At 67.5% G+C, this 57,671-nt stretch carries 45 protein-coding genes and 1 pseudogene (1 of these 46 only partly in view); 27 read left to right on the forward strand and 19 right to left on the reverse strand.

All coding sequences use genetic code 11. From position 1 onward, the window contains the following. Positions 1-1,051, forward strand: partial view of a DUF885 domain-containing protein gene (locus tag BLS42_RS03815; RefSeq protein ID WP_371129503.1) — the 3' portion only. Its footprint begins 650 nt before the window's first position; the window shows 1,051 of its 1,701 coding nt (coding positions 651-1,701); its start codon lies off the left edge, out of view; it ends in the stop codon at positions 1,049-1,051. A gap of 220 nt (positions 1,052-1,271) precedes the next feature. Beyond that, positions 1,272-2,714: a dicarboxylate/amino acid:cation symporter gene (locus tag BLS42_RS03820; protein ID WP_090576686.1), complete on the forward strand. Its 1,443-nt coding sequence runs from the start codon at positions 1,272-1,274 to the stop codon at positions 2,712-2,714. A gap of 88 nt (positions 2,715-2,802) precedes the next feature. On the opposite strand, the gene BLS42_RS03825 is transcribed toward BLS42_RS03820, so the two are convergent. Then, a complete protein-coding gene (locus BLS42_RS03825) occupies positions 2,803-3,375 on the reverse strand; it encodes a Clp protease N-terminal domain-containing protein (RefSeq protein WP_090576689.1) in 573 nt (190 codons plus the stop codon). A 205-nt stretch (positions 3,376-3,580) separates the two neighbouring features. Here BLS42_RS03825 and BLS42_RS03830 point away from each other — a divergent pair, with 205 nt between their 5' ends. The 3 genes from BLS42_RS03830 (at position 3,581) to BLS42_RS03840 (ending at position 7,355) form a co-directional block, all read left to right on the forward strand. Then, entirely contained in the window at positions 3,581-4,015 is a 435-nt protein-coding gene (locus tag BLS42_RS03830) for a YbjQ family protein (protein WP_256336224.1), read from the forward strand. 66 nt (positions 4,016-4,081) lie between these two features. Then, entirely contained in the window at positions 4,082-4,804 is a 723-nt protein-coding gene (locus tag BLS42_RS03835) for a TetR/AcrR family transcriptional regulator (protein ID WP_371129504.1), read from the forward strand. A 1-nt stretch (position 4,805) separates the two neighbouring features. Then, entirely contained in the window at positions 4,806-7,355 is a 2,550-nt protein-coding gene (locus BLS42_RS03840; protein WP_090576697.1) for an MMPL family transporter, read from the forward strand. Between the two features lie 110 nt (positions 7,356-7,465). Here the strand turns inward: BLS42_RS03840 and BLS42_RS20760 are convergent. Together BLS42_RS20760 and BLS42_RS19880 are read right to left on the reverse strand one after the other, a co-directional pair. Then, a pseudogene (locus tag BLS42_RS20760) lies at positions 7,466-9,032 on the reverse strand (DUF222 domain-containing protein). A 3-nt stretch (positions 9,033-9,035) separates the two neighbouring features. Beyond that, positions 9,036-9,278, reverse strand: coding sequence for a hypothetical protein (locus BLS42_RS19880; protein WP_143019134.1), 243 nt, complete (start codon positions 9,276-9,278; stop codon positions 9,036-9,038). Positions 9,279-9,605: 327 nt separating this feature from the next. On the opposite strand from BLS42_RS19880, the gene BLS42_RS03855 reads away from it, so the two are divergent. From BLS42_RS03855 to BLS42_RS03865, 3 genes are all read left to right on the forward strand, one after another. Beyond that, on the forward strand, positions 9,606-10,325 hold the full coding sequence (locus BLS42_RS03855) for a Maf family protein (RefSeq protein WP_090576703.1): 720 nt from the start codon (positions 9,606-9,608) through the stop codon (positions 10,323-10,325). A 168-nt stretch (positions 10,326-10,493) separates the two neighbouring features. Then, positions 10,494-12,347 carry an acetyl/propionyl/methylcrotonyl-CoA carboxylase subunit alpha gene (locus tag BLS42_RS03860; protein ID WP_371129505.1) on the forward strand — a complete coding sequence of 618 codons (1,854 nt, stop codon included), beginning with the start codon at positions 10,494-10,496 and terminating at the stop codon, positions 12,345-12,347. 97 nt (positions 12,348-12,444) lie between these two features. Continuing rightward, positions 12,445-13,176, forward strand: coding sequence for a glutamine amidotransferase (locus tag BLS42_RS03865; protein WP_090576706.1), 732 nt, complete (start codon positions 12,445-12,447; stop codon positions 13,174-13,176). Between the two features lie 131 nt (positions 13,177-13,307). On the opposite strand, the gene BLS42_RS03870 is transcribed toward BLS42_RS03865, so the two are convergent. After that, on the reverse strand, positions 13,308-14,720 hold the full coding sequence (locus BLS42_RS03870) for an MFS transporter (RefSeq protein ID WP_090576709.1): 1,413 nt from the start codon (positions 14,718-14,720) through the stop codon (positions 13,308-13,310). Between the two features lie 294 nt (positions 14,721-15,014). Between BLS42_RS03870 and BLS42_RS03875 the strand changes: the two genes are divergently transcribed. From BLS42_RS03875 to BLS42_RS03885, 3 genes are read left to right on the forward strand one after another with little or no spacing between them, the layout of a single operon-like run. Continuing rightward, on the forward strand, positions 15,015-16,427 hold the full coding sequence (locus tag BLS42_RS03875) for an MFS transporter (protein WP_090576712.1): 1,413 nt from the start codon (positions 15,015-15,017) through the stop codon (positions 16,425-16,427). Between the two features lies 1 nt (position 16,428). Then, positions 16,429-18,717 carry a molybdopterin oxidoreductase family protein gene (locus tag BLS42_RS03880; protein WP_090576714.1) on the forward strand — a complete coding sequence of 763 codons (2,289 nt, stop codon included), beginning with the start codon at positions 16,429-16,431 and terminating at the stop codon, positions 18,715-18,717. Beyond that, positions 18,714-20,273, forward strand: a complete 1,560-nt coding sequence (locus BLS42_RS03885) for an FAD-dependent oxidoreductase (protein ID WP_090576717.1) — start codon at positions 18,714-18,716, stop codon at positions 20,271-20,273. Before BLS42_RS03880 ends, BLS42_RS03885 begins: the two co-directional genes overlap by 4 nt. 144 nt (positions 20,274-20,417) lie before the next feature. Here the strand turns inward: BLS42_RS03885 and BLS42_RS03890 are convergent, their stop codons facing one another. Together BLS42_RS03890 and BLS42_RS03895 are read right to left on the reverse strand one after the other, a co-directional pair. Then, a complete protein-coding gene (locus BLS42_RS03890; protein WP_176803153.1) occupies positions 20,418-20,840 on the reverse strand; it encodes a YybH family protein in 423 nt (140 codons plus the stop codon). 329 nt (positions 20,841-21,169) lie between these two features. Further along, positions 21,170-21,496 carry a hypothetical protein gene (locus tag BLS42_RS03895; protein ID WP_090576724.1) on the reverse strand — a complete coding sequence of 109 codons (327 nt, stop codon included), beginning with the start codon at positions 21,494-21,496 and terminating at the stop codon, positions 21,170-21,172. 1,020 nt (positions 21,497-22,516) lie between these two features. Between BLS42_RS03895 and BLS42_RS03905 the strand changes: the two genes are divergently transcribed. Next, entirely contained in the window at positions 22,517-22,996 is a 480-nt protein-coding gene (locus tag BLS42_RS03905) for a hypothetical protein (RefSeq protein ID WP_090576730.1), read from the forward strand. 286 nt (positions 22,997-23,282) lie between these two features. Here BLS42_RS03905 and BLS42_RS19890 read toward each other — a convergent pair whose 3' ends face one another. Continuing rightward, on the reverse strand, positions 23,283-23,897 hold the full coding sequence (locus BLS42_RS19890) for a DUF4352 domain-containing protein (protein ID WP_143019135.1): 615 nt from the start codon (positions 23,895-23,897) through the stop codon (positions 23,283-23,285). Positions 23,898-24,184: 287 nt separating this feature from the next. Here BLS42_RS19890 and BLS42_RS03915 point away from each other — a divergent pair, with 287 nt between their 5' ends. Then, positions 24,185-24,823, forward strand: a complete 639-nt coding sequence (locus BLS42_RS03915) for a hypothetical protein (RefSeq protein ID WP_090576736.1) — start codon at positions 24,185-24,187, stop codon at positions 24,821-24,823. Positions 24,824-24,899: 76 nt separating this feature from the next. Continuing rightward, complete coding sequence (locus BLS42_RS03920) at positions 24,900-25,592, forward strand: hypothetical protein (RefSeq protein WP_090576739.1); 693 nt, start codon at positions 24,900-24,902, stop codon at positions 25,590-25,592. A gap of 3 nt (positions 25,593-25,595) precedes the next feature. On the opposite strand, the gene BLS42_RS03925 is transcribed toward BLS42_RS03920, so the two are convergent. From BLS42_RS03925 to BLS42_RS03940, 4 genes are all read right to left on the reverse strand, one after another. Next, positions 25,596-26,141: a flavodoxin domain-containing protein gene (locus tag BLS42_RS03925; protein ID WP_090576741.1), complete on the reverse strand. Its 546-nt coding sequence runs from the start codon at positions 26,139-26,141 to the stop codon at positions 25,596-25,598. 133 nt (positions 26,142-26,274) lie between these two features. Continuing rightward, positions 26,275-26,748: a DUF805 domain-containing protein gene (locus BLS42_RS03930; RefSeq protein WP_090576744.1), complete on the reverse strand. Its 474-nt coding sequence runs from the start codon at positions 26,746-26,748 to the stop codon at positions 26,275-26,277. 158 nt (positions 26,749-26,906) lie between these two features. After that, positions 26,907-27,605 carry a hypothetical protein gene (locus BLS42_RS03935; protein WP_090576747.1) on the reverse strand — a complete coding sequence of 233 codons (699 nt, stop codon included), beginning with the start codon at positions 27,603-27,605 and terminating at the stop codon, positions 26,907-26,909. 48 nt (positions 27,606-27,653) lie between these two features. Continuing rightward, positions 27,654-29,069, reverse strand: coding sequence for an NAD(P)H-quinone dehydrogenase (locus tag BLS42_RS03940; protein WP_090577103.1), 1,416 nt, complete (start codon positions 29,067-29,069; stop codon positions 27,654-27,656). Between the two features lie 108 nt (positions 29,070-29,177). On the opposite strand from BLS42_RS03940, the gene BLS42_RS03945 reads away from it, so the two are divergent. Next, complete coding sequence (locus BLS42_RS03945; protein ID WP_090576752.1) at positions 29,178-29,996, forward strand: purine-nucleoside phosphorylase; 819 nt, start codon at positions 29,178-29,180, stop codon at positions 29,994-29,996. A 47-nt stretch (positions 29,997-30,043) separates the two neighbouring features. Here BLS42_RS03945 and BLS42_RS03950 read toward each other — a convergent pair whose 3' ends face one another. Continuing rightward, a complete protein-coding gene (locus tag BLS42_RS03950; protein WP_090576755.1) occupies positions 30,044-30,523 on the reverse strand; it encodes an RrF2 family transcriptional regulator in 480 nt (159 codons plus the stop codon). Positions 30,524-30,650: 127 nt separating this feature from the next. On the opposite strand from BLS42_RS03950, the gene BLS42_RS03955 reads away from it, so the two are divergent. After that, positions 30,651-32,390 carry a phospho-sugar mutase gene (locus BLS42_RS03955; RefSeq protein ID WP_090576759.1) on the forward strand — a complete coding sequence of 580 codons (1,740 nt, stop codon included), beginning with the start codon at positions 30,651-30,653 and terminating at the stop codon, positions 32,388-32,390. Here the strand turns inward: BLS42_RS03955 and nirD are convergent. Beyond that, positions 32,387-32,791: a nitrite reductase small subunit NirD gene (nirD, locus tag BLS42_RS03960; RefSeq protein ID WP_090576762.1), complete on the reverse strand. Its 405-nt coding sequence runs from the start codon at positions 32,789-32,791 to the stop codon at positions 32,387-32,389. The genes BLS42_RS03955 and nirD overlap by 4 nt on opposite strands. Positions 32,792-33,047: 256 nt before the next feature. Between nirD and nirB the strand changes: the two genes are divergently transcribed. From nirB to BLS42_RS03990, 6 genes are all read left to right on the forward strand, one after another. Continuing rightward, on the forward strand, positions 33,048-35,729 hold the full coding sequence (nirB, locus tag BLS42_RS03965; RefSeq protein ID WP_256336226.1) for a nitrite reductase large subunit NirB: 2,682 nt from the start codon (positions 33,048-33,050) through the stop codon (positions 35,727-35,729). A 2-nt stretch (positions 35,730-35,731) separates the two neighbouring features. Continuing rightward, entirely contained in the window at positions 35,732-36,766 is a 1,035-nt protein-coding gene (gene cobA, locus BLS42_RS03970; RefSeq protein WP_090576765.1) for a uroporphyrinogen-III C-methyltransferase, read from the forward strand. Positions 36,767-36,774: 8 nt separating this feature from the next. Then, on the forward strand, positions 36,775-37,986 hold the full coding sequence (locus tag BLS42_RS03975) for a uroporphyrinogen-III synthase (RefSeq protein ID WP_090576768.1): 1,212 nt from the start codon (positions 36,775-36,777) through the stop codon (positions 37,984-37,986). Between the two features lie 197 nt (positions 37,987-38,183). Beyond that, the gene (locus tag BLS42_RS03980; RefSeq protein WP_090576771.1) at positions 38,184-39,101 is read left to right on the forward strand and encodes an FAD-dependent oxidoreductase; all 918 of its coding nucleotides are present in this window, start codon (positions 38,184-38,186) and stop codon (positions 39,099-39,101) included. Between the two features lie 160 nt (positions 39,102-39,261). Next, positions 39,262-39,960: a deoxyribose-phosphate aldolase gene (deoC, locus tag BLS42_RS03985; protein WP_090576775.1), complete on the forward strand. Its 699-nt coding sequence runs from the start codon at positions 39,262-39,264 to the stop codon at positions 39,958-39,960. Between the two features lie 56 nt (positions 39,961-40,016). Then, positions 40,017-40,241, forward strand: coding sequence for a hypothetical protein (locus tag BLS42_RS03990; RefSeq protein ID WP_090576778.1), 225 nt, complete (start codon positions 40,017-40,019; stop codon positions 40,239-40,241). 87 nt (positions 40,242-40,328) lie between these two features. Here BLS42_RS03990 and BLS42_RS03995 read toward each other — a convergent pair whose 3' ends face one another. Both BLS42_RS03995 and mfd read right to left on the reverse strand, forming a co-directional pair. Beyond that, entirely contained in the window at positions 40,329-41,159 is an 831-nt protein-coding gene (locus BLS42_RS03995; protein ID WP_176803155.1) for a metal-dependent hydrolase, read from the reverse strand. A 4-nt stretch (positions 41,160-41,163) separates the two neighbouring features. Continuing rightward, a complete protein-coding gene (mfd, locus tag BLS42_RS04000) occupies positions 41,164-44,865 on the reverse strand; it encodes a transcription-repair coupling factor (protein WP_090576781.1) in 3,702 nt (1,233 codons plus the stop codon). A 232-nt stretch (positions 44,866-45,097) separates the two neighbouring features. Between mfd and BLS42_RS04005 the strand changes: the two genes are divergently transcribed. From BLS42_RS04005 to BLS42_RS04025, 5 genes are all read left to right on the forward strand, one after another. Further along, positions 45,098-46,663 carry an SDR family oxidoreductase gene (locus BLS42_RS04005; RefSeq protein WP_256336228.1) on the forward strand — a complete coding sequence of 522 codons (1,566 nt, stop codon included), beginning with the start codon at positions 45,098-45,100 and terminating at the stop codon, positions 46,661-46,663. A 46-nt stretch (positions 46,664-46,709) separates the two neighbouring features. Further along, positions 46,710-47,207: a DUF2505 domain-containing protein gene (locus BLS42_RS04010; protein WP_090576784.1), complete on the forward strand. Its 498-nt coding sequence runs from the start codon at positions 46,710-46,712 to the stop codon at positions 47,205-47,207. 4 nt (positions 47,208-47,211) lie between these two features. Then, positions 47,212-47,433: an SCO4848 family membrane protein gene (locus BLS42_RS04015; RefSeq protein WP_090576787.1), complete on the forward strand. Its 222-nt coding sequence runs from the start codon at positions 47,212-47,214 to the stop codon at positions 47,431-47,433. 92 nt (positions 47,434-47,525) lie between these two features. Further along, positions 47,526-47,969 carry a VanZ family protein gene (locus tag BLS42_RS04020; RefSeq protein ID WP_090576790.1) on the forward strand — a complete coding sequence of 148 codons (444 nt, stop codon included), beginning with the start codon at positions 47,526-47,528 and terminating at the stop codon, positions 47,967-47,969. Between the two features lie 29 nt (positions 47,970-47,998). After that, the gene (locus tag BLS42_RS04025) at positions 47,999-49,312 is read left to right on the forward strand and encodes a UDP-glucose dehydrogenase family protein (RefSeq protein WP_090576793.1); all 1,314 of its coding nucleotides are present in this window, start codon (positions 47,999-48,001) and stop codon (positions 49,310-49,312) included. A gap of 21 nt (positions 49,313-49,333) precedes the next feature. Here BLS42_RS04025 and sufU read toward each other — a convergent pair whose 3' ends face one another. The 4 genes from sufU to BLS42_RS04045 all read right to left on the reverse strand — a co-directional run bounded on the left by sufU (position 49,334) and on the right by BLS42_RS04045 (position 57,403). Next, positions 49,334-49,789 carry a Fe-S cluster assembly sulfur transfer protein SufU gene (sufU, locus tag BLS42_RS04030; protein WP_090576796.1) on the reverse strand — a complete coding sequence of 152 codons (456 nt, stop codon included), beginning with the start codon at positions 49,787-49,789 and terminating at the stop codon, positions 49,334-49,336. Between the two features lie 11 nt (positions 49,790-49,800). Then, positions 49,801-51,108, reverse strand: coding sequence for a cysteine desulfurase (locus BLS42_RS04035; RefSeq protein WP_090576799.1), 1,308 nt, complete (start codon positions 51,106-51,108; stop codon positions 49,801-49,803). 818 nt (positions 51,109-51,926) lie between these two features. Further along, complete coding sequence (locus BLS42_RS04040; RefSeq protein ID WP_176803157.1) at positions 51,927-54,581, reverse strand: LuxR C-terminal-related transcriptional regulator; 2,655 nt, start codon at positions 54,579-54,581, stop codon at positions 51,927-51,929. Between the two features lie 80 nt (positions 54,582-54,661). Continuing rightward, positions 54,662-57,403 carry a helix-turn-helix transcriptional regulator gene (locus BLS42_RS04045; protein ID WP_090576807.1) on the reverse strand — a complete coding sequence of 914 codons (2,742 nt, stop codon included), beginning with the start codon at positions 57,401-57,403 and terminating at the stop codon, positions 54,662-54,664. Positions 57,404-57,671: the final 268 nt, after the last annotated feature.

Here is a 57,671-nt window from a genome sequence, read left to right on the forward strand (position 1 = left end):
CCGGGTGGCGTACTCCCGGCTCGCGGGTTTCCTCGAGTCTGAACTGCTGCCCGTCGCCCCGGCCAAGGACGCCGTGGGCCGCAGCCGCTACGCCCTGGCCTCCCGCGACTTCCTCGGCGCCACCGTGGACCTGGGGGAGACCTACGCGTGGGGCGTCCAGGAGCTCGACCGCCTCATCGCCGAGCAGGAACGCGTGGCCGGCGAAATCCGGCCCGGCGCCACGGTCGAGGAAGCCAAGGAGATCCTGAACAACGATCCCGCACGCCAGCTCAAAGGCACCGACGCGCTCCAGGCCTGGATGCAGGAACTCTCCGACAAAGCCGTCGCGGAGCTCGCCGGCGTCCACTTCGAGATCCCGGACGTCATGAAAACGCTGGAGTGCCGGATCGCGCCCACCGATGAAGGCGGCATCTACTACACGGGCCCCTCGGAGGACTTCAGCCGCCCCGGCCGGATGTGGTGGTCCGTGCCGGCCGGCGAGGACACCTTCACCACCTGGGCCGAAACCACCACCGTGTATCACGAGGGAGTACCCGGCCACCACCTCCAGGTCGCCACCGCCACCTACCGCCGCGAGCTGCTGAACAAGTGGCGCCGCAGCGTGTGCTGGACCTCGGGCCACGGCGAAGGCTGGGCGCTCTATGCGGAGCGGCTCATGCAGGAGCTCGGCTACCTCAACGATCCGGGCGACCACATGGGCATGCTGGACATGCAGCGCATGCGTGCGGCCCGCGTGGTGTTCGACATCGGTGTGCACCTGGAGCTTGAGGTCCCGGAGCGCTGGGGCAGCGGCATCTGGACATCGGAGAAGGGCTTTGACTTCCTCCGCGCCAACCTGCCGATCAGCGAGGGGCAGCTGAAGTTCGAGTTCACCCGCTACCTGGGCTGGCCGGGCCAGGCCCCGTCCTACAAAGTGGGCCAGCGGCTCTGGGAGCAGATCCGCGAAGAGCTGGAATCCCGCCCCGGCTTCGACCTCAAGGCGTTCCACACCAAGGCCCTGAACATCGGATCGGTTGGCCTGGACACCCTCAAGCGCGCGCTGCTCGGGTAGTTGCGTTCCCGGGAGCAGACATCCCTTCAGCACACTGCCGGATGTCTGCTCCCGGGTCTCGCCGAGAGACAATCGCCACATGCCGCCTGGGAATAACTTCACAATCGGGCAGTCTTCCGGCGGAATTCCCGGGATCGGGCTGTAGCGGCAAAATTACCGCGGCGTAACATTTCTCAACATCCGTTGGTCATGCTATTTGTAACGGTCCTAGCGTGTTCCGGTGACCACTCAGACAAGCACCCCCGCACCTGCTGGAAAGACCGGGTTCCAGCTGCCCAAATGGGCTGGCTCGTTCGGCTTCCAGATCATCGCCGCCCTGATCGTCGGCCTGGGCCTTGGCCTGCTGGCCAAGTACACCGGCAGCACCAAGGCAAACCCCAACGCCCTCGGCACCACGCTGCAGACCATCGGCTCGAGCTACGTCTCGCTGCTGCAGACCGCCGTGGTCCCCCTGATCTTCACCGCCGTCGTCAGCTCAATCTCCAACCTGCGCGCCGTTTCCAACGCCGCCCGGCTGGCCTGGAACACGCTGCTCTGGTTCGCGATCACCTCGCTGATCGCCGTGCTGATCGGCATCGGCCTGGGCGTGCTGCTGCAGCCCGGCGCAGGCACCGGCATCAACCAGGAGGCCAAGTACGCCGGCAAGTCCGGTGACTGGTGGGCCTTCCTGACCGGGCTGTTCCCGAAGAACTTCCTGGGCCTCGGCGCGACCACCACCGTCACCGACGGCGTCGCCACCACAGCCGTGAGCTTCAACGTCCTCCAGATCCTGGTGATCGCGATCGCCGTCGGCATCGCCGCACTCAAAGTGGGCAAGGCCGCCGAGCCGTTCCTGGCCCTGAACGCGTCCGCCCTCGCCGTCATCCAGAAGGTCCTCTGGTGGATCATCCGGATCGCACCGCTTGGCACGGTCGGCCTGATCGGCAACGCCGTGGCCGTCTACGGCTGGGACACCATTGGCTCGCTCGGCAAGTTCACCGTGGCGATCTACATTGGCCTGGCGCTCGTGCTGTTCGTGGTCTACCCCGTCCTGATCCGCAGCCACGGACTGTCTATCAAGCAGTACTTCTCCGGCGTGTGGCCGGCCGTGCAGCTGGCCTTCGTCTCCCGCTCCTCGATCGGCACGCTGCCGCTGACCCAGCGCGTGACCGAACGCAGCCTCGGTGTCCCCCGCGCCTATGCCTCCTTCGCGGTGCCGCTCGGCGCGACCACCAAGATGGACGGCTGCGCGGCGATCTACCCGGCCGTGGCGGCGATCTTCGTGGCCCAGTTCTTCGGCATCCAGCTCGACTTCACCCAGTACCTGCTGATCGCGCTGGTGTCCGTGCTCGGCTCGGCCGCGACCGCCGGCACCACGGGCGCCGTCGTCATGCTGACGCTGACGCTCTCCACGCTGGGGCTGCCGCTGGCCGGCGTCGGACTCCTGCTGGCCATCGACCCGATCCTGGACATGGGCCGCACCGCCGTCAACGTGGCCGGGCAGGCCCTGATCCCGGCCATCGTGGCCAAGCGCCAGGGCATCCTGGACGAAACGCTGTACAACGCGCCGCGGACCGGTGATCCGTTCAACGACGACGTCGATACGTCGGCCGTTGACCCCTCCGCCGCCGCAGCTCCCGCGGCCGGACGGGAACAGCGCGAACTGGCTGACGCCAGGGCGTAGCGACTGAACGAGTGTTCACCAGAGAAGTCCCCGGGAATCCCCGGGGACTTCTCTGGTTTAACCGGCGTTGGCCCGAATCCGCAGGGGCCTAACGCCCACCGATCACACCCTTTTCCGCGGCCTTGGTCACGGCGTCCGCTTCTGCTTGGGTGAGGGTGCCGTCCTTGACGGCCTGGTCCAGCCGCGGCTTCAGTGCTGCGGCGTGCTTGGCCTGCTCGGCGGTGCGCAGTTCCTCCAGGGCAGCGGTGACCTTGGCTTCATCGATGCCGAGCGATTTCGCCAGGGAAGCGGCCAGAGCCTTCTCCATCGCGGCACGGTCCGGTTTCTGTCCCGGGGCCGGCGGGGTGGCCGGCGGGGTGATCGGCTTGTTGGCTTCGCGGAAGGCCTTGAGGGCGTCGGTGACCTTGGCCTCGTCGACGCCCAGCTTGGCTGCGAGTTCCTTGGCGCGGGCGCCGAACGCCGCGCCGCCGTGGCCGTGGCCGTGGTGTCCACCGCGCATGCCGTAGCCGTCGGCGGGGGTGTTCCCGGGGGCACTCGAACTGGGGGTCGGGGTGGGGCTCGGCGTCGTGGTGGCGGAGGCCATCCCGGCGACTCCGAGCCCGGCGCCCAGTGCCACGGCCGCCGCCCCGAGGCCGAGCGCGATTTTAGTGGTGCGTGACATGTGCTGTCTCCTGGATCTGCCGAGTGCTGACGGCGCTTGAAGCTAATGGTTCTTCCGGGAAAGTCTGCTCCACGAGCACCTCCAGTCTGTACCCGCCCCACCAGAGATAGCTGTTTCCCAGCTTTCACTTTCCTGTGAATCCGGCAGGGATACTTTGCTGCATGGCACCCGCCGCGCGGGCGGCAAAAGTGGATAGGCTCTGGGCATGCTGATCGTGACATCGAACGACATTCCGGGCCACCGGATCGACGCCGTCTTCGGCGAAGTCATGGGCCTGACCGTCCGCTCCCGGGACATCACTGCCCAGGTCATGGCCGGCTTCCGTTCCCTGGGTGGCGGTGAGGTGCTGGAAATGACGCGGGCCCTCTACGACAGCCGGCAGGATGTCATGGCCCGGATGGTGGCCGAGGCCGAGCAGCGCGGCGCCAACGCCATCATCGCCATGCGCTTCGACACGTCAGCGATCGGACAAAACTGGACGGAGATCTGCGCTTACGGCACGGCCGTTTTTGCCATTCCCCTCTCTCACGATGAGCCCGGAGCCACGGGCCAGTCGGTCTACCTGACCAATTCGGGCGGCCCGGCCAATTCCGGCGGACTGACCAATTCCGGCGGGACGGTGGCCCAGCTCAAGCCCTGATTCCAGGCTTGCCGGACACTCTGAAAATACTTGCGCAGAGTGCAAACATGCACGTAGTGTAAGCGCGTGCCCTCATCTTCATCTCCTTCCGCCGCCCAGGCTGCGCCGTCCGGCGGATCCGGCGCCGCACCGACCTCGCGCCGCGAACTGAGCCGTCGCGAATTAAATAAGGCGGCCACCCGGCAGGCCATCACCGACGCCGCCATGGACTTGCTCCGCACGCGGGGTCCCGGGAACTTCACGGTGGAGGACATTGCCGAGGCCGCCGGCATATCCCGCCGCACATTTTTCAACTACTTCGCCAGCACCGAAGTGGTCATTGCCTCGGTGACCCACGGGTTCCTGGACAAGGCGCTCCAGCAGTTCCGGCTCCGCGCGGCTGGCGAGCCCATCCTGGAATCTGCGCGGGCGGCCCTGGTTGAACTCGCCGACCCGATGACAGTGGCTCCCATGGCCGAGCTGTACAGCATGGGCCAGGCGAACCCCATGCTCAGCCGTTCCGAACTGGAAGCCTGGGACCACTGCACCGTTGAGATCATCGACGCCGCCCGTGAGCGCTTCGCCCAGGGCCCCGGCGCCGAGGTCGACGAACTGTACCTCCGCGCCCTCGCGGGCTCGATCATCTCCTGCGGAAAGGCCGCCATGGATGTTTGGTTCGCCCGGTGCGGCGGCGACCTCAGCCCGGCTTCCCTGTCCATCCTGCGCCAGCTCCTCATCGATTCCATGAGCCTGCTCGGCTCCGGATTCGCTTCCCACTCCCCCGCCACTCCTTCCCCAGATCGGCACTGACATGGCCCTATTGCTCTATCGTCTCGGCAAGTTCTGCTACCGCCACCGCTGGCTCGTCATCTCCCTCTGGCTCGCCGTCCTGGTGGCCGTCGGCGGCGCCGCAGCGGCCTTCCACGGCACGATGTCCAATAACTTCCAGATCCCCGGCACTGAAACCCAGCAGATGGCGGACAAGCTTAAGCGTGAGCTGCCCAAGGCCTCCGGCGGCTCGGCCGGTATCGTGTTCGAGTCGAAGGACGGCCAGTTCACGCAGGCCGGCAAGGACGCGGTCTCGGCTGCCCTGGCCAAGCTGAAAGCCCTTCCCGACGTTCAGGGCACCGTGGACCCGTTCGCCACCCAGGCCCAGCTGGACAAGGCCGTCGCGGACCTTGCCGCCGGGGAGCAGAAGGCGTCCGCAGGCAAGGCCCAGCTGGACGCGTCGGCCGCCCAGCTGGCGGCGGGCAAGTCCCAGCTGGCTGCGGCAGAGCAGCAGATGACCGCGGCAGGCATGTCCGCCGAGGCCATCGACGGCCAGCTCGGCCAGCAGAAGGCTGCCCTCGCCGCGGGCCAGGAAAAGCTCGACGCCGGGACCAAGGAACTCGAGGCCGGCGCGGCCAAGCTTGCCCTCGGCAAGCGCCAACTTGATGCCTCGCAGGGCATGCGGTTCGTTTCCGAGGACGGCACGGCAGCGATCGCGCAGGTCCAGTTCAAGACCTCGATCAACGGGCTGGCCCCCGCTGTGCGCCAGCAGGTCCAGGACATCGCCCACGAAGTCTCGTCTGCCGGCGTGACCGCCCTGGCCAGCAAGGAAATCACCGAGGACGTCTCGCAGCTGTTCGGCATCTCCGAGATCCTCGGCATCGCCATCGCGGCCCTCGTGCTCATCATCATGCTGGGAACCCTCATCGCCGCCGGGCTCCCCCTGCTGATGGCCCTGGTCGGTGTGGCAGTGGGCGTCGGCGGCACCTTCGCCCTCAGCGGCGCCATCGACATGAGTTCCATCTCCCCGATGCTGGCCCTCATGCTGGGCCTCGCCGTCGGCATCGATTACTCGCTCTTCATCGTCAACCGGCACCGTGGCCAACTCCTGGCCGGCATGGATGGGGAGGAATCCGTGGCCCTCGCCACCGGCACCTCCGGCAACGCGGTGCTGTTCGCGGGCCTGACGGTCATCATCGCCCTCGCGGCCCTCGTCATTCCGGGTCTTCCCTTCCTGGCCGTCATGGGCCTGTCCGCCGCCGCAACGGTGGCAGTCGCCGTCGTCGTCGCCCTGACCCTCACCCCGGCCATGCTGTCCCTGATCGGACCGAGGCTCATCTCCCGCCGGGTTTGGGCCAAGGCGGAGAAGCACAATGCCGCGCCCGGGCACGAGAGCGCGGACCGTGCCCGCGACGAACGCCGCAGCACCCGCGGCTGGGGCGGCCTTGTCACCCGGCACCCTATCCTGGCGCTGCTGTCCGGCGTCCTGCTGCTGGGCATCGTGGCGCTGCCCGCCAGCCAGTTGCGGCTCGCGCTGCCCGACGGCGGGTCCGAGCCCGTTGAGTCGCAGGCGTTCAAGGCCTACGACGTCACCGGCCGCAGCTTCGGCGAAGGCATGACGGGCCCGATCGTGGTGGTGGGCGACTTCCCCGCAGGCCTGAGCGAGGACGAAGCCACGGCAAAGCAGCTCGACGTCGCCGACATCCTCCGCGGCACGGCCAACGTCACCGCCGCCGTTCCCGTGGCATTGAGCGAGGACCGGCGCACCGCGGTGTTCCAGGTCATTCCCAAGGAGGGCCCCGCCAGCGCCAGCACGGTCAAGGTGGTCTCCGAGCTCCGCGCCGAAAAGGACCGCATCAAGGACTCCACCGGTGTCAGCATCGGCCTCACGGGCCAGACTGCCGGCAACGTCGACGTCTCCACGAAGCTCGGCGACGCCCTGCCCCCGTACCTGGGCATCGTCGTCGGTCTGTCACTGATCCTGCTGCTGCTCGTGTTCCGCTCGATCGTGGTGCCGCTGCTGGCCACGGGCGGCTTCCTGCTCTCGCTGGCGGCCGCGTTCGGGGCCGTCGTCGCGGTCTACCAGTGGGGCTGGCTGGGTCCCGTGTTCGGCGTCGAAAACCCGGGCGCAGTGCTGAGCTTCCTGCCGATCATCCTGATCGGCGTGCTGTTCGGCCTGGCCATGGACTATCAGGTGTTCATTACCTCCGGCATGCGCGAGTCATTCATGCACGGGGAATCGGCCAAGCATGCAGTCCGCACCGGTTTCAGCCATGCCGCGTCCGTGGTCACCGCCGCCGCCATCATCATGGTCAGCGTGTTCTCCGGCTTCATCTTCTCGCACCTGAACATGGTCCGGCCGCTGGGCTTCGCAATGGCCTTCGGTGTCCTGGTGGACGCATTTGTGGTCCGCATGACGATCGTCCCGGCCGTGATGTACCTGCTTGGCAACAAGGCGTGGTGGCTGCCCCGCTGGCTGAACCGGATCCTGCCGGACGTGGATGTTGAAGGCGCGAAGCTCCGGCCCGCGGCTTCAGCAACCTCAGCCGAGCCCGAAGCCGAGCCGGAGCCGGAGGAGGTCGGCGCGCGCTGACAGTCACAGCCTGCCGATGAGTTGCCCGAAAGCCGCCCGCTGATCATTCTGATCGGCGGGCGGCTTTATCGTGCGTGCAACTCGGGCAGGCTTGTCGGTCCGAACGCCGCTCAGGCCGTCAATGAGCCTGCGGGCAGTACTTGCTTGAGCCTTTTCGCGTGGTGGCGCTCGTCGCGGCGCTGGCGGCGGGACTCCGCGCTCGCTTCGCCGGTAGTCGATCCGGGCAGGGGTGGTGCTGTGGAGTGGTAGGTGTGGCCGGTGGGGGTGATGAGTTCGATGGTGTGCCGGCTGGCCCCAGGTCCTGCGGATACCGGGCGGGCTGCCCAGCCGGGGGTTTCCTTGGTCTGGTTGCAGGCTTCGCAGAGGCCGGCGCCGTTGTCGGTGGTGGTCGGGCCGCCGGCGTGGTGGGCGATGATGTGGTCCAGATGGCGGATCGGAGCGTCGCAGTAGGGGGTGCGGCAGGTATCGTCCCGGGTCTGGATGAAGCGGCGGTGCCCGGGCGGGAAGAGCCGGGCGCGGGAGTCCATGCCGATGAGCTCACCGGCGCCCGGGTGGGTGTAGAGCCGGCGGAGAAAGACGCCGAATGCAGAGTGGTCGGCGCTTCCTGCAGCGCCGCCGGGTGTTGGCGGACTGCCGGGTTTCGGGGGACCGGCGGTTGACTTGCCGGGTTCCTGTGAACCACTTTGTCCGGGCGAACCGACGCCGAAAGTGCTGTCTTTAGCCTTGGTGCCGTTGATGAGGGTGCGGGCCCAGCCGGCGGGGACCGTGCCGTAGCCGGGGAGCCGGGCCGGTTCGGAGTCGGCCTGGAAGAGCGTGCGGTCGGTCATGATGAGCTGGATTTCGACCCCGGTGATCCCGGCCGGGGTGCCGGTGCTGCGTTCGACCAGGGTATCCGCCATGGCCTGGCCCCGGGAGCGGGGGTCCCCGGCGGCACGGAGGGTGCCGGCTCAGGGCGGTGTACATGCCCACGCCGGCGGCTACCGGGAGAAATGCGGTGAGGTAGCACATGGTGTCCGGGGCCGGGCGGAGGCTGACGTGCCGCTCGCTGGCGGCGTGCGCGGCACGTTCCGTGACGGTGCGCGGGTCCCGCCGGTACGCAGCGGCCCGGGCCGCGGCCACCAGCCGCCGGTCGCCCACCCCGGCGAACTTCCCGGTGTCGGCGGCGAGGTGCTCGTCGACGGCGGCCCGGTCCGCCGCGCTCAGGCAGGCGGTTTCGCGCACGAGCAGGGTGGCGCGCCATTCGTTCAGCTGCCCGGTCTGCAGGGCGGCGAGGGTGTGCGGCATTTCGGTCACGAGCGCCTTGGCCAGGCCCAGCAGCCGGCCGCCCTTGGCCGGGGATTCGCGCCGGGCCAAGGCGATCTGCGCGCCGACCCCGGCACCGAGCCGCTCCGCCGGGACCCCTGCGGCGGCCTGCTCGCGGCGCTGGAGCAGGTCGAACGTAACGGCGATCCGGGCCTGCAGGGCGGATTCGGCGGATTTCAGGTTCTCGAGCTCGCGGAGCTGGTCAATCATCCCGGCGCAGTCCGTGGCCAGCGGGACAGCGGCCAACATTCGCGCCACGTCCGCGATTACCGTCCTTGGATTGCCCGGGCCCGCGGCCGTACCGCGCCCGGCGCGACTGAGGCCAGCGTCGCCGTGTCCTGCCGGAACCACTTCGGGCCCCTGATTGCCGTCCATAGTTCAAGTCTCCCTTGGGGGTCTGACAATTAGCGGAGAACCAGGGCGGACGGACGGGCAGCCGGCGGGCGTGGGCGCGGCCGTCGCATCCGTGGCCGCACCTGCGTCGCCGGCAGCGAAGTCTTCAGCGCCAAAGTCCCCGGGAGCGGCCTGCCCGCGGCGCTGCCGCGCATCAACGGCGATCCGGGTCTGCAGGTCGGCCAGGGCGGATTTCACGTCCTCCAACTCCCGAATCTGATCAAGCATCCCGGCACAGTCCGCGACCGGGCGGAAGGTGGCGAATATTCGCGTCACGTCCGCGATCACCGCCCCTAGGTTGCTCAGGTCCGCAGCCCTAACGCGCCCAGCAAGACGGATTAAACTGTCGCCGTGTCCTGTCGGAACCACTTCGGGCCCCTCGTTGCCGTCCATGAATCAAGTCTCCTGAGGGGGAGCCTTCAACCCGCTGCGGACACCTCGGGATTCGCGGACGCCACGCGGACAAACCCGGGACTGCGCCAGGACAACGCCCGCCGCCACCGGTGAACCCAACGCGACGGTTCCACTCCGGACCCCGTCAACTAGGCTGGAACGGTGACCCGCCTCATTCTTGCCTCCCAGTCCCCCGCCCGCACCAAGCTGCTCAGCCACGCCGGCATCCGGCACGAGGTCCTCGTCTCGGATGTGGACGAGGACGCCGTCCAGGCCCGGTACGGCGTGACGGATCCGCATGACACGGCCCTGCTGCTCGCCCGGGCCAAGGCAGAGGCTGTCGCTTCGCTGCCCGAGGCGGACGGCGCAATCGTGATCGGCTGCGACTCGGTCTTCGAGTTCGACGGCGAGGCCCACGGCAAGCCCTACACGGCCGACGTCGCCCGGGAGCGCATGCTCCGCATGAGCGGCAGCATGGGCGTCCTGCACACCGGCCACTGGCTGGTGGACTGCCGGGACACGGACGGCGCAGACACCAACATAGTCACCGACGGCGAAGGTGCGGACGACGACGGCGCCGTCACCGCACGCGGCACCGGTGCCACCCTGGGCTCGGTATCCTCCGCCGAGGTTCATTTCATGGAGATGAGCGCCGACGAAATCGAGACCTATATCGCCACCGGCGAGCCGCTCCAGTGCGCCGGCTCCTTCACGATCGACGGCTACGGCGGGGCGTTCATCCGCAAGGTCGACGGTGATCCCCACACCGTCGTCGGGCTCTCCATCTCTACCCTGCGCGCGCTGCTCGGCCAGGCAAATGTGGGCATCACCGAGCTCTGGACCGGCGGGGCCGTGGACCCGGCGGACGTCCGTGCCGAGTGAGGGCGGAACATGTGCGGAGTAAAGACAGAGTGAGCGCGGAGTAAGCCAATTCCCCGCCCTTTGTGGCAACCCTACAAAGGAAGGGCCGTATACGCGCGGAATCCGCAAGTAATATCGGCGGAACCCTCAAAACCGCGCTAGGCTCCCTGAAGGAAAGAAGGAGACGCCTTGTCAGCAAATTCGGAGCAGTCCGCACCCACCGTGCCGGGATCAACACAGTCATCTACAGCCGCGGGCACCCGCCGGCTGACCAAGGTGCTGATCGCCAACCGCGGAGAAATTGCGGTACGCATCATCCGCGCCGCCCGCGATGAAGGCATCGCCTCGGTGGCTGTCTACGCGGACCCCGACCGCGACGCGCTGCACGCCCGGCTCGCCGACGAGGCCTACGCGCTCGGTGGCAACACCGCCGCGGAGTCCTACCTCGTGATGGACAAGATCATCGATGTCGCCCGCCAGTCCGGCGCGGACGCCATCCACCCCGGGTACGGCTTCCTGGCCGAGAACGCCGAGTTCGCCGCCAAGGTGATCGATGCCGGCATCACGTGGATCGGGCCCTCCCCCGAGGCGATCTCCGCCCTCGGCGACAAGGTCCAGGCCCGCCACATCGCCGAGAAGGTCGGTGCCCCGCAGGTCCCCGGCACCGCCGACCCTGTTGAATCCGCCGAGGAAATCCTCGAGTTCGTGGACAAGTTCGGCCTGCCGGTCGCCATCAAGGCGGCCTTCGGCGGCGGCGGACGTGGCATCAAGGTGGCCCGCACCCGCGAAGAAATCCCCGAACTTTTCGAGTCCGCCGTTCGCGAGGCCACCGCCGCCTTCGGCCGCGGCGAGTGCTTCATTGAGCGCTTCCTGGACGCCCCGCGGCACGTCGAGACCCAGTGCCTCGCCGACGCCCACGGCAACGTCGTGGTGGTCTCCACCCGCGACTGCTCGCTCCAGCGCCGCAACCAGAAGCTCGTCGAGGAAGCCCCGGCCCCCTTCCTCACCGAGGAGCAGAACCGCCGGCTCTACGAGTCCTCCAAGGCCATCCTCAAGGAAGCCGGCTACCTCGGCGCCGGCACCTGCGAATTCCTCGTCGGCCAGGATGGCACCATCTCCTTCCTCGAGGTCAACACCCGCCTCCAGGTGGAGCACTGCGTCTCCGAGGAAGTCACCGGAATCGACCTCGTCCGCGAACAGTTCCGGCTGGCCTGCGGCGAGGAACTCGGCTACGGCGACCCGGAAGTCCGTGGCCACTCGATCGAATTCCGCATCACCGGTGAGGACCCGGGCCGCAACTTCATGCCGGCCCCGGGCACCATCACGCTCCTCAAGAACCCCACCGGCCCCGGCGTCCGCATCGATTCCGGCGTGGAGCAGGGCGATGTCATCAGCGGCAACTTCGACTCCATGCTCTCCAAGCTGATCGTCACCGGCGCCACCCGCACCCAGGCCCTGCAGCGGTCCCGGCGGGCGCTCGAGGAAATGGTGGTGGAAGGCATCCCCACCGTCATCCCCTTCGACCTCGCTGTTGTTTCCAACCCCGATTTCGCACCGGCCGACGGCGCCTTCAAGGTGCACACCCGCTGGATCGAGACCGCCTTCGTCAACGACATTCCGGCCTGGACCCCCACCGGCACCGAGGCTGAAGCGGCCGACGCCGACGACCGCCAGCGCGTCGTCGTCGAGGTCGGCGGCAAGCGCCTGGAAGTCGTGCTGCCCGCGTCGCTGGGCTCGGTCAGCAACACAGCCGGCGCCAAGCCGGCCAAGGCCAAGAAGCGCTCCCGCGGTGGCGGCGCAGCCGTGGCCGCGAGCGGCAATGCTCTGACCTCCCCCATGCAGGGGACCATCGTGAAGGTGGCCGTGGCCGAAGGCGACACCGTCGCCGAGGGCGATCTCGTCGTCGTGCTCGAAGCGATGAAGATGGAACAGCCGCTCACCGCCCACCGCGCGGGGATCGTGATTGGCCTCTCCGCGGCGGCCGGCGAGACTGTCTCCGCCGGCGCGGTGATCGCCATGATCGAGGACGGCGACGCGCAGTAAGCGACGGCGAAAACAGTAGGACGGTAGGTCAGTAAGACGCTGCCGGTCGCGGGCGCGCCTCTGGCGCCCCCGTGACCGGCCAGTAGAGACTTGGTGTGTGAAGCCATTCCTGCTCCTCGCCTCGCGCGCGGAAGACACCGCCGCCGAAGACGAATACCGCGCCTATCTTCGCTACTGCGGGCTCGAGCCGGAGCAGCTGCACCGCATCCGGATGGAAGCCGCCCCGCTGCCCGAGCTGGAACTGTCCGACTATTCGGGCGTCATTGTGGGCGGCAGTCCCTTCACCTCCAGTGACCCGGCCGAGCACAAGAGCGCCGCCCAGCATCGGGTGGAACGCGAACTCGCGGGGCTGCTGGACAGGATCGTGGCCGAGGACTTCCCGTTCCTCGGCGCCTGCTACGGCGTCGGTACGCTCGGACTGCATCAGGGCGCCGTGATTGACCGGACGTACGGTGAAGGGCTTGGCGGCGTAACCATCAAGCTGACGGCGGAAGGGCTGCAGGATCCCCTCCTGCGCGGACTGCCGGAGAGCTTCACGGCGTTCACCGGCCACAAGGAAGCCTGCACCGTCCTGCCCTCCCACGCGGTGCTCCTGGCGAGTTCGGCCGCCTGCCCGGTGCACATGTTCCGGATCAAGACCAACCTGTACGCCACCCAGTTCCACCCCGAGCTCGATGCCGAAGGGCTCGTGACGAGGATCGACATCTACCGCCATGCCGGGTACTTCCCGCCGGAATCGGCCGAAATGCTCATGGAAGACGCCCGGCGGTTCACCGCGACGGAGCCCATGAAAATCCTGCGGAACTTCGTGGAGCGCTACGCCAGCTAAACCCCTGCCCGCCTGCCGGCACGCCCTGCCGCGCCCCGCGTTGCCGCCCGGTTGCTTTCCGGCCGACACGCAAATGCCCGGCGTGTCCAAGGAACACGCCGGGCATTTCTGTCAGTAACTGGGCTGGAGTGTCAGGCCACGTTATTGGTGTAGTCGATGTCGCGCGTTTCCTTGCTCACGAACAGGGCGATCAACGTCAGCACAGCCATGGACGCGAGATAGACGCCCACCAGCGCCGGGCTGCCCTTGCCGACTTCCCAGAGCCAGACGGCGATGAACGGAGCCACCGCCGCACCCAGGATGCTGGAGAAGTTGTAGCTGATGGCCGAGCCGGTGTACCGGACGTTCGTCGGGAACAGTTCCGGCAGCAGCGCACCCATGGGCCCGAACGTCAGGCCCATGAGGGAGAATCCGATGATCAGCAGCGCCATGGTGCCCACGAACCCTGCGCTGAACAGCGGAACGAAGAGCAAGCCGAACGCGATGATACCGACCGTCACGGCGATGAGCATCTTGCGGCGGCCGAACTTCTCGGCCAGCGGGCCGGAGACCAGGGTGAAGATGCCGAAAAACACGACGCCGACAATCAGCATCCAGAGGAAGTCGTTCCGGGTGTAGCCCAGACCGGGGACGAACGCGGCGGCCGCGGCCTCAGTCATCGGCTTGCCCGCCTTCTCGGCTGCGGCCTTGGCGGCATCCAGGCTGGAGGCGCGGGTTCCATAGGTGAGCGTGAACGTGGTCATCAGGTAGAAGAGCACGTAGGTGGCGAGCATGATGAACGTGCCCAGGATCAGGTGGCGCCAGCTGGTCTTGAAGACCCGGGCGAGAGGCAGCTTGGCGACCTCGTTGGATTCGATGACCTTGGTGAACGCGGGGGTTTCGATGAGTTTGAGCCGGACGTAGAGGCCGATGATCACCATGACAGCGCTGAGCAGGAACGGCACGCGCCAGCCCCAGTCCATGAAGGCCTGCGGCGACAGGGTGTAGCTGAAGACCAGGAAGATCACGTTGGCGATGATGAAGCCGATCGGGGCACCCAACTGCGGGAAGGTGCCGTAGATGGCGCGCTTGTTCGCGGGGGCATTCTCGGTGGCCAGCAGTGCCGCACCGCTCCATTCGCCGCCGAGGGCAAGGCCCTGGAAGAAGCGCATGACGACCAGAAGGGCAGGAGCCCAGAATTCCCAGCCTTCCACCTTCGCCGTCGGCAAGCAGCCGATCAGGAAGGTGGCGATGCCCATAGTGAGCAGCGATGCGACAAGTGTGCCCTTGCGGCCGAACTTGTCGCCGAAGTGACCGAAGACCACCGAGCCGAGCGGACGGGCAATGAAGGCCACGCCGAACACGGCGAACGAGCTGAGCAGCTGGGCTGTTTCGTTCTGCGCCGGGAAGAACAAAGCGGGGAAGACCAGTACGGCTGCGGTGGCGTACACGTAGAAGTCGTAGAACTCGACGGTGGTGCCGATCAGGCTGGCGACAATCACGCGGCCGCGCGAATTCACCTGCTTGGTGGACCCATGCTCCGCGGAGGTTGCAGTGGATGACATGTAGTAACGCTTTCATGAAGACCGGTCGGATGTTCCCCAAGAGCCCGATGCCCGGGGCCGCCGGCTAGGGATTCGTATATGTCTGATATTAGTTCCCACCGTCCAGTCAATGGACAAATAGTCCGTTATTCGGACACCGTGTCGTGGCTCACGTGGTGGTCGTCCCACCTGTTCTCACACCGTCATAAAAGCCCCGATAGGCAAAAGTCACAGCGCGTTAATAAACCGCGACCGTCCCGGAAACGCGGCATCCCTACCGTTGAAGGGACAACACCCCCCAAGGAGGTCTCCCAAGTGACTGCTGAACGCACCGCCGAAATCGGCACCGCAGATGCCGGTGCACCCCGCACTGACACCCTTACCCTCGACCACCGGCCCGGCCGCTGGATCGCCAACTGGGATGCAGAAAACAAGGAACAGTGGGAGTCGGCAGGCCGCTCCATCGCCCGGCGCAACCTGAACTGGTCCATCTTCGCCGAGTTCCTCGGTTTCGTGGTCTGGCAGCTCTGGTCGATTGTGGTGGTCCAGCTTCCCGCCGCCGGCTTCAAGTTCTCCACTAACGAGATCTTCTGGCTGATCTCCATGCCGAGCCTCGTCGGCGCCACGCTGCGGATCCCATACACGTTCATGGTGCCGCGCTTCGGCGGCCGTAACTGGACGATCGTCTCCGCACTGTTACTGCTGATCCCCACGATCGGTCTGGGGCTGTGCGTGGCCAACCCGGCCACCCCGTTCGGCGTCATGCTGTTCGTGGCCGCCCTCGCCGGATTCGGCGGCGGCAACTTCGCCAGCTCGATGGCGAACATCACCTTCTTCTATCCCGCCAGGGAAAAGGGCTGGGCCCTGGGCCTGAACGCCGCCGGCGGCAACCTCGGTGCCGCCGTCGCACAGCTGGCGGTTCCGATCGCCATCACCCTGCTCGCAGCCGGCAGCGTGAACCTGCCCGTCGCCGGCTTCATGTGGGTCCCGCTGATTCTGCTCGCCGCGTTCGGCGCCTGGAAGTACATGGACAACCTCACCAGCGCCAAGGGCGACGTCGCGGGCTCGCTGGCCGCGCTGAGGGAACCGCACCTGTGGATCATGGCACTGCTGTACATCGGCACCTTCGGCTCATTCATCGGCTTCGCCGGTGTGTTCCCCAAGCTCATCAAGGACTACTTCCCGGCCTTCTCCTCCATCTCCGTCGGCACCGTGGCCCTGTCCCTGGCCTTCCTCGGCCCGCTGGTCGGATCCCTGGCCCGCCCCTACGGCGGACGGATGGCGGACCGGATGGGCGGGGCCCGGATGACCGTCGCGGCCTTCGCGGCCATGGCCGTGATCACCCTGACCATGCTCTGGACCCTGCCGCTGAAGAACTTCTGGCTATTCCTAGGCCTGTTCCTGCTCCTCTTCACCGCCAGCGGCTTCGGGAACGGTGCCACGTACCGCATGATCCCGATCATCTTCGCCACTTCCAGTCGGGCCGCCCGGTCCGGTGCCAGCTCAGTGACCACCCAGCGGCTCGCGTCCTCGGCCCTGGGCCTGATCTCGGCCATTGGCGCCTACGGCGGATTTATCATCCCCCAGGTCCTGAACGCCTCGAACTCCGCCAGCGGCTCCTACGCGTCGGCTTTCTACGGATTCGTCGGGGCCTACGTCCTGATGCTCGCGGTCTGCTGGTTCTGCTACATCCGCAACGCCAACCGAAACGCGATGGGACACGTCTAACATGACCACCGGCGCCGACACGCACTGCCCCTACTGCGCCCTGCAGTGCGCCATGACGCTCACATCTCCAGCGGCTCTGACCCCGGCTGTCCAGCCGGGGTCAGACCCCGTGTCGGAACAAGCTGCGGCCGACACCCCACTTCTTAACGTCACCGGTCGGGATTTCCCCACCAACCGCGGCGGACTGTGCCGCAAGGGCTGGACATCCGCCTCGCTGCTGGACCACCCGGGCCGCGTCACGGAGCCCTTGCTGAGGGGCGCCGACGGCGTCCACCGCCCGGTCAGCTGGGACGAGGCCCTAGGGCGGATCGTCTCGGCCGTAAGGCAGGCCCGCGCCGGGCGTGGGGCGGACGCCGTCGGCGTGTTCGGCGGCGGCGGCCTCACCAATGAGAAGGCGTACCAGCTGGGCAAGTTCGCCAGGCTGGCTCTGGGCACCTCGCGGATCGACTACAACGGACGTTTCTGCATGTCCTCCGCCGCCGCGGCCGGCATGCGCGCGTTCGGCCTGGACCGCGGACTGCCGTTCCCGCTGGCGGACCTCGACGCCGCCAGCACCATCCTGATGCTCGGCTCCAACGTCGCCGAGACCATGCCGCCCTTCGTCCAGCACCTCCAGGGAGCGCGCGACGCCGGCGGGCTGATCGTCGTCGACCCCCGCCGCTCCGCCACCGCCGCGAACACGACCGACGGCGGCGGCCTGCACCTGCAGCCGCTGCCCGGCACCGACCTCGCCCTGCTCCTGGGCATCTCCCACGCGGTGATCCACGAGGGCCTCGCCGACGCCGGATACATCGCGGACCGGACCACCGGTTACGACGCCGTGGCCCGCAGCGTCGGCAGCTTCTGGCCGGAACGGGTCCAGTCGATCACCGGTGTCCCCGCCGGGCTAATCCGTGAAACCGCCCGGCGGCTGGCCGATGGCGCCCGCAAGGGCGGCAGCTACATCCTCACCGGCCGCGGCGTCGAACAGCACGTCGACGGCACTGACACCGCCACGGCCGCCATCAATCTCGCCCTCCTGCTGGGCCTGCCGGGCTCCGCGCGCAGCGGCTACGGCACGCTCACCGGCCAGGGCAACGGCCAGGGCGGCCGCGAACACGGCCAGAAGGCGGACCAGCTGCCCGGCTACCGGAAGATCACCGATCCCGCCGCCCGCGCCCACATGGCAAAGGTCTGGGGCGTGCCCGAAACCCTGATCCCGGGCCCCGGACTCCCCGCCGTCGAACTCCTCAAGTCCCTCGGACAGCCCGACGGCGTCCGGTGCCTCTTCGTGCACGGCGCCAACGTGGCGGTGTCCGCCCCGGATGCCAACGCCGTGATCGCGGGCCTGCGCAGCCTGGACTTCCTCGTGGTGTGCGACTTCTTCCTTTCCGAGACGGCCGCCGAGGCGGACCTGGTCCTGCCGGTCACCCAGTGGGCCGAGGAAGAAGGAACCCTCACCAACCTCGAGGGCCGCGTGCTCCGCCGCCGCCAGGCGCTCACTCCCCCGCCCGGTGTCCGCAGCGAGCTGTGGATCATGACCCGGCTGGCCGAAATGCTGGATGCACCTTCCACGTTCAGCGAGGACCCGGAAACCGTGTTCGAGGAGCTCCGGCTCGCGTCCTCCGGCGGCCTGGCCGACTACTCCGGGATCGACTACGCCATGCTGGACCGCGGCGAGGCCGCGTACTGGCCCTACCCCGCCGGAAGCGAAGGAACGCCGCGACTCTTCCTGGACGCCTTTGCCCACGCGGGCGGCCGGGCCGCGTTTACGCCGGTGACGCCCCGGCGTCGTTCTGCTGCCGCGGCCGCGTCCGCTGCGGACCGCGGGCAGGACCGCCGGGCGGACCGCGCCGGCGCTGGACGTGTCGGAGCGGACGGCGCCGGAACGCCGATGACCCTCATCACCGGCCGTCTCATGGAGCACTACCAGTCCGGGGCGCAAACCCGCCGGGTGGCCGCGCTGGCCGAAGCCCAACCGGAGGCGCGGCTGCAGCTCCACCCCGCCGCGGCCGCCGCCCAGGGCATCGCCGACGGCGACTACGTCTCGATTTGCAATGAACGCGGCGAGGTCAGCTGCCGTGCCGAACTGAGCACGGACATCCGTCCGGAGACGGTGTTCCTGCCGTTCCACTTCCCGGAGCTCGAGAGCGCCAACCGGCTCACCGAAGCGGCCACGGACCCCATTTCCGGGATGCCCGAGTTCAAGACCAGCAAGGTGTGGATCCGCCCGGGGATTTCCGGGGACATCTCGGTCGCCAATCACAGCGGCGTTCCAGCCCGTGTTCTTCAAGCAGAGGAGACCTCATGACTGAGCGGATTGTGGTGGTGGGCTTCGGACCCGTCGCTGCGAGGCTGATCGACGAGCTGCTGCCGGCCGTGCACAGCGGAATCGCGCATCTGACGGTGGTCGGTGAAGAGTCCGAGGCAGCGTACAACCGCGTGCTGGTGGCGGATCTTAGCGTCGGCCGGACCACGGCGGCCGCACTGGCCCTCGCAGATGCGGCCGCGCTGGTGGCCGACGGCGTCGATGTCCGGCTGGGCGTCCGCGTCCGCCGCGTGGACCGCGCCCGCCAGCGGGTTGTCCTCACCGACGGAACGTCCCCCGGCTACGACCGTCTGGTCTTCGCCACCGGTTCGCGGCCTGTCATCCCCAACCTCACCGGGCTCAACCCGGACCCGGCCGCACCTGTGCTGCCGCCGGGCGTGACCGCCCTGCGGGATCTCCGCGACGCGTCCGTGCTCCACTCGGCGGTGGCGGGCGGAAAGCGCGTCGTGGTCTTGGGCGGCGGCGTGCTGGGTCTGGAAACGGCCCTCGCCGCGGCCGAGGAAGGCGCCACCGTGACCGTGGTGCACAACGGTCCGCACCCCCTGGGCCGGAACATCGACCGAGGCGGCGGCGCCGTACTCGCGGCTTCCCTGCGGAACTGCGGTGTCCGGGTGGCCGGCAACGCCCGCTCTGTCGGTGTGGAGCACAGCGCGCCCGACGGCGGCTTCTCGGCCCTGCTGCTCGATGACGGCTCCGCGATCGACGGCGACCTCCTGGTGCTCTCCTGCGGTGTCCGGCCCCGCATCGAACTGGCGGAAGGCTGCGGGCTCTCCACCGCGACGGGGATCCTGGTGGACCACAAGCTCCGCGCCCACCACGAGCCCCACATTTTTGCGATCGGCGACTGCGCCGAGGTCCGCTGCCCGGACCCCGAGTGCGTTCAGTGCCGGACCGCCCGGGGTCCGTCCGGCCTGGTGGGCCCCGGGTGGCGGCAGGCCGAATGGCTCGCCGATTACCTGACCCTGTTGGCGTCCGGCGCAGAGGCGGAGGCCGAGGCCTTGCCGTCCCTTCCGGCGGAACTGCCGGGCGTGATCGTGCTCAAGGCCCGCGGCATGAACATGGCAGTGGCCGGGGATGTATCCGCCGACCCGTGGGACGAGGAAGCCCTGAGCGCCTCCGCCGTGAACGGCCGGGCCCGGCTGCAGATTGCCCAGTGGGCCGATCCCGAGCACGGCCGCTACGTCAAAATGACCACCCGCGCCGGCGTGCTCGAGGGCCTCGTGTCCGTGGGCATGCCCCGCACCTCGGCCGAGCTCGTGCAGCTGTTCGAACGCGGCGCCGAACTCCCCGCTGACAGGTCCTTGTTGCTGCGTCTGGACGGGCCGGACCAGGCCGCTGCAGCGGGGGCAGCGGACCCTTCCCGGACCGTCTGCCGGTGCGCGGGCGTCAGCGGGACGACCATTGCTTCTTCTGTTGCGGAGGGCTGCGGGACGGTGCCCGAGGTATCCGCGGTCACCCGCGCCGGCACGGGCTGCGGCGGCTGCCACGACGACATCAAGGGGATCATCGAGGCCCACTTTCAGGGGGCGGTTGCGTGAGCCTCCGGCTGCAGCTGCGAAGAATGGTTGATGAGGGCGGCCAGCTAAAGATAGTCGACGCCACGGACGCGGACTTCACTCCACGAACGAAGCGACGGCCTTATCCGACCCCGGGGTGGATTCGGATCGCGTGATTGCCGGGCGTCATTTTCGCAAGACGGCGTCCGGGGCCTGCTGTGTGGCGATCGGGTCTGCGTGGCGATGCACGAGTGCCCAGGTGTCGCCTTCAAGGCGATAAATGCTCGTTACCCGCAGATCAAATAGCGATATTTTGTCGCCTCCTCCGACCTTGGCCTGCCAGTGTTCTATGTCCAGGAAGCAGGCGAGATGGGTAGTGACGTGCTTGGTGAGGGCATCAAAAGCCGTGACGCGTCCATCTTTGAACCGTGCCGCCGCTGAATCGAGGGCCTCTGATACGCGCTCCCAGCCCACCACCGGAGGGCCCCAGGGATTCGCAAGGGAGACATCTCCGCCGTGGGAGAAAATGGCCTTGGCGGGTTCCGGGTCGCCTTTAGCAAAGTCACTTACCGCTTGATGGAACTGGTCGATGACCTCGTCAAGCTGCATTGGTCCCACCTTCTGACTCATCGGGGCGTCTGGGGTAAGCGAATCTTAGCGGCTGCGTGCCCAGCCCGTCACCGGCCTCCTGATTCTTCCGAACGGGCGGTGGCTGTACCGAGACCTTGGGGCTGTATCTCTGGCATCGGTTTTCGCCTCACCCGGGTGCAGGTCCGCGATCCCGCGCATCGACAGGCCCGTAGATAGCCCACTGCGACGCCTGCTGGGAGGCCGAAGTTAGTATAAACGCAAGAATTCCACACGGCCGACACCCCCAAGTGCAATGTGCCTCGACGCGGCCGGGCTACCCCTTTGCGGCCCCCCGGCCCGGCGGGGTTTTACTGCGCTGCGTTGTCGAACTTCTTCTGCCACTGGGCATGCTCGCGGCCGGCATCCAGCCGGCGGTTCGCAGTCCATCTGGGCAGATAGTCGGGCGCGGGCAGCTCGCGGGCAGGCTTGGACTTGGGCTCAGGACGGGTCGTGACAGGCTTGGCCACAGGCCGGGTCTGGACGGGCTTCCGGGGATAGTTCGGCTTCGGGTCGGCCAGCGTCCAGTTGATCACGGCGCGCATAATGAGCACGAGCACCCACAGGCCGAGCCCGGCCAAGATGTATTGCCAAAACACGACCAGTAACAAGATGGCCAATAGCACGAAAATAAACATGGCGACATTATGCATATCCGACACGCCTGGAGGTAGAGGACTTACTCCCTGATCGCCCGCATGGGAGTTGTCATCCCCGAGGAAGACTCCGGGCTGCGCTGGGCATCATCCAGGAGACCCCGACCAACCGAGGGCTCTGGCCAGGACCGCTTTGCTAGGGCTGCGCGGCCTACCAAACCACACCGGTGAACACATACAGCGGAAGCCCGGACTTCGCTGAATCAGTCCACAGCGAGGTCTCCCAATTGCCCTTTAGTCAACTGGGCGATTGGGCAAGCGTTCTCGATGTTTGGGGTCCTTGCCGCGCTCCCGCCAGTACTCGTCCCGTTGCCACAATGTGAACCGAGTTAGCCAGACACAAAGAACGATGGTGCCCGCGGCAAGGGCTGCAACCTTGACCCAAACCCACGGCTCGGAGTCGATTGGCAGGAAGTTTACGGTGGCCATGGCCAAGGCCAACGCATACGAAACGAGTCGCCTAAGTCTGCGCTCAACCTCAGGGCTTGCGCCGCCAGGGGGCGGATCGTTGGCTGACGGCCTTCTCGGGGGTTGTGATGGCATGAGTGAACTGAAACATCAACAGGAGAAATCCGGTAGGCCCCTCGATAACTTAATTGCCGTTCGGGCCCCAGACTGCTTACCGATCGGGAAGGCCGCTCCATCTTGAAACGCAGCCCCGCATCTTGCGACCAACTGGTGAGTCTGTAAATTCCGGTAGCCCGGACATTGTTCAGACGCAGCTCACTGCGCGACCCAGACGCGCCACGGGTTCGGCCTTGCCGTTGGTTTTTCTAAGGCCAGTTTCGCTGGAGGCAGTTCGTTCGCGCCCGATCCCGCGGCAGCCATGGTGCTGCCAGCCGGGCTGGCCTATCTCCGTAAGCAAGTAGCGGCCGCCTCATAGGCGAGTAGTCGATACCTGCGTTGGAGCCGGAGGGCTGCGGTAGCATGCAAGGGCTTTGCAGTCAGGGACTCGTCCCGTATGTCTGGGGGGACTTTTGCAAGCTACAAAGGAGGACCTTAATGAAACGCTGGCTCGCACCCATCACCGTCGCAGTCGCCGCCTTGCTCGCCGCAGGCGCCGGTCCGGCCGTTGCCGCTCCGGCCACGCCCACCCCGGTGGACCAAACGCCGTTCCCGATCGCCTGTCCGACCTTCAATCTCCAGGCTCAGCTCTCGGGTAAGGGAGGGACCATCGTACTGCCAGGAAACCGTACGACCTTCACCGGTCCCAACCTGAGGATCACCCTCACAGGCCCCACTGGGAAAACGGTGACCTACGTCATCACCGGTGCGACCCACGTAACGACCCTGCCGGATGGCAGCCTTGACGTTACCGCGACAGGGAGGAATACCATCATCGTGCCCAACGCCAACGGGCATCCCGCAGGGCTGTTCCTCACGACGGGCACCATGCACTGGACTCTGAACCCTGACCTCACTGAAAGGACGCTTTTCTCCGGCAAGGGCACTGTGACGGACGTCTGCAAGTTGCTGGCGTAAACCAATTGCGCAACAGAGCGCCTCTGCGTGTCAGGGGCGCTCTGTCGTGCTGAACTCCGGGAGCCCGGGAATTGCTCATGCACAGTGCAGAGCTGCTACTCGCTCCTGTCAGCAGCTGGGTCCAAGCTGTCCATGGCGACATGTAATTCCTGGTTGTGCCTGAATTGAGACGTCCAACCACAGAAAACGGGCCCCAAGGTTACCCCTGGGGCCCGTAGACTCCGCCACGGCTACGCGGGGCGCGAAGCGCGGATCACGTCTCCAAAGCTGATCAATGCCTCGTCTGTCAGAACGCCCACTCCCACCCACTGCTACCCGAAGTCAGGTAGCTCTTGAAGATCAGGGTGCCTTTGGTTGCGGGCACGTCGATCGCGATCTTGCCTTTGACCTTCTCACCCGGCCCCACTCCCTTGCCGTTAACGCCGATCTGCTGCTCATCGGGCAGACAGGAATAAGCAGCCTGCGTGCCAAGGTTCCCGTTGAACGTCGTCCCGTTGGCACCCACGAACTTGAACATGGTTGCGTTCATGTCGAACGAATCGTAGCCTCCGTCGGTCCGCGCCAAGTCCGGCGTGGTTTGAATAGTCACATCCAGCACGACGATGTGGCCGTTCTCGACCGGGTCCGGATACGGACCCGTGCACGGAACGTTGGCTTTAATCGAGTTGACTGTGAAAGTGACCAAGGGCTTGTTTGCCGTGAGATCGGTAATAGTCGCAGGCTGAGCGAGTGCCTTGATGATGTTTCCACGGGGCGACTTCTTAACTTCGGGCGAAGCCGAAGGGCTTGGGGTGGACGGCGCTAGCGATTCGACATTGGGCGAGGTGGCAGCGGCCGAAGGCGAGCCCCCGCAGGCGGACAAGCTGAGACCGAGCGAGGCCATTAGGGCAAGGGCTGACAAGGACCTTTTGTACTTCATTGGTGGAAACCCCCAAGTGTGCGTGATACGCATGATGCGAATGGTGCCTGTATCATCTCGTGTGATTCAGACGAAAAAGTCGGTTCCGGCGAAGATTGACGAACCCTGCGGCCCCCGAAGTTTAGCCATGCGCACGCCTGACGGGCAGCCCGAAGTTCAGGACGATCAGCACCTCCTATCAACCCCGAAGCGGGCCTTTCTCCCCTTGGCACGTCCGAGGGGCGGGGATGCAATGAACGTAGGTTCCGTTCATCCGCAGGAGGCATCCCATGAACGTCCCGGTCATTTTGGCGCTCGGCGCGATTGTTGTGTTCGCCGTCGTGATGGGTGTTGTCATGTCGCGCGAAAAGGATCCGCAGCGGCGGGCCGCCGCGCTGACGCGCACGGGAGCGGCCGTCATGGCGGCGTTCACTGTCATCGGGGGATTCTTCATTGGCGGGTTCGCGATGCAGGAGCCGGGCGGAACAAACGGAACGCTGATCACGCTCGCCTGGGTGGTGCCGATGCTCATCCTCGGCGTCTCGGCCTGGTTCTGGCCGGCCGCAACCGCTCCCCTGCTACTCGCCCTCGCCTCTGCGTTCATTGCCGCGTGCGTGTGGCTTGCGTTCGACCCCGCTGCCCTGAGCACATTCCTCAGTGACAACGGCCCCGTCATAGCCGTCAGCGTGCTCGCGTTGGCTCTCCCGGCCGCCATACTCGGGCTGAAGCTTACCGCACTGGCCGGCTGGCTGCTGGTGGGCCTGGGGGTGCTGCCGCTCTTGATTACGATCATCGGAAGGTCGGGCGCGGTCGGATCACTGATCGCGGCCAGCTTGGTTCCCCTGGTCTGCGGGATCGCCTACCTGCTGTCCGCCCGGATGGCCCAGGCCGGTTCGACGTCGGGAACCATTCACCCGGCGGCCGCCTGAGACTGCCGCGCCGCCGCGTTACCCGGCCGCGTAACGCGAATCGGGCCGGAAACAAACGGCGGGTAGCATCGGGGGCATGAGCGCCGACGACGACGACATCACCGAAGAACTGCTGGCCGACGCCGGGAAACTCACCGGTCTGAGCCTGGAACTGCTCGGGCTCGATCCGCACCCGGACGACATGACGGCCGAGCAGCGGCTCCAGTTTGATCCCGAGGACCTGGCCGAGATGGCCGACGTCGCTCCGATTGACCGTCACAAAGCCGTGGGCCAGACCCGCCTGCTGGCCGGACTCCTGTGGAACTCGTCCAGCATCCTGATCGACCAGTTGTTCCGCGATCTCGGAACGATCAGCACGCTGGATGTTCTCACGCCGACCGACATCGCCGGCACCTCCGTCCTGTCCTCGCTGCCGCCACAGTTCGCCGCCAGCTACGACTCGAAGTTCGCCCAGAAGTTCATCGTGGTCGCGGCCGACGTCACCGCGTCTCTGGTCCGGGGCTGGACCGCCCCCGGATGCCTCGCAGCGGAACTAGCCGTCCGCTGCCTGCTCGATCAGGCGGAAATCACCGAGGACATCTATGAACTGGACCTTCCGGAGGACTGGCGGGCCGACGTCGAGGAAGTCCTGTTGGAGGATGCCGACAGTGACGCGCTGTACTCCGACAACCTCGACGTCCTCGAGGACGACGCCGCAAGTCTGGATTTCGAGCAGTGGTTCAAACCCTTCACCCCTGGCGACACGGTTCCGCCGTACGCCTACTCCTGAGCCCTACTTCTGACTGGCCGGCTTGGCCAACCACGCCAGGTAGTCTTCGGTGAACCGCTGGACGCCGTCCCACTCGGTGTAGACGTAGTCACGGGTGGTGTCCGTGTCCAGGGAGCCTTTGTCCTTGGCGATCTTCTTCATCAGGTGCTTCTTGATGAAGCCATAGTGGGTATAGAGCAGAGCGCCGGCGAACAACCCGACGTGCCCGGGCCGCCAGCCCGTGTCCGCCTCGAACTTCTGCACATAGCCCTCCGCTTCCGCCTCGTCTCCGTGGGCGGCGAGGCTGACGGAAACCAGGGCCGAGGGCAAACGCTCGAGCTCGCCGCGGTTCTTCTTCACAAAATCCGTGACGTGCCCCTCGTGTTTGCCCACATGAACTGAAGCGGCGACGATTACGCCGTCATAGCCCGTCGGGAGGGTGTCGCCGGCATGTTTGAGGTCCGCCGTCTCCGTCTGGTGCCCGTGGGAGCGGATCAGCTCGGCGATGTATTCCACGATTTGGGCGGTTTGTCCTTCAACGGTCCCGTACGGGATATAGATTTTGGCCATGTTCCATGGTGGGAGCGGTGCGGGTTGGCGTCGTAGGGTCTAACGCCCCCGGACGGCTATGGACCAGACCGCTGAAAGCGAAAAATCCCTGCCCGGATTCCCGGCCAGGGATTTTTCGTATATCGGAAGCGCACTAGTAGCCGGATGGCTGGTCGAACCGCTGGCCGGCCGGGTTGGACTGCAAGATTGTCATCACCAGGAGTGCTAGGCCGCCGAGGAACGGCACCAGGACCAGCAGTATCAGCCAGGCGCTCAGGTTCACGTCATGCAGACGCCGGGCCAGCAGGGCCAGGGACGGAACGATCGTCCCGAGCCCCCAAATGACAGCAAGGATCAACCCGACAATTGCACCGGGTCCTGTCACGGCGGCTCCGGACGCATTAGTCGTCATGCCGGTGCTCGTGATGATGTTGATGACTATCCCGACGATGAGGGACGCCAGCGCCCACCACCAGTACTCACTGCGGCTGGCCCGGCCGGAGAAGGTGGCGTACTTCTTGAAGAATCGCTGGACGGCCTGCGTGAGGTTAGCCCCGTAGAGCGGCGCCCATAGCGGCGGCTCTCCGGCCTGCGGCGGAAATGCATTCGGTTGCTGCGGATAACTCATATAGTCCCCTTGAATGAGTGCCAATGACGAGATTCATCCTAGGGCCGCCAGTGCCCAGGAATTCCGTTGGGCGTCGAGAATTTACAACGCGTTCATCCGCGCATGTGCACATTCTCAGCGGGCCATCGCGCTTCGGGAATTTCAAAGGAGTCACCGTCCTAATTTCCCGGCTCGAAATAGACCGAGCCGGTCATGAAGATGCCGCGCTGCGGGACCCAGAATTCCCCGAGCCTGTCCTGGACGGGCAGTGCCGACGTCTGTCCCAGGCTGTGCCCCTGCAGCTGCGCTTTGCTATCGCGGACAAACCACATCTGCCGCGGGCGCGCCAAGAACATTTGGCCGTTGGGCGCCGCGCCCGTCAGCCCGAGGTGCCCCGCCCCCAGCACCGGGCCGGCAACGGCCCCCATGGCGCGCAGGAACGTCCGGCTGCGCCACAGCCGCTCCGGAACGGCGCCGGACACCGCGGACATAAGCCGGGTCACCGGAGTCGCCGCCAGCGTCAAATCCCAGCTCAGATCCACGCCGGCTCCGACTTCCACGCTAAAGGAATAGCCGTCACGCCACCGGATGGAGACCCGGCGAGTGGACGCCGAGCCGATGGCGCTACCGAAGTAGCGGGGGCAGGAGGTCCCGGGGTCGGTGGTGCTGTGAATCGTCCAGACGCCGGCAGGGTCGCGGATCCAGACCGAGATATAGCCCGGGCCGACGGACGATGCCGGAAAATGCCGAAAGGCCAGGACGTAGCCGGAGCTGAACGGAACGCCCATGACGGCGTAGCCGGCAAAGCGTTCCTCCGGACCGGAGGGCAGCGCACAGTTCTGTTCCGTCGGCTCAACAAGCGAGCGGGGACTCTGCATGGCTCCGGCCTCCGGTTTTGCTACATGTGAACTGTCACATGTGAACTGTTACATATGAACGTGGAGCCGCCGGGCTGCTTCGGAGATGGAGCCGCTCAGCGACGGGTACACGGTGAAGGTGCTGGCAATGTCATCGACATGTAGTTTCTGGGTCACGGCGATCGAGATCGCGAAGATGAGCTCGGAAGCGTTCGGGCCCACCACCACCCCACCGATGACGGTGCCCGAACCCTTGCGGGCGAAGATCTTGATGAACCCGTCGCGGTGGTTGCGCATCTTGGCGCGGGCGTTGCTTCGCAGGGACAGCTTGATGATGTCGCCCTGGTACTTGCCGGAGTCGATCTCGGCCTCGGACACGCCCACGGAGGCGATCTCGGGCGAGGTGAAGATGTTGGATGCCACCTGGTGCAGTTTGATCGGCATGACGGCGTCGCCCAGGAAGTGGGCCACGGCAATCCGGCCCTGCATCGCGGCCACGGAGGCCAGGGCCAGAACGCCGGTGCAGTCGCCTGCGGCGTAAATGTTCGGCGCCGTGGTGCGCGAGACGCCGTCGACCTTGATATGGCCGCTCTCGGTGAGCGCGACGCCGGCTTCCTCCAGGCCGATTCCGGCCGTGTTCGGGATGGAGCCGACGCAGACGAGGCAGTGGCTGCCGGTCACCTTGGAACCGTCACCGAGGGTGACCACCACGCCGTCCTCCGTGCGCTCCACGGTCTCGGCTCGGGCCCGGGAGAGGACCTTGAGCCCGCGGCGTTCGAAGACGCCCTCGAGGACCTCGGCGGCGTCGGTGTCCGAGCCCGGCAGCACGCGGTCGCGGCTGGAAATCAGGGTGACTTTGGAGCCCAGGCCGTTGTAGGCCGAGGCGAATTCTGCGCCCGTGACACCGGAACCCACCACGATCAGCTCTTCGGGGAGTTCGTCCATGTTGTAGATCTGGGCCCAGTTCAGGATGCGCTCACCGTCCGGCCGCGCGGTGGGCAGCTCGCGCGGGTGGGCGCCGACCGCCAGCAGGATGGTGTCCGCCTCCACCGTTTCGGTGCCCTCGGAGGTCAGGACCTCGATGGTGTGGTTGTCCAGCAGCTTCCCGGAGCCGATCACGATGCGGACGTTCTGGTGTTCCAGCCCGGCCTGGATGTCCTCGGACTGCTTCCGCGCCAGGCGGAGCAGGCGGTCGTTGATGTGCTTGAGGTCCGCGCGCATCGCCGGGGCAAAGTCGCCGCCGTCGACGTCGAACTTGACGCCCAGCTCCCCCGCCTCAGCCACGCGGGTCATCAGGTCTGCCGTCGCGATCAGGGTCTTGGAGGGAACGACGTCGGTCAGCACCGCCGAGCCGCCGAGTCCCGCACGCTCAATAATGGTGACCTGCGCCCCCAGCGAGGCGGCGACCATGGCGGCCTCGTAGCCGCCAGGCCCTCCGCCGAGAATTGCGATGCGGGGTGAGCTGAAGTCAGGATGCGTAGTCACAATCAACCATTGTCCACCATCCGAACCGGAGCCACCAAGAATCCGAACCGCGCGCGGGTCCGGCGGTGCATGCTGGGCAGCAGGCCCGGCGCACGATAACTTGTACCAGTGAGCTATACAGAATTCTTGAATGCAGACCCCTTCGACGCCGCCCGCGACGCCGCGGCCTACATCGCCGAAGAGACGGGCGTCGATTCCCATGACGTCGCGCTGGTCCTCGGATCGGGCTGGGGCGACGCCGCCGAGCTGATCGGCGAGACCACCGCCACCTTGTCCGCCGCCGAAATCCCCGGCTTCTCCGCCCCGTCCGTGGTGGGCCACGTGGGCACCATCCGCTCGGTACTGACCAAAGAGGGAAAGCGGGCCCTCGTCCTGGGCGCACGCACGCACTACTACGAGGGCAAGGGCGTCCGTTCCGTGGTCCACGGCGTGCGCACCGCCGCGGCCGCCGGCTGCAAGACCCTCGTGCTGACCAATGGCTGCGGCGGGCTCAACGAGAACTGGACGCCCGGCACGCCGGTGCTGATCAGTGACCACATCAACCTCACCGCCACCTCTCCGCTGGAAGGCGCCACATTCGTGGACCTGACGGACCTCTACTCCTCCCGGATCCGCGGCCTGGCCCGCGAAGTGGACCCGTCTCTGGACGAGGGCGTCTACGCCCAGTTCACCGGCCCGCACTACGAGACGCCCGCCGAGGTGCAGTACGCCAAGCGGATCGGCGCGGACCTGGTGGGCATGTCCACAGCACTGGAGGCCATCGCCGGCCGCCACGCCGGCATGGAGGTCTTCGGCATCTCGCTGGTGACCAACCTCGCCGCCGGGATCAGCCCCGTGCCGCTCAGCCACGGCGAAGTCCTCGAGGCCGGCCAGGCCGCCGGACCGCGAATTTCCAAGCTGCTCGCGGAGATCATCGCCAAGCTCTGATCACTGCTTTACGGGTGCCCGTTCGGTCCTGGACTACCTCGCTGCGGTTATTCCACGGCCAGGTAGTCCAGGACCTTTGTTTTGTCGGACGGGAACCGCCGCTCGATCGAGTCCGCGATCCCGGCGATGCTCTGGCGCGCCAGCGCCTGCCGCCAGGCAAGTTCGGCCTGACGCATGGTCTGGGAAATAAGGCACGTCCGCGCGAAGTTCTCCTGCCGATCCGGCTCCGGGACATTCCCGAGGATCGCCTCGCACCGGAAAGCCGGGTCCTGGCCCTCCAGCGCCAGCACGATGTCCAGCACCGTGATGTTTTCCGGCCTGCGCGCCAAAAGGAATCCGCCGCGGGGCCCCGAGACAGACTCCAGCACACCGGCGCGGACCAGGGACTGGAACTGCTTGTTGAGATAGGCCGCCGGGAGTTTGTAGAACTCCGCCAGCCGCGCGCTGTTCACCGGCTCACCGGGCGGTGTCCATGCCATGTTGACGCAACTGTGCACGGCCCATTCCACGCCACGGCCCATCTTCATATTCCAGACGCTACGTGTCCGGAAATTTCGGTGTCAAGGTCCCGCTGGTGGCTTCGAGATGGAACTGAAACCCAACTCTCGGTTCTCGGGGCAGGAATCGCTCGCGATTGGCGATAGTTTGGTTCCTATGACGTCTTCTGATGCCGAACTCGCCCGACTCCTGAGCGATGCCCGCGACTGGGCCAACCAGGACCCGGACCCCGCCACCGCCGCCACCCTGTCTGAGCTGATCCGACTCACCGATGGAGGCGTCGCCGCGGCCCGCCAAGAGTTGGCCGACAGCTTCAGCGGCACCCTACAGTTCGGCACCGCCGGCCTGCGGGCGGCCCTCGGCCCGGGACCGAACCGGATGAACCGGGTGGTGGTCCGCCGCGCCGCCGCCGGCTTCACCGCCTTCCTGACCAACGCCGTCGAGAAGGTCTCCCCCGGCACCCGGCCGCGCGCCGTCGTCGGCTATGACGCCCGCTACAACTCCGATATTTTCGCCGAAGAAACCGCCGCGATCCTCACCGAGGCCGGTGTTGAAACCTTCCTGATGCCGGCCGCGCTGCCCACCCCGCTGCTCGCGTACGCGGTGCGGGCGCTGGAGTGCGACGGCGGCGTCATGGTCACCGCCAGCCACAACCCGCCGCAGGACAACGGGTACAAGGTGTACCTGGGCCGTCACGCGGTTGAGGAGAGCGGCCGCGGCGCCCAGATCGTGGCACCTTACGACGCCCTGATTGCGGCGAAGATCGACGCCGTCGGCGCCTTGGACTCCATCGTCCTGGCCGCGGACGGGTGGACCGTACTGAACCCCTCGATCGCCACCGAATACCAGGGCGCCGTCGCGGCGCTGGCAGTTCCGGAACACTTCCCGGCCCGCGGGCTGAAGATCGTCCTGACCCCCATGCACGGCGTGGGCGGGGAAACGGCGGTGGCGGTGCTGAACGCCGCCGGTTTCGACGACGTCACGCTCGTCGCGGAACAGGCGCAGCCGGATCCGGACTTCCCCACGGTGAACTTCCCCAACCCGGAAGAGCCCGGGGCGCTGGACCTGGCCCTCGAAGCGGCGACGCGCAAGAACGCCGACATCGTGATCGCCAACGATCCCGACGCCGACAGGGCAGCCGTGGCGGCGAAGGACCCGGCCACCGGCGCGTGGCGCATGCTGCGCGGCGACGAGGTGGGCGCCCTGCTCGGTGCCCACGTCGTGGCGCGTCAGGCCGCCGGCGGCGAGGCGCCGGCCGGCGTGTTCGCCAACTCGATCGTGTCTTCGCGGTTGCTGGCGCGGATCGCGGCCGCGGCAGGCTACGCCCACGAGGAAACCCTGACCGGCTTCAAGTGGATTGCCCGCGTGCCGGGGCTGGTCTACGGCTACGAGGAGGCGCTGGGCTATTGCGTCGCCCCGTCGCTGGTGCGCGACAAGGACGGCATTTCCGCTGCGGTGTTGATCGCCGAGCTCGCGGCGGCCGCAAAGGCCGAGGGCAAGACCATCTTCGACACCCTGGACGAGCTCTACCTGGTGCACGGGCTGCACGCGAGCGACCAGCTCAGCATCCGGGTGGCGGACCTCGGCCTGCTGGACGCGATGATGAACCGGCTGCGCGTCAGCCCGCCGGAATCGTTCGGTGGCTCCGGCGTCGAGGCCGTCACTGACCTGGCCGTGGGCACCGAGCAGCTCCCGCCCACCGAGGGCCTGCTGTACCTGACGAGGGACCTCAGCCGCGTCATCATCCGCCCCAGCGGCACGGAACCGAAGCTCAAGTGCTACCTGGAAGTCATCCGCAGTGTCGACTCGGCCGCCGAACTTCCGGCAGCCCGGGACGCGGCCCGCGCCGCGCTGGACAACGTCCTGGCGGACGTCCGCGAGGCCCTGGGCCTCTAGAGCTCTACCTCAATGTACCCGCCCACAATCCGGGTACCGAAGGTGGCGAGCCGGAGTTCCGGGCTGCCGAGGCACTGCCCGGTTTCGAGGTCGTAGACCTCCTTGTGCAGCGGCGAGGCGATGGTCGGGCGGTCCCCGCGGGACCCCGTGATGCCGCGGGCCATGACGTTCGCCCCGGTGGCCGGGTCCTCGTTGGCGACGGCGAAAACCTCACCGTTCACGGTGCGGAACAGGGCCACCTGGCGGCCCGCAATCAGTGCCGCCTCGCCCCACGCGGGTTCCAGGTCCGCCACGGCGCACACCCGGTGCCAGCCGACTGCGGATCCAACTGCCCGCCCAGCGGCCTGGTCCTCAACGTCGTGTACTGCGTCGTGTACTGCGGTTTCAAGTACGGCGGTCATCCCGGCCCCTCTCTGATGCATCCCATACGGGCTCAACCGCTGCTGCGGCCACATATTCAAGCTAGGCCCGCGGTGTTTCATCCGGACGCGCTGGATGTGTCCGGCGCGTAAAAGAGTGCTCACACGGCCGGAAATGCATTCGTGATGCAGAAGTTAAGATCACGAAACATAAGGGAAACTGAAGCGAAATTCCCTTTGCCTAGTCTGGGACGACAAGCTGCAGAGCACCGTCTGCGGCCCATGCGAAAGGCCCACCGTGACCGGACACCCCTCAAGCCACCCGATTCAGGGCGCAGCCAGCGCCGCTCCGCGCCGTATTGTGGTGGCCGGCGGCGGCCCCGCAGCGCACCGTTTCGCCGATGCCATGCACGCCCGCGGACTCGATGGCTGGCACGTGACCGTCCTCACCGAGGAAGCCCACCTCCCCTACGACCGCGTCGCGTTGAGCAAGGCACTCACCGACAGCGACGTCGACCTCACCCTGGGCAGCGCTTCCATGTGGGACCACGCAGCCCTGAACCTGAAGACCGGCGAGCGCGTCATCAGCATCGACGCCGCCGGCAAGATGGTCAGGACCGCGGCGGGAACCGTCTATCCGTATGACGAGCTCGTGGTCGCGACGGGCTCGGACGCGGCCCGCTTGCCCATCCCGGGTTCCGAACTCACCCACGTGTACCGCACCCTTGAGGACGTCTGGTCCATCAACAAGGCGATCGCGGACCTCACCGGGAAGCTTGGCCGCAAGGTCACCGCGGTCACGATCGGCGGCGGTCTGCTGGGCCTGGAATCGGCGGCCGGCACCGAACAGCTCGGCGCCACCCCGATCGTCATTAACGGCTCGCCGTGGCTTATGAACACCCAGCTGGACGAGGGCGCCGGACAGGCGCTCGGCCGGCTCATCGAGGCCAAGGGCTTCACCGTCCACGGCGGGGTGTTCCCCTCCGAGGTCCTCTCCGACGACGACGGCCAGGTCACCGGCGTCCTCATGGCCGACGGCCGGATCATCGACGCCGACATCGTGATCGTCGCGATCGGGGTGCGGCCCCGCGATGAGCTGTTTCGGGCCGGGGAGGGTGCAGAGCAGCAGTTCCAGCTCGGCCCGCGCGGCGGCGTCGTCATCTCCGACGACTGCTCCACGGAGGTTTCAGGCATCTGGGCGATCGGCGAGGTCGCCAACTTCGGCGGCATGTGCCTGGGCCTCGTGGCCCCGGCCAACACGATGGCCGAAATCGTCGCGGACCGGTTGCACGGCGGCGACGCCACCTTCCCCGGCTTCGACACGGCCACCAAGCTCAAGCTCTCCGGCGTCGACGTCGCCAGCTTCGGCGACGCCTTCGCCCGCACGGAACGCGCGCTCGAAATCGTCTACGCCGATCCCGCCCGCGGCGTCTACCAGAAGATCGTCACCACGGACGATGCCAAGACCCTGCTCGGCGGCATCTTCGTCGGCGACGCCTCCCCCTACACGTCCCTGCGCCCCATGCTGGGCCGCGAACTGGCGGCCGAACCCGGCGCCTACCTCACCGCGGCCGGCGGCGGCGACGCGCCGGAAACCGAACTGCCGGACGACGCCATTCTGTGTTCCTGCAACAACGTCTCCGCGGGAACCATCCGCGACACCGTCAACGGCTGCGGGGCCTGCGACGGCAACGCGCCCGTCCAGGAACTCGGCGAGCTCAAGGGCTGCACCCGCGCCGGAACCAGCTGCGGTTCCTGTGTGCCGATGCTCAAGAAGCTGCTCGAGACCGAACTGACCAAGTCCGGCGTCGAGGTCTCCAAGGCCCTCTGCGAACACATCGAGCTGTCCCGCCAGGAACTCTTCGACGCCATCCGTGTCCTGGAACTGACCTCCTTCGAGGAGATCATGGCCAAGTACGGAACCGGGGCCGGCTGCGATATCTGCAAGCCGACCATCGCCAACATCCTGGCCAGCCAGAACAGCGCCTACGTCCTGGACGCCGGCCGCGGCACCCTGCAGGACACCAACGACCGCGCCCTGGCCAACATGCAAAAGGACGGCACGTACTCGGTGGTTCCGCGCATCGCCGGCGGCGAGATCACCCCGAAGAAACTCGGCGTGATCGCCGCGGTCGCGGAACAGTACGGCCTCTACACCAAGATCACCGGCGGCCAGCGGATCGACATGTTCGGCGCCCGGCTGGAGCAGCTACCGGAAATCTGGAAGGTGCTGGTGGATGCCGGCTTCGAATCCGGCCAGGCCTACGGCAAGAGCCTGCGCACGGTGAAGTCCTGCGTCGGCTCCACCTGGTGCCGCTTCGGGGTCCAGGACTCGGTGGCCATGGCCATCGCGCTTGAGCTGCGCTACCGCGGCCTCCGCAGCCCGCACAAGCTGAAGATGGGCGTCTCCGGCTGCGCCCGCGAATGTGCGGAGGCCCGGGGCAAGGACGTCGGCGTCATCGCCACCGCGGACGGCTGGAACCTGTATGTCGGCGGCAACGGCGGGGCCACCCCGGCGCATGCCCAGCTGCTGGCCAAGGACCTCGACGACGAGACCCTGATCAAGTACATCGACCGCTACTTCATGTACTACATCCGCACGGCCGACCGCCTGCAGCGCACCGCGCGCTGGCAGGAAGAGCTCGACGGCGGCATCAAGCACGTCGAGGACGTGGTGGTACACGACACCCTGGGCATCGCCAAGGACCTTGAGGCCGCCATGGCCAAGCACGTTGACACCTACGTCGACGAATGGGCCGACACCTTGAAGGATCCCGAGCGCCTCCGCCGCTTCCGCTCCTTCGTCAACGCCCCGGACCAGTTGGACGACTCCATCACCTTCGTCTCCGACGAGCGCGGCCAGATGCGCCCCGCGACGGCAGAAGAAAAGGCGCTGGCCGGTCAGCATCCAGTCCTGATCGGCGCTTCCATTCCGGTCCGTGCCACCACCCCGGAACTGTCTGACGAGAACGAGGTATAGCCATGCAGCTCACCATTGACCTCACCGGACGCGAAGTCCTGGTCACGGGCGCGGACCACGCCGCGCGGCAGGCCGTGCGGCGCTATGAAGCGGCCGGCGCCATCGTCTTCCGCCTCAGCACCCCGCGGGGCGCCGGCATGGACGGCCCGCTGCCCGAGCGCCCGTTCCTGGTGGCGGCAGTCGACGACGGCCAGCCCGGCTGGGAGGCCCTGCTGGGCCGGTGCCAGGCCACCGGCATTCCGGTGGCGGCCGAGCCCGCGTCCGGCCCGGAGGGACACGTCACGCTGGTCGGTGGCGGCCCCGGGACCGCCGAGCTGCTCACCGTCGCCGCCGTGGCGGCACTGCGGGATGCCGACGTCGTCTTCTATGACCGGCTCGCCCCGTACCAGGACCTGCCGGACCTGACCTCGGCAGAGCTCGTGGATGTGGGCAAGAAGCCCGGCCATCACAAGGTCAGCCAGGCCGACATCGAAAAGCTCATGGTGGATAGCGCGCTGGCCGGCAACAATGTTGTCCGCCTCAAGGGCGGGGACCCCTATGTGTTCGGCCGCGGCGGCGAGGAAGTCGCTGCCTGCGTCGCGGCCGGTGTGCCGGTCCGTGTCATCTCCGGCGTCACCAGCGCCATCTCGGTTCCGGCCGCCGCGGGCATCCCGGTCACGCACCGCGGAGTCAGCCACATATTCACCGTGGTCTCCGGCCATGCCCCGCTGACCGAGAACGAATTAACGCACCTTTCCGGGCTCGGCGGAACCATTGTGGTCCTGATGGGCATCGGCACCCTGCACCACCTCGCGGCCGGACTCCGCCGGGCAGGAATGCGGGCTGACATGCCGATGGCGGTCGTCGAACGCGGCTACCGCCCCGGCCAGCGCACCACCATCGCCGAGCTGGGCACCATCACCTCCGCAGCCGCGGGCTGCAGCAACCCCGCCGTCCTGGTGATCGGGGATGTTGTCCGGGTGGCCGAGGCCAACCGCAGCTGCGCCGAGGCCACGGCAGAGTTCGACCGACTGGCAGCATCACTGATGGAGGCGTAAGGATTCCCATGAGCGCATTGAACGCCGTCGCCGCAACCTTCCCGGAGCCCGGCGCACCCATAACCCCGTTGACCCCCGCAGCTCCCGGCGCACCCGCGCCGGAACCTGCCGACGACACGACCGAACGGGACCTTCCTTTGGACGGCTTCCGGATCGGCGTCACCTCGCACCGCCGCTCGCAGGACCTCATCGAGGCCCTCGAGCGCCGCGGTGCCGAGGTGCTTCACGCCCCGGCACTGAAGATCGCCCCGGTCCGGGAGGACCAGAGCCTGGTCGAGGACACCCGGGTGATCATCGCCGCCCGGCCCGATCTTTGCATCGCCACCACCGCGTACGGCATGCGCCGCTGGTGCGAGGCCGCGGACACGTTTGGCATTGGCGACCAGCTGCTGGAGACCCTCTCCGCCACCCGGATGTTCGTCCGCGGGCCCAAGGCCCGCGGCGCCGTGCGGGCGGCCGGGCTCGCCGACGTCGGAATCAGCAGCGACGAAACCACGGCCACGCTCGTGGACATGCTCCTTGCCGAGGGTGTGCGGGGCAAGACGGTCGCGGTGCAGCTGCACGGCTACACCGATGTCCGCCAGCTCGAGCGCCTGCGCATGTCCGGCGCCACCGTCCTGACCGTCACTCCGTACCGCTGGGTCAAGCCCGACGGCGCCGACCGGCTGCCCAAGCTCATCGAAGCCGCGTGCAGCGGCAACCTGGATGTCCTGACCTTCACGAGCGCCCCCGCCGTGGACGCCATGTGGAGCACGGCGCACGAGATGGGGGTCTACAAACAGCTCGTGGAGAGCCTGAAGACCACGGTGGCGACCGCCGTCGTCGGGCCCATCACCGCGCAGCCGCTGCTGGACGCCGGGCTGCACCCGCTGGTCCCGGAACGCTTCCGGATGGGCGCCCTGATCCGGCTGGTCTGCGAGCATCTGGCGCTCAACCACGTCCGCCGGCTCGACACCGTTTCCGGCAGCGTGGAGCTGCGCGGCCGCTCGCTGCGGATTAACGGCGAGGCGGTCGACATGGCACCGGCACCCCTGTTGCTGCTGCGCGCCCTCATTGGCGCCGGCGGGGCCGTGCTGTCCCGCGAAGCGCTCTCGGACCTCCTGGAACTACGCGGTTCCGTACATGCCCTGGACATGACCGTCAGCCGGCTGCGGTCCGCGCTGCCGGACACCCGGCTCGTGGAAACCGTGGTGAAGCGCGGCTACCGGATCCGGGTATAACGCAGGTGTCTGAGCTGTCTCCACGGAGGACCCGCCGCCCGGGTGTGACGCACGGCATTACCGGCCGGTAAATACTGGCGAACGGGCAGGGCAAAAGTTGCAACACCCGGGAAACACCCCGGAAAAATCGGACGCCTACGCTGGGTTTCATCAAGCACATCGGCCACACGATGGCCACCCAGCGAAAGGGCCAGCACATGTCCACTCCGGCATTGTCTCCCACCTCCGGCACGTCGCCCTCGACGGCAGCCGCTCCCGGCACCGCCTCTCCGACGACAGTCACGACGGCCGCCCGGCCCAGGATCGTCGTCGCCGGCGCCGGCCGGGCCGCCCAGGCCCTCGTCCGGCAGCTCACCCGGACTCCGTTTGCCGGCGCCATCACGATCCTCAGCAACCGGGACGACGCCCCCGAGGAATTGCTGGAGCTCGCCGTCCTGCCCCAGGTGTCCGTCCGCTTTGGCCAGCCGGCCAGCTACATCGACGCGGAAAACCGCCGTGTGACCACCGCCGACGGCATGGAATTCGACTACGACGAGCTCGTCATCGCCACCGGCTCGGCCCCCGCCGAGGCGCTGGTGGAAGGGGCCGCGCGGTGCCTGAGCTATTCCACGATCGACGACGCCGCCCGGTTGGGCGAGGCCGTCAAGGACGTCACCCGGGTCTTGGGCCGGCGACCGCTGGGCATCCTGGTCGGCACGGGCTCGGCCGCCGGCCAGGCCGAGGCCGTCCTCCGGGCCCGCGGCGTCCGCCCTGTCCGCACCACTGTCCGCCCCGCCGCCGTCGTTCCCTCCGTCGCCGGATCCGTCCTGCCGGCGTCCGGCATCGTCTTCGAGGACGGCTCCAGCATGAACGGTGACCTCGTGATCCTCGCCGAGGAGCGCATCGCCCGCGATGAACTGGCCGCCACGGCCGGGCTTGCCACCGCTGCTGGCGGCGGGATTGTCATCGGCCAGGACTTCCGCACCTCCGTGCCGGGCATCTGGGCGATCGGTGACGCGGCAGCCTACGACGGCGTCCGGCTGGGGCTGCTCGTGGCCTCCGGTTCCGCGGCCTCGGCGTGTGCTTCCCAGTTGCTTCAGGCCACCATGGCCCGGCCCCTGGCGGCCGCGGCCTGAGCGTGCGCGGGGCGGCCCGCCGGGGCATCCATAGGGCATGTTCCTATGGCAAGATGGTTCCCTGATAAGCCGCGCACCATGCGGCGCCGCCAGGGCCCGCAGGCCCACAAGGCACGGGAAGGGACCGCCGCGTCCCAGGCCCGCCACGAAAGGGACCACCATGAGCCACGAAGCCGCCACCGCGGGCACGCCCAACATTGCCTCCTACATTGACCACACGCTGCTCAAGCCGGAGGCCAGCGAGGCGGAGATCCTCAAGGTTTGCTCCGAGGCGGCCGAATACCATTTCAAGTCGGTCTGCGTGAACCCGGTCTGGGTCAAGACCGTCAAGACCGCGCTCAAGGGCTCCGGCGTCCTGACGTGCTCCGTGGTGGGATTCCCGCTGGGCGCCACGCCGAGCGACGTCAAGGCCTTCGAGGCCCGCGGCGCGGTCCTGGACGGTGCCGAAGAGGTGGACATGGTCATCAACATTGCCGCGGCCCGCGCCAATGACAAGGGCGCGCTGGTGGATGATATCGCCGCCGTCGCCGCCGCCGTGCACGAGGGCGGAGCCATCCTGAAGGTCATCATCGAAACGGCGCTGCTCAGCGATGACCAGAAGGTGCTCGCCTGCGAGGCCGCGCTGGAGGCCGGAGCGGACTTCGTGAAGACCTCCACCGGCTTCAACGGCGGCGGGGCCACGGCCGAGGACGTCGCGCTCATGCGCCGCACCGTCGGTCCGGACCTGGGCGTCAAGGCCTCCGGCGGCGTGCGTTCCCTGGCCGATGCTCAGGCTATGATTGCTGCAGGTGCAACACGTATTGGCGCCAGCTCCGGCATCGCGATCGTCAAGGGTGAACAGGGTTCGTCCGCGTACTGATCCACACCGGCAGCGCCCACAGTTTTGAGAGCCCCCCCGGGGCCGAGGAGGAACGAATGTCCAGCAACACCACCCCGTCCCGGCGCGTCGAGAACAGCCTCGGATCCAGCATCGCCCTGTTCGTGCCGATGATGGTCCTGTTCCTCGGTGCGATCTACTCGCTGTCCTTCCTGACGCTGGAGAACGTCTGGCCGATGGCGGTCTGCCTGGTCCTCTTCGCTGCCTCGTTCTGGATCCCGCAGACGCTGCTGGGCCGCTCCGATTCGGCTGGCGAAAACTAGGCTCTCCCCTTTCTTAAATGACTGAAGCTCCGGATTTTCCGGAGCTTCAGTTATTTAACGGGCTTTCGGTCACTGGACCGGCGCGGCCTAGCCGGGCAGCAGCGCGAACAGGCCCTTGACCAGCCCTGTGCCCAGCGCCAGGGCCGCCGGGAAGTGTGCTTTGGCCACCGCCAGGGCGGCGCCAAACATCCCCACCATGGCGTAGCCGCTCACCGGGATCAGGACGAACCATTCCCGCCGCGAACCCGCCCGGCCCAGCAGCGGAATGGAGAACGCCCCGTTGGCCCTCCAGATGTTTTTCAGCAGCGGCAGTTTCCGCAGGACCTTCGGCGGCTTGATCACCAGTGGCCAGAGCAGCGGCACTCCCCCGGTGGTGATCATGTCCCCCACAATGTGCACCAGCACCCCGGTGAGCATCGAAACCGGCAGCCAGGTCCACTGGTGCGGCGCAAACCATGTCACGAGACCTGCCATGAGCAGCCCGACGATCCAGTTGCTGATCCAGCCGTATTTCGGAAAGAGTTTCAGGGCCTTCGCGGCGATGTTGATCATGAACATGCACAGCAGGCCGGCCCCGACGGACAGCAGCCCCCACTGGGTCTGCACCTGCCACTGCCCGGCGATCGTGGCCAGCAGCACGAAGAACGCCGCGCCCAGCACCGAATGCGTGCCCTGCCGGTGGCCCCCGCTTGCGTTCTCAATGCCGCGCGCCACCAGGTTGGACAGTGGCGGCAGCGCGTGCGCCACTGTGCTGGCGCGGTGGTCCCAGTCACAGACCAGCGCGGTCCCCGCTGTCGCCATCGCGCCGATCACGATTCCCGTGGGATCCAGGGGGTACCAGCCGAGCGCATACGGGCCGGTCGAGGCAATGGCTACCCACGCCGCGGCTCCCGACGCGGCGTGATGTCCTCCCATCATTCGTTTATTTCACCGCCGGTGTCGCAGATACAGCGGCGTCAGTGAAGATGTTGCGGATGACGCCGTTGGCCCACTCGAGGATCTCGGCGTCCTGCAGGTCCCGGCCGCCGATCCTGGCCGTCTTGGGCTTCGGGACCAGCACCGCGTCCAGGGCAGGCTTGGCCTGCGCACCGGGGTACATCCGGGTCAGGCGCATGAGCTTGGACTCGGGCAGCTGCGCCGGGGAGAACTTGATGAAGTTGCCCTGCAGCGCGACGTCGGACAATCCGGCCTCGCGGGCGCCCACCCGGAACCGGGCGACCTCGATCAGGTTTGTGGCGGGCAGCGGCAGTTCGCCATAGCGGTCCACGAGCTCCGCGAGGACCTCGTCGATCGCCTCGTAGGTGATAGCGCTGGCGAGCTTGCGGTAGGCCTCCAGGCGCAGCCGTTCGCCCGGCACATAGTCGTGCGGCAGGTGCGCGTTGACCGGCAGCTCGATCTTCATTTCGGCGGCCTTCTCCTCGGCCTCGCCCCGGTATTCGGCCACGGCCTCGCCGACCAGCCTGATGTAGAGGTCGAAGCCGACGCCCTGGATGTGGCCGGACTGCTCGCCGCCGAGCAGGTTGCCGGCGCCGCGGATCTCCAGGTCCTTCATGGCCAGCTGCATGCCGGCGCCGAGCTCGTTGTGCGTCGCGACGGCCTTGAGCCGTTCCAGCGCCACCTCGCCGAGCGGCTTTTCCGAGGGATAGAGGAAGTAGGCGTAGGCGCGTTCCCGGCCGCGGCCCACCCGCCCGCGCAGCTGGTGCAGCTGGGAGAGTCCGTACTTGTCCGCGCCGTCCACGATCAGGGTGTTGGCGTTGGAGATGTCCAGGCCGGTCTCGATGATGGTGGTGCAGACCAGGACGTCGAAGCGCTTTTCCCAGAAGTCCACGATTATCTGTTCCAAACGGCTCTCGGACATCTGCCCGTGCGCCACCTCCACGCGTGCCTCCGGCACCAGTTCGCGGATCTTCGCCGCGGTGCGGTCGATCGTGGACACCCGGTTGTGGACGAAGAACACCTGGCCTTCGCGCATCAGCTCGCGGCGGATCGCGGCGGAGGTCTGCTTGTCCGTGTACGGGCCCACATAGGTCAGCACGGGGTGCCGTTCCTCCGGCGGGGTGGCCAGGGTGGAGGTCTCGCGGATGCCGGTCAGGGACATTTCCAAGGTCCGCGGAATCGGGGTGGCGCTCATGGCCAGGACGTCCACGTTAGTGCGCATCTTCTTCAGCGCCTCCTTGTGTTCGACGCCGAAGCGCTGCTCCTCGTCCACGATCACCAGGCCGAGGTCCTTGAAGCCGAAGTCCTTGGACAGCAGCCGGTGCGTGCCGATCACGACGTCCACGGAACCGCTCTTGACGCCGTCGGCGGTTTCCTTGGCCTCCTTGCCGCTCTGGAAGCGGGACAGGGGCTTGACGACCATCGGGAACCCGGAAAACCGTTCGGTGAACGTCTCGTAGTGCTGCTGGGCGAGCAGCGTGGTGGGCACCAGCACGGCGACCTGCTTGCCGTCCTGGACGGCCTTGAACGCGGCGCGGACCGCGATCTCGGTCTTGCCGTAGCCGACGTCGCCGGAGATCAGCCGGTCCATCGGGATCTCCCGTTCCATGTCGGCCTTGACCTCGTTGATGGTGGTCAGCTGGTCCGGGGTCTCCACGTACGGGAAGGCCTCCTCCAGTTCCCGCTGCCACGGGGTGTCCGGGCCAAAGGCGTAGCCGCGGGAGGCCATCCGGGCGGAGTACAGCCGGATCAGCTCGCCGGCGATCTCCTTGACCGCCTTGCGGGCCTTGGACTTGGTGCTGGCCCAGTCCGCGCCGCCCATCTTGCTCAGCGCCGGGGTGTCCCCGGCGACGTACCGGGTGACCTGGTCCAGCTGGTCGGTGGGCACAAAGAGCCGGTCACCGGGGGCCCCGCGCTTGGACGGGGCATATTCCAGGACCAGGTATTCGCGCACCCCGTCGCCGCCGCCGGCAACCTTGCGCTGGATCAGCTCCACGAATCGGCCGATGCCGTGCTGTTCGTGCACCACGGAGTCCCCGGCCACGAGCTGGAGCGGATCCACGGCGTTCCGCCGCTTGGACGGCATCCGGCGCATGTCCTTCGTGGAACCGGCCGAGGTGCGGCCCAGCAGGTCCGCCTCGGTCAGCAGCGCCAGCTTGAGCGGATCCAGGACAAAACCGCGGCCGACGGCGGCGGTGGTCACCTCGATCAGTCCGGCCTGCGGGTCCGCCTCGAGGGTGTCCACCCGCGCGCAGGGGATGTCGTTGTCGTGGAAGAGTTCCGCGAGGCGCTGCGCCGGGCCGGGGCCCTCGGTGACCACGACGATCCGCCACTGGTCCCGGACGCGGGAGCCGATGAAGTCCATCATTTCCGCGACGTCGCCCTGGTACCCGCGGGGTTCCCGGGCGTGCAGGTTCAGCACGTCGACGTCGGGCAGCAGCTCTTCGTCGCTGGCCAGCGAGGTGATGGACCACCAGGAGACGCCGTGCTCCAGGGCGGCGGTGCGGGTCTCGGTCAGCGACCGGAAGCTGGCCGAATGCAGGGCTTCGGACGCCGCGGAGCTTAGGTCGAGAGGTGCCGTGCCGCCGTCGGACGCCGTGGACCAGGCCGCCTCGAGGAATTCCTCGTTGGTGGCGGCGAGGTCGTGGGCCCGGGTGCGGACCTTCTCCGGCTCGATCACTACCGAGATGGAACCCGCCGGGAGCTGGTCCAGGAACGGCACCATGGCGTCCACCAGCACGGGGGCCAGCGATTCCATGCCCTCGACGGCGATGCCGCCGGCGATCTTCTCCAGCATGTCTGCGGCGGCCGGGAGCTGGGACTTCAGGGTGGCCGCACGGGACATGACGGAGGGCGTGATCAGGATTTCGCGGCACGGCGGGGCATGGAGTTCGGTGGGATGGTGCAGGCCGGGCGCGGTCAGCGAGCGCTGGTCGGCGACGGCGAACCAGCGCATCTGGTCCACCTCGTCGCCAAAGAACTCGACCCGTATGGGGTGGTCCTCGGTGGGCGGGAAGACGTCCAGCATGCCGCCGCGGACGGCGAACTCGCCGCGGCGGGTCACCATGTCCACTCGGGCGTAGGCGGCGTCGGCGAGGCTCTTGACGACACTGCTGAAGGGGGCTTCCTGGCCAAGCTTCAGGGTCACGGGCACCAGTTCGCCCAGGCCGGCGACGATCGGTTGCACGACGGCGCGCACGGGGGCCACCACGACGCGCAGCGCACCGGCGGTGGATGATTCGGGGTGCGCGAGCCGCCGCAGGACGGACAGCCGCCGGCCCACGGTGTCCGATCGCGGGGAGAGCCGCTCATGCGGCAGGGTCTCCCAGCTGGGGAACTCCGCCACGGTGTCGGCCGGCAGGAAGGCGCGCAGGGCCTCGGTCAGGTCCTCGGCCTCGCGTCCCGTCGCGGTGACGGCCAGGACCACGGGCACCGGACGGCCGGCCCCGGCAGAGCCAGTTTCGGCAGGGTCAGTTTCGGCAGGGCCGGTTTCATTCGCCGCGTACGCCGTGAGTCCGTCCGCCATTTCGGCGAGCAACGTGGACCGCATTCCGGCCGGGGCGCTGATCTGGTAGTCCTCGCTCCGGGCAGCGAACCCGCGGGCGGCCTCGGCCTGGATCCGTGCGTAATTCCGGTCCTCGGCGAGGACACGGCGCAGACCGGTGAGAGAGGGACCGTTGAGGCTCATAGCTGTTGCTCCTGATGTGTTCACGGGGTGCAGGCAACACGAATAGCCGGAATTCGTGAGAATCCCGGGTCCTCCAAGCCTACCGCGGAGCCCCGGAACCGGGTGACGGCTAGGCCGACGGGGCTAGGCTGGCAGGAGGAGTTGGCGGCCCATCCGAAGTGGCCCGGGCACCGAATGGCTTGGTAGGCCACCCGCCAACTGCTGGCTGACAACTGGCTGACAAGGAGTCACCATGAACGGCACAACCTCAACCCCTGAACCTGCCCGAACGCCTGCTCCAGACCAGCAGGGAGCCGCCGCCAAGGCCGCCACCTCGAAAACCGTGCTGGTCACCGGGGCCACCGGCTACATCGGCGGGCGGCTGGTCCCCCGGCTCCTGGAAGCCGGGCACAGGGTCAAAGTCGTGGTCCGGACGCCGGCCAAGATCGCCGGCGTGCCGTGGCTGGACGACGTCGAGGTGGTCCACAGCAGCCTCGACGACGGCGAGGCGCTGCGGGCGGCGCTCGACGGCGTCGACGTCCTGTACTACTTGGTCCATTCCATGGCGGGCGGCGCCGGCTTCGAGGCCAAGGAAAAGGCGATGGCCGGGACCGCTGCCCGGGCCGCGGCCGCGGCCGGAGTGGACCGGATTGTGTACCTCGGCGGCCTGCACCCGGCAGGGGCCGAACTGTCCACCCACATGCGCTCCCGCGAGGCGGTGGGGAAAGTTTTCCTGGACGGCCAGGTGGACGCGGTGGTGTTCCAGGCCGGCGTCGTCATCGGCTCAGGCTCGGCGTCCTTCGAAATGATCCGGCATTTGTCCGAGACGCTTCCGCTCATGCCGGCCCCGAGTTGGGTGCGCAACAAGATCGAGGCGATCGCCGTCCGCGACGTCCTGTACTACCTCGTGGCGGCGGCGTCGCTGGAAGGGAGTATCAACCGGACCTTCGACATCGGCTGCCGCCAGGTGCTCAGCTACGCCGGAATGATGCAGGAATACGCCGCAGAGGCCGGCCTGCCGCACCGGGTGGTACTGGCGCTGCCGGTGCCTGCCCCCAAGCTGGCCGGCGTGTGGGTGGCGTTGACGACGCCCATCCCGCTCTCCATGTCCCTGCCGCTCGTGGAGTCGCTCCAGCACGACGCCGTCGCCGGGGAGCACGACATCGATGCGTACATCCGTGTGCCGGAGGGCGGCCTGACCCCCTACCGGCGGGCCGTGGCCCTCGCCTTGGGCAAAGAACGCGACGGCCAGGTGGAAACCACCTGGGCCAGTGCCGGCGTGGACGCCGATCCCCTGCCGAGCGACCCGGACTGGTCCGGCCACGCGGTGTACGTCGACGAACGCAGCTTCCCCAGCGACGTGGACCCGCGGCACGTGTGGACCGTCATCGAGGGAATCGGCGGCCGGAACGGCTGGTACTCCCTGCCGCTTGCCTGGCAGGTGCGCGGCTGGCTGGACAAGCTGACCGGCGGCGCGGGGCTGCTGCGGGGCCGCCGGCACCCGCACCTGCTGGCGGAGGGCGAGGTAGTGGACTGGTGGCGGGTCGAGAGGATCGACCGCGGACGGCTGCTGCGGCTGCGGGCCGAAATGCGGGCCCCGGGCCGGGCGTGGCTCGAACTTTCCGTGGAGCCGGAGGGGACCGGCAGCCGCTACCGGCAGCGCGCCATCTTCTTCCCCAAGGGCCTCAGCGGCCGTCTTTACTGGCTCGCCGTGCTGCCGTTTCACAGCGTCATATTTCCCGCCATGTCGCGGAATATCACTGCCGCCGCCAGGGATCTGGAAAATCTCGAATCGGAGCCTGCCGGTCACACGCCGTAGGATGTTGGAGCCCGAATCGTCCATTTCCACATCCCGGAGGACCCCTATGGCCCTGAGTGCATCCACCACCGTTCCGCACACCGTCGACCGCGTTACCGCGGTTTTCGTCAATGAAGACTTCCTGCGCCACACGAGCGAACTCGTCGGCGGCACCCTGGAATCCTTTGCCCTTGACGGAGATCCCGCCGGCGCGTTTAGCACCACCACCGTGCGGACCATCCCCACCACACGGATGCCCGACATCGCCAGGAAATTTGTCGGCGAAAGCGTGAAGGTGACCCAGCTCGAGGCCTGGGAGGCTCCCGCCGCCGACGGCTCCCGGCAGAGCAAGATCTCCCTCAAGGTTTCCGGCGCACCGCTGGACGTGAACGCTGTCCAGCGCCTCGTGTCCGACGGCGGCAGCACCCGGATCGAGCTCGAGGGCGACGTCACCTCCTCGGTGCCGTTCCTTGGCGGCAAGATCGCCGACGCGGCCGAGCCGATGGTCGGCAAGGCCCTGAACCTGCAGTCCCAGCAGGCCCAGGCCTGGCTCGAAAGCCACTGACGCCGTGGAGGTGCCAGCTTTCCTCGCCGTCGTCCTGATCGTCGCCGGCGTCTGGTCCCTGGTGGTCTGGCCGCCGTTCCTGCGCCGGGTCATGAAGGACCCGCGCGCCCGCGCCGCCGACGGCAAGGCCACCCGCTTCCTGACCCTTCACGTGGTCCTCGTCAGCATCTCCATGCTGCTGGGGGCCGCGACGGCGGCGATCGGCATTGCCGGGCTGGTCAGCTAGGATCAGGCACACCGGCGGCAGTAGCCGCCGGTGTGCCTGCCGCCGCCGGCGCTAGAATCGGCAAAAAGGTGGACCGCTGAAAGGGGACGCCATTGCTACCCCGTCGTGCGGCCATCCTGGGACTGGGCGCGTATGCGCTGGTTCTGGGGCTCATCGCCTTCTGGCCCGTGCCCGTGGACCGGGGCGCATCCTTAATCCTGATGCGGTGGCTGGGGAAACTGCACCGCTGGGGCGTACCCACATGGTTTGACTACGGGGTGGTGGAAGTGGCCTCGAACGTGCTCCTGTTCATCCCCCTCGGTGCCCTGATCGCCGGGATCCTGGGCCTGCGGTTCTGGTGGGGCGCGGTTGCTGCCGGCTTCCTGGTCTCCGTCCTGATCGAGTTCTCCCAGCTTGTCTTCCTCCCGGCGCGCTTGGCCTCAATCGCCGACGTCGCCGCGAACACCTTCGGCGCCATCATCGGCGCCCTCGCCGTCAGCCTGCTCATGGCACGCCGTGAGGCTGTGCGATCCCGGCGTCCACCACGTACGCTGTGAACAGGCCACGACGTGAGGAAATCGGAACTATGCGGATCTCGGTTATCGGTTGCGGTTACTTGGGCGCGGTACATGCTGCATGCATGGCAAAGCTGGGTCACGACGTCGTCGGAATCGACGTCGACGAACACAAGGTGGCACAGCTCTCAGCGGGTCACGCCCCTTTTTACGAACCAGTACTCGACGAGCTTCTGTCCGAACTCGAGGAATCTGGCCGGCTGCGGTTCACCACCGACATGGCGGCCGCCCGCGGCGCGGAGGTCCACTTCATCTGCGTCGGGACCCCGCAGAAGCGTGGCGAGAACGGCGCCGACCTTCGATTCGTCGACGCGGCGGTCGCATCGCTCGCTGAATACCTATCCCCGGGTGATGTCGTTGCAGGAAAGTCCACGGTGCCCGTGGGAACCGCCGCGCGGCTGGCCGAAGTGTTGGCGGAGTCAGAGCCCGGTGCCACCTTGGCCTGGAATCCCGAATTCCTGCGCGAAGGCCACGCCGTGACGGACACCCTGAACCCAGATCGGTTCGTCTACGGCGTGCCGGACGGCAGCGAAGATCATCCCGCGGTGGCCGTCCTCGACCGGGTCTACGACTCTCCCCTCTCGGGCGGGACACCCCGATTGGTGACGGACTACGCCACAGCAGAGCTGGTCAAGACTGCCGCCAACTCGTTCCTGGCCACCAAGATTTCCTTCATCAACGCCATGGCCGAGGTCTGCGAAGCCACGGGGGCCGACGTCACCCGGCTTGCCGATGCCATCGGGCTCGATGAACGGATCGGCAGGAAATTCCTCAACGCGGGCATCGGCTTCGGCGGCGGCTGCCTGCCCAAAGACATCCGCGCCTTCATGGCCCGCGCAGGCGAGCTGGGCGCCGACCAGGCGTTGACCTTCCTGCGGGAAGTGGACGCCATCAATATGAGGCGCCGGACCCGCGTCGTCGAACTCACGCGGGAGCTCTGCGGCGGCACCCTGATGGGGCAAAGGATCGCCGTGCTGGGGGCTGCATTTAAGCCCGAAAGCGACGACGTCCGGGACTCCCCCGCGTTGAGCGCCGCGGCGCAGCTGCAGTTGCAGGGCGCCGTGGTGACGGTCACCGACCCCCAGGCGCTGGCCAACGCCGCCAAACGCTTCCCTGAGCTCCAGTTGGAGCCGGACCTTGAGACGGCGCTGCACAAGGCCGACGCCGTGCTGCTGCTGACCGAGTGGCAGGCGTACCGGGAACTGGACCCGCACGAGGCAAAGGCTCTCGTGTCCGCGCCGCGCATCCTGGACGGCCGCAACGTCCTCGATCCGGCCAAGTGGCGGGCCGCCGGCTGGACCTACAAGGGCCTGGGCCGGCCCTGACGCGGTTCTATGAGGCTGCCGTCAGGCCGCCAGCGCCTGGCCGAGAGCGTCTTCCGCCGCCACCCATGAGAGCATGGCGCACTTGACCCTGGCGGCATAGCGGGACACGCCCTCAAACGCGGCGGCGTCGCCCAGCACCTCCGGATCGGCCGGCACCTTGCCGCGCGAACGCAGCACTTCGCGGAAGCTGTCAATGACGGTGCGGAGCTCCCCGACGCTCATGCCCTCGGCGAGCTCCGTCAGCACGGAGGCCGAGGCCATCGAGATGGAGCAGCCGTCGCCGTCCCAGCGCAGCTCACTGACTTTCCCGCCGGCCACGGACACCCGGACTGTGATCTCGTCGCCGCAGGTCGGATTCAGCTGGTGGGACTGGCCGCTGCTCGCGTCCTCCGGCACGGTCGCGCTGGCCAGGCCGCTGCCGTGCCTGGCCTTGGCGTGTTCCAGGATGATCTGCTGGTAGAGCTGGTCAAGACTCATGGATGTCCGTCCTAGGCTTGGAAGTAGGCACGGACATCGGCGGCCGCGTTCAGGAACGCATCCACATCGTCCGTGGTGTTGTACAGGTACGTGCTGGCGCGCGTCGTGGCCGTCAGCCCGAGCCGGCGGTGCAGCGGCTGGGCGCAGTGGTGGCCGACCCGCACGGCGATGCCCCGGCTGTCCAGGAACTGGCCGACGTCGTGCGCGTGGACGCCGGCGACGTCGAACGCCGCCAGGCCGATCCGTTCCTGCCCCGCCGCGGGACCCAGCACGCGGATTCCGGGGATGGATTCCAGGCCCTGCACCAGGCGCTGGCCGAGTTCGGCTTCCCAGGCATGGATGCGGTCCATCCCGGTTTCGCTGAGGTAGTTCACCGCCGCGGCGAGGGCCACGGCCTGCGAAATGCGCTGCGTTCCGGCCTCGAAGCGTTGCGGGCTTGGCAGGAAACCGGCCCGTTCCATCGTGACGGTGGTGATCATGGAGCCGCCGGTCAGGAACGGAGGCATCGCGTTCAGCAGCTCCGAGCGGCCATAGAGGGCGCCGATTCCAGTGGGGGCCAGCATCTTGTGGCCGGAGAACACCGCGAAGTCGACGTCAAGTGCCTTGACATCCAGGGGCAGGTGCGGCGCGGACTGACACGCGTCGAGGACCACGAGCGCCCCCGCCGACCGGGCCAGGGCGACCAGGGCGGGCACAGGGTTGATGGTGCCCAGGACGTTGGACGCATGGGTGAAGGCCAGGACGCGGGTGCGCGGGCCGATAATGCCGGCGGCGGCATCCATGTCCAAAGCGCCGGCGTCGTCGATAGGGATGAACTTCACGACGGCGCCGGTCCGCGCTGCCAGCTCCTGCCATGGGATCAGGTTGGCGTGGTGTTCCATCTCCGTGACCACGAGTTCGTCGCCCGGGGCCAGGGCGAACCGGGCCGCTTCGGGGGCGGCGCCGGGCAGGGACGCGTTGAGGAAGGAGTACGTGAGCAGGTTCAGGCCCTCCGTGGCGTTGGAGGTCCAAATCAGTTCGTCCCACTCCGCCCCGACGAAGTCCGCCACCGTTTCCCGGGCATTTTCGAACGCCTCGGTGGCCTCAACGGCAAGGTGGTGCGCCCCGCGGTGAACCGCGGAGTTCCGCTGCTCGTAGAATTCCTGCTCGGCCTCAAGCACACTGAGCGGGTTCTGCGAGGTGGCCCCGGAGTCCAGGTAGATGAGCGGTTTGCCGTTGACGTGCTGCTGCAGGATCGGGAAGTCGTTGCGGATCCTCAGGACCTCTTCATTTCCGAGCGCAGTGGCAGAGCGGCGGAGGTGGGCTGGGGTGGCAACCATGGCGGAGACTCCTGGATAGGCGTTCGCTGCGGCGTACACGGGCCGGCAGGGCAGCCGGCAACAGGAAATACGTCACACAGATTCAACCTAATTATCCCACGTTCCCGCAGCGCTCCGGTGCGGTCGCCTTCTTCGAGGTGGACAGCGCATTCGACGTGGACGGCGCATTCGAGGTGGACAGCGCAACTGGCCGTGACGGTGATCATCGACGGCGCTCACGCCGGGTCCGCGTCTCATCGGGGCGCGGACCCGGGGGCGTACCCGTTAAGGGAGCCGGCGGCGGCTGGGGGGAGAGCCTCGGTCTCAGAAGGCTCTGACGCCGCCGGCTCCGACCTTGGCGCACGGCTGCCGGTTGGGGCACCGTACGATTCCAACGAAGGAGTTGGGGTAGGGAGGTTACGGCCCGACCACCTCTAATGGTGGCAGTGGCTGCTTCAGCAGGCAAGAGGGTCTTCGGGACCAACCTTTCCTGCAGATCATGCCGGCCGTCGATTGCCCCTGAAATTTCCTCATTTTGGGACCTCTATTTTGAGACCTTATTTTCAGACCCCATTTTTAAGCCACATATTTTCAGAACTCTGTGACTTGTTCGTGGGACTGACTTAAGTCAATCGCCCGCAGCGGATCTGCACACGAGTAGCGTTTACCCGAATTCTGTGGGCCCGCGTGCCATGGCACTACTTGGGGGTACTCCCGCCGGTCCCCGGGCCACCCGGGCTGTACGCAGCCGCCGCCGCTGCCGCCGGTTAGGGGTGCGGCGTTCAGGGGTGCGGCGTTCAGGGTTCGGCGTTCAGGGTTCGGCGTTCAGGGTTCGGCGTTCAGGGTTCGGCGTTCAGGGAGCCGTGGCCCAGCAGGTCCGCGCGCCGGCCGACGCCAAGTTTGGCGAAGATCCGGGACAGGTGCCCCTCCACAGTCCGTTGCGATACGCACAGCGCCGAGGCAATCTCGGCGTTCGTGGTCCCGCGGGACACAAGTTCCAAGACCTCGGTTTCGCGGCCGGTCAGGGCGGCGCCGTGATCGCTGTGGACGATCTCCAAGTGCGCCGACATGCCGGCCTCCACGAGCCGGTGGTGGACCCGGCGCTGGACCGCGGTGAGCCTCCACCGGTCCGGGTCATCTGCCAGGATCCGCTCGGCCTGCTGGGCGGCTTCAAGGGCCAGGAGCCCATGCCCGCCGCCGAGCGCGTCATCGCTGATACCAATGAGGTCGGCAGCGTCGGACGCCGATACCGCCAGCGCGTACGATTCCAGCAGGCGCGCCTCTGGCCCGTCCACTGCCTGGCTGCTCAGGGCCAGGGCCTCGGCCTCGGCCTCGGAGACGTCACCACTGCGGAACGCGAGCCGCCTGATATCGGTTTCAACGCCCCGGAGGCCCTCGTGCAGTGCTTCGTCCGCCAGCCGTGCGAGGGCCGTTACGCCGCTCCCATCCGGCCCGCCCAAGGGTTCCGCCGCCAGACAATAGGCCTCCGCCAGCAGGCGAAGGGTTTTGGGCTCCCGGTAGACCGAAAGCCGGAAGGCCAGGCAATGCTGGCTGGCCTCATAGTGCCGTCCGACGGCGGCAGCCGCGTAGGCTGCCACCGCGTGCGCAAACGGCAGCAGGTTCAAGGGGTCGGCGATGGTAAGTTCCTCTACGCCCAGCCGCACTTCGGCCAAGCATTCGCGCATCCGGCCCTGGCGCAGCCTCGAGTATCCCCGCATTAGGTGGAGCATGCCGCCGCTGTACAGCAGCCGTCCCGGCTCTCGGGCCGAATAATCGTCGAGGACCCTGCCGAGGCCGTCCCAGTCACCGGCCCGGATCAGGTTCAGGCAGTGGCGCACCACAAGGTCCTCGAAAACCAGGGGCAGCCCCAGGCTCCCGCTGCGGGCACCGTTCCATGCCTCGAAGTCCAGGCGCAGGCCTGCGCGCAGCAGGCCCTGGGCCGTCAGCAGTTCGGCGAGCAGGGAAAGGGCCGGGACGCGGATTTCGGGAGGAGTGCCGGCGGTATCAACCAGTTCCCGCAACCCGGAGTCGACAGCCATGACCCGGCTGTCCCCCGCGCGGCTGAGGAACTCCGCGGCTACCCGGGCAGCGGCGCCCTCATCCCACGGCCCGTCCCACGCTTCGTCCCGTTGTTCGTCCTGCGGGGCACGCCCTGCAGGGGGCGGGGAGGTCACGTAATTCCGGTCCGGCGTGGCGGACCCGAGCCGGGCCGCGAGCAGGGCCGCCAGATAGGACGACCGTCCGGCAGGCACCGGGTGCGCAGACTCCAGGCACGCCGCAGCGGCCCCCCGGCGTCCGGCAATGAAATGGGAATAGGCCAGCTGGACCCGGGCCTCGGAGAGGAACCGGGCGTCCTGGATGGCGCCGGCGGCCCGGGCAGCTGACATAGGATCCAAGGCCGTGTTCGCTGCGACGGCGGCTTGGAGCAGCTGCGCGGGCGGGATCTCCACGCCGCAGTCCAGGGACCAGCGCAGCCGGTTCAGGGCTGCTCCCGGGACCGGAGCACGCTCTGAGGGCAGCGACAGCACGCTCGAACGCAGGGCCGAGCTGCGCCCGGCCGGGACCCGGAGGCGGATAATCTCGCCGACCATCGGGCTCGCGGGCCGGACGAGCCGGTGGTACCCGGCCGAGACCGCGATTATTCCCGCCGTGTCCAGCGCATCGACGGCTTTGGGACCGCTGATCCGCAGGATCTGGGCCAAGGAAAGCGGCCCAGCCAGGGCAACGATCGTGGCTGCGGTCTTTTCCTCCGGCGTCATGGAGCGCAGCTGCCGGTCAACGACGTCGGCGGCAGGAACCCGGGCCATGTCGGGGTTGGCCAACAGGAACCAAACTCCATGCCGGCATCCCAGGGCGCCGGTGCTACGGGCGTACTGGATCAAGGACATCAGCATGAGCGGGTTCCCGTCCGCAGCGTCGTGAAACAGCGCGCTGACCCACGGTGAGACGTCGGCCCGCAGGACCTGCTCGCACAGTTGGTGTGTTCCGGTCCTGCTGAGCGGGGCAAGATCGAGCTTGGCAATAATTCCGTCGTCCCACAGCGACAGGAATTCTTCCGGGATCATCGGCCCGGGCCTACAGGTGGCCAGGATACTGGCAGCGCCGGTGGCCGCGGCCTGCGCGAGTTGCCCGACGGTCCCATGATCGAGGCAATGCGCGTCGTCGACGACGAACAGAGGGCGGTCCGCCTCTGATTTCAGGCTTCCCGCCATTGCCGCCACGACGGCGGCATAGGAGTCCAGTTCCCGGTCGGGAAGCCGGGACAGGTACGGCGCCAAGGCGCCAAAGGGAACGGCGGCCAGGGCCGGGGTGGCTGTCAGCCGAATCAGGTGTTTGCGGGTTCCAAGTTCGCGGAGGGCGGCCTTGACGACGGCGGTCTTGCCGGTCCCTGCCCCGCCGACGACGATCGCGCCTGAGCGAGTGTCGTCGCGCAGGCAACGCACCAGATCCTTGAGGAGTGTTGACCGCTCGATCAGCGGGGCGGTCTCAGCCATGCTTTCCATTGCCGGTACTTCCTGCCGCCCTCTACATTCCCCGCAAAGCTAATCGGGAACCCGCCCGGATTCTGCCGGGGTCAGCCGAGCCGGGCGCTGTCTGCCGGAGTTGAGATGACATCTTTGAGTTCCGATCGGCTGGCGACATGCAGCTTCGAATACACCTGATAGAGGTGCCCCTCCACGGTGCGGACCGATACGTGCATCTGTTCCGCGATCTTGCGGTTCGCCGTCCCGGCGGCGGCCCGGACGGCCACTTCACATTCCCTCGCCGTCAAAGTCGAGGTTGTGAGCGAGTGCAGACCGTTCTTGGGGCTGCCGAACCTGTCATCGAGCGACTGCTGCGCCCGCTGGGCGATCCGCAGTGCGATCCGATTGCCGGCGTCGTTCGCGCAGCTGACCGCCTTCCGGGCCGCATCCCGGGCGAAGACGGCGTTGCCGGACGCGTCGGCGTCCCTGGACGCCCCCAGCAAGAGTTCGCTGTCTGCCTCCCGCATGCCCTCGGCCAGCCGCGAGCACAGGGCCGCGAATTGCCCTGTCACCTGGCCGCCGAGGCTGCCAAGCTTGTGGCCCATCTGGCGGTCTCCCAACCTGGTGGCGGCGGACTGGAAGAGGAGCGCCGGGGCCACAGCCGAGGATTCCAAATCGTTCTCCGCCTCAGCTGCCAGGGCGCGGATGGATGCTGCCCGCTGGCCGAGCTCGGCCTGGGCCGAGAGTTCGAAATAGCGTGTGAGCCGTTCCGCCAGCCAGGCCGCGGGTGGCCGCGGCTGGTCCAGGTCCCCCAGCAGGAGGCCGGCCGTCTCCTCTTCGCCCTGGAGCGCGGCGGCATAGGCACAGGCGGCCGTGGCCAGGCCGGTCAAAGCATCGGGGTCCTGGGCCCGGAGCTGCCATCTGCCGGCCTGCAGCCGGGACAGGGCGTCTTCCAGATGCCCGGCGTGCAGGTCAATGACGCCGTGCCCAATCTCGAACATCCCGCCGAGCCGCGTCTGGGGTTCGACGCCGCCGTAGGTCTCGTCAAGATAGGCGGATGCCTCCCGGAACTTTGCCGAGAGCAGGAGCAGGAGCAGGAACCTGCCCCTAACCTCACGGACCGCCCGGTCCGTGAGGTGCACGTTGGCTGTGGCCGCCAGGACCTGCTTTCCCAGGGCCAGCGCCAACACGACGTTGCCGGTGACGGCCAGGGCCTCGCAGCGCACGCTGGCAGTCACGATGCGCAGTTCGCTGCCCAGGTCCGTGGTGTCCACATGTTCTGTCGCGGCCAGGACATCGGCATAGCGCCCCTGGAATGCGGCGAGCTCGGCCTCGGCCAGGCGCAAATGCTCGCGGGCCTCTCCCACCGCGTGGCTGTGTTTCTCCGGTTCTGCCGCCAGCCGCTCCGCGAGCTCGCGCAGCCGGGCCTTGGGATCGGCTCCCGGGGCCGGGCTGCGCTTTTCCAGCTCTGCCCGCAAGAGCTGCAAGGCCGTCCACTCGGACAGTGGAAGCTCCCTACAGGCGGCGTCATCCAGGGCTTCCAGAACCCGACGCGCGGACTCCGCGTTATTCACCAAAATATGGGCATTGACCGATTCGATGGCCGTCAGGACGGGGCGTTCGCTTCCTTCCGCCTCCTGGATGAACCGCAGGGCCGCCGCGGGGTCGGAGGCGCTGTTCGCGGTGTGAGCCGCGGCCAGGGCCACCTCCGGGCGCACCTGCTCTCCACAGTCCAGCGCCCAGGCGACGCCGGTCGCGCCGCCGGCTTCCAGGGCGTCTGGCTCCTGGAGCACGGCCGTGACCCGGCGTCGGAGTTCGGCGCTGCGGCCGGGCGGGACCACGCTGGCGACAATTCTGGCCGTCACGGGATTGGCGACGCTGACCATCGGCGGATGGTCATGGGTGACCCGGATCATGGCCCGCTCCTGGAGCGCGTCCATGTCCTGTGGGTTGGCGATCAGCATAAGGGTCTGCAGCGGGACCGAGCCTGCAAGCGCCAGCAGTTCAAAGACGTCGCGCTGGCCGGTGCCAAGCCGGTTCAGGCGTGCCTTCACGACGTCCCGGATCTCGCCGGTCAGGGCAATGGGGCCGTTGCCCAGGTACCACACGCCGTCCTGGTGGACCACTGTGCCCAGCTTGATCTGTTCCCGGGCGAGCGAATGCAGGAAGAGGGCGTTGCCCCCGCTCGCGCTCCAAAGCGCCCGGGCTGCGGTCAGGGAGAAACGGCCGCCGTATTCGTGATGCAGCGTAGCTGCGGTCTCGGCGAAGTCGAACGGTTCGAGGTCAACCCGCCGGAGCAGGTCATCCTTCCACAGGCCCATGATGTCGCCGCCGACATGGGGCATGTCCACGCACGCCGCCAGCAAGGTGACATGGGCCCCTGCGCTCAGCTGGGCCACCATCATGCTCGAGAGCTCGTCGAGGTCGTGGGCGTTGTCTACGAAGAGGACGATTCGCCGCCCCTCGGATTTGTTGTGGAGCAGCTGGGTCAGTCCGCGCAGCACCATCAGGGGGTGCTCAAGGTGGGAGGCGTCGAGGTCGTTGAGGAGCACGCTCAGGGCCCCGTAGGGAAGCTTGGAGGAAATGGAGCTGCCCCTGACCTGGACTACCAGGTACTCGTCGCCGAGCTGCTCAAGGGCGCGCTGGGCGATAAAAGACTTGCCATCCCCGTGGTCGCCCACGAGGACTATGCCGCAGCCGGAACCTGACGTCAGGGTTTCAACGACGTCGGCAACGACCTGCTGGCGGGTGAAGGGTTTGTCCTTGTTCCGTCCATGTCCGTTTCTTGGCGCGGGAAAGATGGCTTCTGTCTGACCGCTGCCCGCAGGCAAGCCGGCGTCTTGCTGGAACATATGAGAGACCTTCGCTATCAAAGTGTGAGCGGTGATACCTCAACGGTAGGGACCACGCGTATTTTCGGTATGCGTAAGTAGTACTCGATTACGCAGCGAGTATTCGGCCCGCTCTACGTAGCTGTACTCAGTTGGACCCGCACCGCCGCAAGGCCCAAAGCAAGTAGTCGGAATCCCGTTACACGTGTCCTTGACCGTAGTGTCCCGGAAACCGGCAAATCGGCCTACCGCGGGCCCGGCTGGCCGCCCGGCCGGCTACTTGTCCGCT

Origin of the sequence: Arthrobacter sp. ov407 (assembly GCF_900102895.1) — a bacterium.
Classification (GTDB): Bacteria; Actinomycetota; Actinomycetes; order Actinomycetales; family Micrococcaceae; genus Arthrobacter.

Excerpts from the sequence above, each read along its gene's own strand:
- BLS42_RS03825 (WP_090576689.1), bottom strand. The coding sequence starts at position 3,375 with ATGTCACGCACCACTAAAATCGCGCTCGGCCTCGGGGCGGCGGCCGTG.
- BLS42_RS03830 (WP_256336224.1), top strand. The coding sequence starts at position 3,581 with ATGCTGATCGTGACATCGAACGACATTCCGGGCCACCGGATCGACGCC.
- BLS42_RS03840 (WP_090576697.1), top strand. The coding sequence starts at position 4,806 with ATGGCCCTATTGCTCTATCGTCTCGGCAAGTTCTGCTACCGCCACCGC.
- BLS42_RS19880 (WP_143019134.1), bottom strand. The coding sequence starts at position 9,278 with ATGCTTGATCAGATTCGGGAGTTGGAGGACGTGAAATCCGCCCTGGCC.
- BLS42_RS03870 (WP_090576709.1), bottom strand. The coding sequence starts at position 14,720 with ATGTCATCCACTGCAACCTCCGCGGAGCATGGGTCCACCAAGCAGGTG.
- BLS42_RS03880 (WP_090576714.1), top strand. The coding sequence starts at position 16,429 with ATGACCACCGGCGCCGACACGCACTGCCCCTACTGCGCCCTGCAGTGC.
- BLS42_RS03885 (WP_090576717.1), top strand. The coding sequence starts at position 18,714 with ATGACTGAGCGGATTGTGGTGGTGGGCTTCGGACCCGTCGCTGCGAGG.
- BLS42_RS03890 (WP_176803153.1), bottom strand. The coding sequence starts at position 20,840 with ATGCAGCTTGACGAGGTCATCGACCAGTTCCATCAAGCGGTAAGTGAC.
- BLS42_RS03895 (WP_090576724.1), bottom strand. The coding sequence starts at position 21,496 with ATGTTTATTTTCGTGCTATTGGCCATCTTGTTACTGGTCGTGTTTTGG.
- BLS42_RS03905 (WP_090576730.1), top strand. The coding sequence starts at position 22,517 with ATGAAACGCTGGCTCGCACCCATCACCGTCGCAGTCGCCGCCTTGCTC.
- BLS42_RS03915 (WP_090576736.1), top strand. The coding sequence starts at position 24,185 with ATGAACGTCCCGGTCATTTTGGCGCTCGGCGCGATTGTTGTGTTCGCC.
- BLS42_RS03920 (WP_090576739.1), top strand. The coding sequence starts at position 24,900 with ATGAGCGCCGACGACGACGACATCACCGAAGAACTGCTGGCCGACGCC.
- BLS42_RS03925 (WP_090576741.1), bottom strand. The coding sequence starts at position 26,141 with ATGGCCAAAATCTATATCCCGTACGGGACCGTTGAAGGACAAACCGCC.
- BLS42_RS03930 (WP_090576744.1), bottom strand. The coding sequence starts at position 26,748 with ATGAGTTATCCGCAGCAACCGAATGCATTTCCGCCGCAGGCCGGAGAG.
- BLS42_RS03935 (WP_090576747.1), bottom strand. The coding sequence starts at position 27,605 with ATGCAGAGTCCCCGCTCGCTTGTTGAGCCGACGGAACAGAACTGTGCG.
- BLS42_RS03950 (WP_090576755.1), bottom strand. The coding sequence starts at position 30,523 with ATGAAGATGGGCCGTGGCGTGGAATGGGCCGTGCACAGTTGCGTCAAC.
- BLS42_RS03955 (WP_090576759.1), top strand. The coding sequence starts at position 30,651 with ATGACGTCTTCTGATGCCGAACTCGCCCGACTCCTGAGCGATGCCCGC.
- nirD (WP_090576762.1), bottom strand. The coding sequence starts at position 32,791 with ATGACCGCCGTACTTGAAACCGCAGTACACGACGCAGTACACGACGTT.
- cobA (WP_090576765.1), top strand. The coding sequence starts at position 35,732 with ATGCAGCTCACCATTGACCTCACCGGACGCGAAGTCCTGGTCACGGGC.
- BLS42_RS03975 (WP_090576768.1), top strand. The coding sequence starts at position 36,775 with ATGAGCGCATTGAACGCCGTCGCCGCAACCTTCCCGGAGCCCGGCGCA.
- BLS42_RS03980 (WP_090576771.1), top strand. The coding sequence starts at position 38,184 with ATGTCCACTCCGGCATTGTCTCCCACCTCCGGCACGTCGCCCTCGACG.
- deoC (WP_090576775.1), top strand. The coding sequence starts at position 39,262 with ATGAGCCACGAAGCCGCCACCGCGGGCACGCCCAACATTGCCTCCTAC.
- BLS42_RS03990 (WP_090576778.1), top strand. The coding sequence starts at position 40,017 with ATGTCCAGCAACACCACCCCGTCCCGGCGCGTCGAGAACAGCCTCGGA.
- BLS42_RS03995 (WP_176803155.1), bottom strand. The coding sequence starts at position 41,159 with ATGATGGGAGGACATCACGCCGCGTCGGGAGCCGCGGCGTGGGTAGCC.
- mfd (WP_090576781.1), bottom strand. The coding sequence starts at position 44,865 with ATGAGCCTCAACGGTCCCTCTCTCACCGGTCTGCGCCGTGTCCTCGCC.
- BLS42_RS04005 (WP_256336228.1), top strand. The coding sequence starts at position 45,098 with ATGAACGGCACAACCTCAACCCCTGAACCTGCCCGAACGCCTGCTCCA.
- BLS42_RS04010 (WP_090576784.1), top strand. The coding sequence starts at position 46,710 with ATGGCCCTGAGTGCATCCACCACCGTTCCGCACACCGTCGACCGCGTT.
- BLS42_RS04025 (WP_090576793.1), top strand. The coding sequence starts at position 47,999 with ATGCGGATCTCGGTTATCGGTTGCGGTTACTTGGGCGCGGTACATGCT.
- sufU (WP_090576796.1), bottom strand. The coding sequence starts at position 49,789 with ATGAGTCTTGACCAGCTCTACCAGCAGATCATCCTGGAACACGCCAAG.
- BLS42_RS04035 (WP_090576799.1), bottom strand. The coding sequence starts at position 51,108 with ATGGTTGCCACCCCAGCCCACCTCCGCCGCTCTGCCACTGCGCTCGGA.
- BLS42_RS04040 (WP_176803157.1), bottom strand. The coding sequence starts at position 54,581 with ATGGCTGAGACCGCCCCGCTGATCGAGCGGTCAACACTCCTCAAGGAT.
- BLS42_RS04045 (WP_090576807.1), bottom strand. The coding sequence starts at position 57,403 with ATGTTCCAGCAAGACGCCGGCTTGCCTGCGGGCAGCGGTCAGACAGAA.